This is a genomic window from Kitasatospora sp. NPDC051914 (genome assembly GCF_040680995.1).
Classification (GTDB): domain Bacteria; phylum Actinomycetota; class Actinomycetes; order Streptomycetales; family Streptomycetaceae; genus Kitasatospora.
The window spans coordinates 56,379-111,560 of record NZ_JBFAXX010000021.1 but is presented as its reverse complement, the minus strand read 5'-3'; the positions used below and the strand labels follow the sequence as shown (position 1 = coordinate 111,560).

55 protein-coding genes (2 of these 55 running past the window's edge) are annotated in these 55,182 nt (G+C 73.4%); 16 read left to right on the top strand and 39 right to left on the bottom strand.

The features are described 5' to 3' along the window. The 10 genes in view from AB0M03_RS16240 to AB0M03_RS16195 are tightly spaced (at most 49 nt apart) and all read right to left on the bottom strand, a layout consistent with a single transcriptional unit that may run on beyond the window. Nucleotides 1–1,027, bottom strand: the 5' portion of a protein-coding gene (locus AB0M03_RS16240) for an NADH-quinone oxidoreductase subunit N (protein ID WP_363492150.1). Its footprint begins 491 nt before the window's first position; the window shows 1,027 of its 1,518 coding nt (coding positions 1–1,027); the start codon lies at nt 1,025–1,027; its stop codon lies off the left edge, out of view. Nucleotides 1,028–1,075: 48 nt separating this feature from the next. Then, nucleotides 1,076–2,629 (bottom strand): NADH-quinone oxidoreductase subunit M, encoded by a 1,554-nt coding sequence (locus AB0M03_RS16235; protein ID WP_363492148.1) that lies wholly within the window; start codon nt 2,627–2,629, stop codon nt 1,076–1,078. Between the two features lie 49 nt (nt 2,630–2,678). Then, nucleotides 2,679–4,670 (bottom strand): NADH-quinone oxidoreductase subunit L, encoded by a 1,992-nt coding sequence (locus AB0M03_RS16230; RefSeq protein WP_363492147.1) that lies wholly within the window; start codon nt 4,668–4,670, stop codon nt 2,679–2,681. Next, entirely contained in the window at nt 4,667–5,026 is a 360-nt protein-coding gene (gene nuoK / locus AB0M03_RS16225) for an NADH-quinone oxidoreductase subunit NuoK (protein WP_363492146.1), read from the bottom strand. The genes AB0M03_RS16230 and nuoK overlap by 4 nt, the downstream gene beginning before the upstream one ends. A gap of 5 nt (nt 5,027–5,031) precedes the next feature. Further along, complete coding sequence (locus AB0M03_RS16220) at nt 5,032–5,706, bottom strand: NADH-quinone oxidoreductase subunit J (RefSeq protein ID WP_363492145.1); 675 nt, start codon at nt 5,704–5,706, stop codon at nt 5,032–5,034. Next, nucleotides 5,703–6,254: an NADH-quinone oxidoreductase subunit I gene (locus AB0M03_RS16215; protein WP_363492144.1), complete on the bottom strand. Its 552-nt coding sequence runs from the start codon at nt 6,252–6,254 to the stop codon at nt 5,703–5,705. The genes AB0M03_RS16220 and AB0M03_RS16215 overlap by 4 nt, the downstream gene beginning before the upstream one ends. Further along, nucleotides 6,254–7,207 (bottom strand): NADH-quinone oxidoreductase subunit NuoH, encoded by a 954-nt coding sequence (gene nuoH, locus AB0M03_RS16210; RefSeq protein ID WP_363492173.1) that lies wholly within the window; start codon nt 7,205–7,207, stop codon nt 6,254–6,256. The genes AB0M03_RS16215 and nuoH overlap by 1 nt, the downstream gene beginning before the upstream one ends. A 2-nt stretch (nt 7,208–7,209) precedes the next feature. Further along, nucleotides 7,210–8,391, bottom strand: a complete 1,182-nt coding sequence (locus AB0M03_RS16205) for an NADH-quinone oxidoreductase subunit C (RefSeq protein ID WP_363492143.1) — start codon at nt 8,389–8,391, stop codon at nt 7,210–7,212. Next, nucleotides 8,388–9,011: an NADH-quinone oxidoreductase subunit B family protein gene (locus AB0M03_RS16200; RefSeq protein WP_363492142.1), complete on the bottom strand. Its 624-nt coding sequence runs from the start codon at nt 9,009–9,011 to the stop codon at nt 8,388–8,390. Before AB0M03_RS16200 ends, AB0M03_RS16205 begins: the two co-directional genes overlap by 4 nt. Continuing rightward, nucleotides 9,002–9,409 (bottom strand): NADH-quinone oxidoreductase subunit A, encoded by a 408-nt coding sequence (locus AB0M03_RS16195; RefSeq protein WP_363492141.1) that lies wholly within the window; start codon nt 9,407–9,409, stop codon nt 9,002–9,004. The genes AB0M03_RS16200 and AB0M03_RS16195 overlap by 10 nt, the downstream gene beginning before the upstream one ends. A gap of 356 nt (nt 9,410–9,765) precedes the next feature. On the opposite strand from AB0M03_RS16195, the gene AB0M03_RS16190 reads away from it, so the two are divergent. After that, entirely contained in the window at nt 9,766–10,923 is a 1,158-nt protein-coding gene (locus AB0M03_RS16190) for a sensor domain-containing protein (protein ID WP_363492172.1), read from the top strand. A gap of 284 nt (nt 10,924–11,207) precedes the next feature. Here the strand turns inward: AB0M03_RS16190 and AB0M03_RS16185 are convergent, their stop codons facing one another. The 3 genes from AB0M03_RS16185 to AB0M03_RS16175 all read right to left on the bottom strand — a co-directional run bounded on the left by AB0M03_RS16185 (nt 11,208) and on the right by AB0M03_RS16175 (nt 17,153). Then, nucleotides 11,208–12,350, bottom strand: a complete 1,143-nt coding sequence (locus AB0M03_RS16185; RefSeq protein ID WP_363492139.1) for a glycosyltransferase — start codon at nt 12,348–12,350, stop codon at nt 11,208–11,210. Beyond that, on the bottom strand, nt 12,347–15,322 hold the full coding sequence (locus AB0M03_RS16180) for a CDP-glycerol glycerophosphotransferase family protein (protein WP_363492137.1): 2,976 nt from the start codon (nt 15,320–15,322) through the stop codon (nt 12,347–12,349). Before AB0M03_RS16180 ends, AB0M03_RS16185 begins: the two co-directional genes overlap by 4 nt. Nucleotides 15,323–15,515: 193 nt before the next feature. Next, nucleotides 15,516–17,153 (bottom strand): glycosyltransferase family 2 protein, encoded by a 1,638-nt coding sequence (locus AB0M03_RS16175; protein ID WP_363492136.1) that lies wholly within the window; start codon nt 17,151–17,153, stop codon nt 15,516–15,518. Between the two features lie 152 nt (nt 17,154–17,305). Here AB0M03_RS16175 and galE point away from each other — a divergent pair, with 152 nt between their 5' ends. After that, on the top strand, nt 17,306–18,280 hold the full coding sequence (gene galE / locus AB0M03_RS16170) for a UDP-glucose 4-epimerase GalE (protein ID WP_363492135.1): 975 nt from the start codon (nt 17,306–17,308) through the stop codon (nt 18,278–18,280). A gap of 28 nt (nt 18,281–18,308) precedes the next feature. Here galE and AB0M03_RS16165 read toward each other — a convergent pair whose 3' ends face one another. Then, a complete protein-coding gene (locus AB0M03_RS16165) occupies nt 18,309–20,585 on the bottom strand; it encodes a serine/threonine-protein kinase (protein ID WP_363492134.1) in 2,277 nt (758 codons plus the stop codon). A 455-nt stretch (nt 20,586–21,040) separates the two neighbouring features. Here AB0M03_RS16165 and AB0M03_RS16160 point away from each other — a divergent pair, with 455 nt between their 5' ends. Continuing rightward, nucleotides 21,041–21,682, top strand: a complete 642-nt coding sequence (locus AB0M03_RS16160) for a TetR family transcriptional regulator (RefSeq protein ID WP_363492132.1) — start codon at nt 21,041–21,043, stop codon at nt 21,680–21,682. A 177-nt stretch (nt 21,683–21,859) separates the two neighbouring features. On the opposite strand, the gene AB0M03_RS16155 is transcribed toward AB0M03_RS16160, so the two are convergent. From AB0M03_RS16155 to AB0M03_RS16130, 6 genes are all read right to left on the bottom strand, one after another. Further along, the gene (locus AB0M03_RS16155; RefSeq protein ID WP_363492131.1) at nt 21,860–22,804 is read right to left on the bottom strand and encodes a beta-ketoacyl-ACP synthase III; all 945 of its coding nucleotides are present in this window, start codon (nt 22,802–22,804) and stop codon (nt 21,860–21,862) included. Nucleotides 22,805–22,936: 132 nt separating this feature from the next. Then, nucleotides 22,937–23,863 carry a hypothetical protein gene (locus AB0M03_RS16150; protein WP_363492130.1) on the bottom strand — a complete coding sequence of 309 codons (927 nt, stop codon included), beginning with the start codon at nt 23,861–23,863 and terminating at the stop codon, nt 22,937–22,939. Nucleotides 23,864–24,088: 225 nt separating this feature from the next. Beyond that, the gene (mqnE, locus tag AB0M03_RS16145) at nt 24,089–25,252 is read right to left on the bottom strand and encodes an aminofutalosine synthase MqnE (protein WP_363492129.1); all 1,164 of its coding nucleotides are present in this window, start codon (nt 25,250–25,252) and stop codon (nt 24,089–24,091) included. 122 nt (nt 25,253–25,374) lie between these two features. Beyond that, entirely contained in the window at nt 25,375–26,337 is a 963-nt protein-coding gene (locus tag AB0M03_RS16140; protein ID WP_363492128.1) for a threonine/serine dehydratase, read from the bottom strand. Between the two features lie 58 nt (nt 26,338–26,395). Further along, a complete protein-coding gene (locus tag AB0M03_RS16135; protein WP_363492127.1) occupies nt 26,396–26,857 on the bottom strand; it encodes an Lrp/AsnC family transcriptional regulator in 462 nt (153 codons plus the stop codon). A gap of 120 nt (nt 26,858–26,977) precedes the next feature. Continuing rightward, nucleotides 26,978–27,619, bottom strand: a complete 642-nt coding sequence (locus AB0M03_RS16130) for a UbiX family flavin prenyltransferase (RefSeq protein WP_363492125.1) — start codon at nt 27,617–27,619, stop codon at nt 26,978–26,980. Nucleotides 27,620–27,716: 97 nt separating this feature from the next. Between AB0M03_RS16130 and AB0M03_RS16125 the strand changes: the two genes are divergently transcribed. Continuing rightward, nucleotides 27,717–28,457 carry a cyclase family protein gene (locus tag AB0M03_RS16125; RefSeq protein ID WP_363492124.1) on the top strand — a complete coding sequence of 247 codons (741 nt, stop codon included), beginning with the start codon at nt 27,717–27,719 and terminating at the stop codon, nt 28,455–28,457. A 52-nt stretch (nt 28,458–28,509) separates the two neighbouring features. After that, the gene (locus tag AB0M03_RS16120; protein WP_363492123.1) at nt 28,510–29,226 is read left to right on the top strand and encodes an MOSC N-terminal beta barrel domain-containing protein; all 717 of its coding nucleotides are present in this window, start codon (nt 28,510–28,512) and stop codon (nt 29,224–29,226) included. A 21-nt stretch (nt 29,227–29,247) separates the two neighbouring features. On the opposite strand, the gene AB0M03_RS16115 is transcribed toward AB0M03_RS16120, so the two are convergent. From AB0M03_RS16115 to AB0M03_RS16105, 3 genes are all read right to left on the bottom strand, one after another. Then, a complete protein-coding gene (locus AB0M03_RS16115) occupies nt 29,248–29,634 on the bottom strand; it encodes a VOC family protein (protein WP_363492122.1) in 387 nt (128 codons plus the stop codon). 170 nt (nt 29,635–29,804) lie between these two features. Next, entirely contained in the window at nt 29,805–30,704 is a 900-nt protein-coding gene (gene mqnP / locus AB0M03_RS16110) for a menaquinone biosynthesis prenyltransferase MqnP (protein ID WP_363492121.1), read from the bottom strand. Further along, complete coding sequence (locus tag AB0M03_RS16105) at nt 30,701–32,158, bottom strand: menaquinone biosynthesis decarboxylase (protein ID WP_363492120.1); 1,458 nt, start codon at nt 32,156–32,158, stop codon at nt 30,701–30,703. Before AB0M03_RS16105 ends, mqnP begins: the two co-directional genes overlap by 4 nt. 78 nt (nt 32,159–32,236) lie before the next feature. On the opposite strand from AB0M03_RS16105, the gene AB0M03_RS16100 reads away from it, so the two are divergent. From AB0M03_RS16100 to AB0M03_RS16090, 3 genes are all read left to right on the top strand, one after another. After that, entirely contained in the window at nt 32,237–32,650 is a 414-nt protein-coding gene (locus tag AB0M03_RS16100; protein WP_363492119.1) for a PLD nuclease N-terminal domain-containing protein, read from the top strand. A 387-nt stretch (nt 32,651–33,037) separates the two neighbouring features. After that, complete coding sequence (locus AB0M03_RS16095; protein WP_363492118.1) at nt 33,038–34,639, top strand: acyl-CoA carboxylase subunit beta; 1,602 nt, start codon at nt 33,038–33,040, stop codon at nt 34,637–34,639. 58 nt (nt 34,640–34,697) lie between these two features. Continuing rightward, complete coding sequence (locus AB0M03_RS16090; RefSeq protein WP_363492117.1) at nt 34,698–34,907, top strand: acyl-CoA carboxylase subunit epsilon; 210 nt, start codon at nt 34,698–34,700, stop codon at nt 34,905–34,907. 65 nt (nt 34,908–34,972) lie between these two features. Here the strand turns inward: AB0M03_RS16090 and AB0M03_RS16085 are convergent, their stop codons facing one another. The 7 genes from AB0M03_RS16085 to hemL form a co-directional block, all read right to left on the bottom strand. Then, a complete protein-coding gene (locus AB0M03_RS16085; protein ID WP_363492115.1) occupies nt 34,973–35,377 on the bottom strand; it encodes a hypothetical protein in 405 nt (134 codons plus the stop codon). A 136-nt stretch (nt 35,378–35,513) separates the two neighbouring features. Beyond that, entirely contained in the window at nt 35,514–36,650 is a 1,137-nt protein-coding gene (gene ccsB, locus AB0M03_RS16080; protein WP_363492114.1) for a c-type cytochrome biogenesis protein CcsB, read from the bottom strand. Between the two features lie 3 nt (nt 36,651–36,653). Beyond that, on the bottom strand, nt 36,654–38,369 hold the full coding sequence (locus AB0M03_RS16075; RefSeq protein ID WP_363492113.1) for a cytochrome c biogenesis protein ResB: 1,716 nt from the start codon (nt 38,367–38,369) through the stop codon (nt 36,654–36,656). Between the two features lie 2 nt (nt 38,370–38,371). Then, nucleotides 38,372–39,142, bottom strand: coding sequence for a cytochrome c biogenesis protein CcdA (locus AB0M03_RS16070; RefSeq protein WP_363492111.1), 771 nt, complete (start codon nt 39,140–39,142; stop codon nt 38,372–38,374). After that, nucleotides 39,139–39,738, bottom strand: coding sequence for a TlpA disulfide reductase family protein (locus AB0M03_RS16065; RefSeq protein WP_363492110.1), 600 nt, complete (start codon nt 39,736–39,738; stop codon nt 39,139–39,141). The genes AB0M03_RS16070 and AB0M03_RS16065 overlap by 4 nt, the downstream gene beginning before the upstream one ends. 188 nt (nt 39,739–39,926) lie before the next feature. Then, on the bottom strand, nt 39,927–40,574 hold the full coding sequence (locus AB0M03_RS16060) for a histidine phosphatase family protein (protein WP_363492171.1): 648 nt from the start codon (nt 40,572–40,574) through the stop codon (nt 39,927–39,929). A 26-nt stretch (nt 40,575–40,600) separates the two neighbouring features. Then, nucleotides 40,601–41,977, bottom strand: a complete 1,377-nt coding sequence (gene hemL, locus AB0M03_RS16055; protein WP_363492170.1) for a glutamate-1-semialdehyde 2,1-aminomutase — start codon at nt 41,975–41,977, stop codon at nt 40,601–40,603. Nucleotides 41,978–42,473: 496 nt separating this feature from the next. On the opposite strand from hemL, the gene AB0M03_RS16050 reads away from it, so the two are divergent. Then, the gene (locus AB0M03_RS16050) at nt 42,474–42,962 is read left to right on the top strand and encodes a hypothetical protein (protein WP_363492109.1); all 489 of its coding nucleotides are present in this window, start codon (nt 42,474–42,476) and stop codon (nt 42,960–42,962) included. Nucleotides 42,963–43,059: 97 nt separating this feature from the next. On the opposite strand, the gene AB0M03_RS16045 is transcribed toward AB0M03_RS16050, so the two are convergent. The 3 genes from AB0M03_RS16045 to AB0M03_RS16035 all read right to left on the bottom strand — a co-directional run bounded on the left by AB0M03_RS16045 (nt 43,060) and on the right by AB0M03_RS16035 (nt 45,567). Further along, nucleotides 43,060–43,821: a Clp protease N-terminal domain-containing protein gene (locus AB0M03_RS16045; RefSeq protein WP_363492108.1), complete on the bottom strand. Its 762-nt coding sequence runs from the start codon at nt 43,819–43,821 to the stop codon at nt 43,060–43,062. Nucleotides 43,822–43,896: 75 nt separating this feature from the next. Continuing rightward, the gene (locus AB0M03_RS16040; protein WP_363492107.1) at nt 43,897–45,126 is read right to left on the bottom strand and encodes a serpin family protein; all 1,230 of its coding nucleotides are present in this window, start codon (nt 45,124–45,126) and stop codon (nt 43,897–43,899) included. A 201-nt stretch (nt 45,127–45,327) separates the two neighbouring features. Beyond that, nucleotides 45,328–45,567 (bottom strand): chaplin, encoded by a 240-nt coding sequence (locus AB0M03_RS16035; RefSeq protein ID WP_363492106.1) that lies wholly within the window; start codon nt 45,565–45,567, stop codon nt 45,328–45,330. 334 nt (nt 45,568–45,901) lie between these two features. Here AB0M03_RS16035 and AB0M03_RS16030 point away from each other — a divergent pair, with 334 nt between their 5' ends. The 4 genes from AB0M03_RS16030 (at nt 45,902) to AB0M03_RS16015 (ending at nt 47,558) form a co-directional block, all read left to right on the top strand. Next, complete coding sequence (locus tag AB0M03_RS16030) at nt 45,902–46,144, top strand: chaplin (RefSeq protein WP_363492105.1); 243 nt, start codon at nt 45,902–45,904, stop codon at nt 46,142–46,144. Nucleotides 46,145–46,446: 302 nt separating this feature from the next. Then, entirely contained in the window at nt 46,447–46,689 is a 243-nt protein-coding gene (locus tag AB0M03_RS16025; protein WP_363492103.1) for a chaplin, read from the top strand. Between the two features lie 90 nt (nt 46,690–46,779). Then, nucleotides 46,780–47,043 (top strand): chaplin, encoded by a 264-nt coding sequence (locus AB0M03_RS16020; protein WP_363492102.1) that lies wholly within the window; start codon nt 46,780–46,782, stop codon nt 47,041–47,043. Between the two features lie 125 nt (nt 47,044–47,168). Beyond that, the gene (locus AB0M03_RS16015; RefSeq protein ID WP_363492101.1) at nt 47,169–47,558 is read left to right on the top strand and encodes a hypothetical protein; all 390 of its coding nucleotides are present in this window, start codon (nt 47,169–47,171) and stop codon (nt 47,556–47,558) included. A gap of 108 nt (nt 47,559–47,666) precedes the next feature. On the opposite strand, the gene AB0M03_RS16010 is transcribed toward AB0M03_RS16015, so the two are convergent. Next, nucleotides 47,667–48,317 (bottom strand): hypothetical protein, encoded by a 651-nt coding sequence (locus AB0M03_RS16010; RefSeq protein WP_363492100.1) that lies wholly within the window; start codon nt 48,315–48,317, stop codon nt 47,667–47,669. 310 nt (nt 48,318–48,627) lie between these two features. Between AB0M03_RS16010 and AB0M03_RS16005 the strand changes: the two genes are divergently transcribed. From AB0M03_RS16005 to AB0M03_RS15995, 3 genes are all read left to right on the top strand, one after another. Next, nucleotides 48,628–48,972, top strand: coding sequence for a rodlet layer protein (locus AB0M03_RS16005; RefSeq protein ID WP_363492099.1), 345 nt, complete (start codon nt 48,628–48,630; stop codon nt 48,970–48,972). 155 nt (nt 48,973–49,127) lie between these two features. Further along, nucleotides 49,128–49,469 carry a rodlet layer protein gene (locus tag AB0M03_RS16000; RefSeq protein WP_363492098.1) on the top strand — a complete coding sequence of 114 codons (342 nt, stop codon included), beginning with the start codon at nt 49,128–49,130 and terminating at the stop codon, nt 49,467–49,469. A 257-nt stretch (nt 49,470–49,726) separates the two neighbouring features. Then, nucleotides 49,727–49,984, top strand: a complete 258-nt coding sequence (locus AB0M03_RS15995; RefSeq protein ID WP_363492097.1) for a hypothetical protein — start codon at nt 49,727–49,729, stop codon at nt 49,982–49,984. Between the two features lie 111 nt (nt 49,985–50,095). Here the strand turns inward: AB0M03_RS15995 and hemB are convergent, their stop codons facing one another. The 5 genes from hemB to AB0M03_RS15970 all read right to left on the bottom strand — a co-directional run. Then, entirely contained in the window at nt 50,096–51,076 is a 981-nt protein-coding gene (hemB, locus tag AB0M03_RS15990) for a porphobilinogen synthase (RefSeq protein ID WP_363492169.1), read from the bottom strand. Nucleotides 51,077–51,140: 64 nt separating this feature from the next. Then, the gene (locus tag AB0M03_RS15985) at nt 51,141–52,787 is read right to left on the bottom strand and encodes a bifunctional uroporphyrinogen-III C-methyltransferase/uroporphyrinogen-III synthase (RefSeq protein ID WP_363492096.1); all 1,647 of its coding nucleotides are present in this window, start codon (nt 52,785–52,787) and stop codon (nt 51,141–51,143) included. Next, on the bottom strand, nt 52,784–53,782 hold the full coding sequence (gene hemC, locus AB0M03_RS15980) for a hydroxymethylbilane synthase (protein ID WP_363492095.1): 999 nt from the start codon (nt 53,780–53,782) through the stop codon (nt 52,784–52,786). Before hemC ends, AB0M03_RS15985 begins: the two co-directional genes overlap by 4 nt. A gap of 41 nt (nt 53,783–53,823) precedes the next feature. Next, a complete protein-coding gene (locus tag AB0M03_RS15975) occupies nt 53,824–55,170 on the bottom strand; it encodes a glutamyl-tRNA reductase (RefSeq protein WP_363492094.1) in 1,347 nt (448 codons plus the stop codon). Then, nucleotides 55,167–55,182, bottom strand: partial view of a redox-sensing transcriptional repressor Rex gene (locus tag AB0M03_RS15970; protein WP_363492093.1) — the 3' portion only. The gene runs 905 nt beyond the window's last position; 16 of the gene's 921 nt are visible here — the last part of the coding sequence; its start codon lies off the right edge, out of view — the gene reads right to left on this strand; it ends in the stop codon at nt 55,167–55,169. The genes AB0M03_RS15975 and AB0M03_RS15970 overlap by 4 nt, the downstream gene beginning before the upstream one ends.

The following is a 55,182-nucleotide window of genomic DNA, read 5'->3' as shown; positions in this document are numbered from 1 at the left end:
AGCCGGCGGCGGCCAGCGGGACGAGCAGGTAGCCGGCCTGGGCCACCGAGGACCAGGCGAGCATCCGCACCGCGCTGTGCTGGGTGTCGCCGCGCTGCCGCAGGGCGGCGACGTTGCCGGCCGTCATGGTGAGCGCGGCCAGCACCGCGAGCACCAGGCCCCAGGTGTGCCCGTACGGGTGGAAGGCGATGGAGGTGACCAGGGCGAGGCCGGCCAGGCCGGCCGCCTTGCCGACCACCGAGAGGTAGCCGGCGACCGGGATCGGTGCGCTGGTGTAGGTGTCGGGCAGCCAGAAGTGGAACGGCACCGCCGCGACCTTGAAGGCGAAGCCGACCATGGTGAGCACGGCGCCCGCCTCGGCCAGCGGCTTCAGCTGCCCCGGCACGCGGGCCAGCCCCTCGGCGATCGGCACGAGGTGGATCGAGCCGGTCGCGGCGTACACGAAGCCGACGCCGAGCAGCATGACGGCGGTGGCGGTGACCGAGGAGAGGAAGAACTTCAGCGCGCCCTCGGCGCCCCGGCCGTCGCGGCGCAGCGCGACCAGCGCGAAGGCCGGCAGCGAGGCGACCTCCAGCGCGATGATCAGGGTCGCCAGGTCGCGCGAGGCGGGCAGCAGGGCGGCGCCGGCGGCGCTGCTCAGCAGCAGGAACCAGTACTCGCCGCCGGGCAGCTCCTCCTCGTCGACGGTGTGCAGCGACAGCAGGACGGCGATCAGTGCGCCGCCGAGCGCGAGCAGCTGGAAGGCCAGCGCGAAGTTGTCGGCGGTGTAGCTGCACGCCCCGCCCGCAGCCTTCAGGCAGAAGGTCGAGCGGGCGTCGCCGCGCACCAGCGGCAGCAGCGAGGCCAGCGCGAGCACCAGGCCCGCGGCCGAGGCCCAGCCCAGGACGCGCTTCCGGCCGGCCGGCAGGAAGAGGTCCGCGACCAGCACGGCGAGTGCGGCGAGCGCCGCGACCAGCGGCGGCGCGACGGCCACCCAGTCGACGGACTGGATGAGGCCGCCGGGGTCGGCGACGGCGATTGGGTTCATGGCGGGCTGCCCCAGGGGAGGAGATCCGAGCGGGGTGCTGATCACGGCTCAGCCACCCCCGAGCAGGTGCTTGACGGCCGGGTCGGACAGGCTGAGCAGCAGGGCGGGCCAGACGCCGGCGACCAGGGTGAGTGCGGCCAGCGGCGTCCAGCTGGCGGCCTCGTACGCCTTGATGTCGGGCAGGTCGGCGACGAGGGCGGGCTGCTTCGGGTCGCCCATGCAGACCCGGCGGACGACGGCCAGCAGGTAGCCGGCGGTCAGCAGGGTGCCGATGCCGGCCAGCACCATGTACGTCACGAAGGCGGGTCGGGAGAGGCCGGCGGCCGGCTCGAAGGCGCCGAACATGGCGAGCAGCTCGCCCCAGAAGCCGGCCAGGCCGGGCAGGCCGAGGCTGGCGACGGCGGCGAAGGCGAGCAGGGCGCCGATCCGCGGGGCCCGGCCGTACAGGGCGGCGCCGGTGGCGCCGGCCAGGGTGTCCAGGTCGGAGGTGCCGTAGCGGTCCTTGATCGCGCCGACGAGGAAGAACAGCAGGCCGGTGATCAGGCCGTGGGCGATGTTGCCGTACAGCGCGCCGTTCACCCCGGCCGGGGTGAGGGTGGCGATGCCGAGCAGCACGAAGCCCATGTGGCCGACCGAGGAGTAGGCGATCAGGCGCTTGAGGTCGCCCTTGGCGCCCTGCCTGGCCAGTGCGAGGCAGGCCAGCGAGCCGTAGACGATGCCGACCGCGGCGAACGCGCCGAGGTAGGGCGCGAAGGTCTCGGCACCCTCGGGGACGATCGGCAGCAGCACCCGGACGAGGCCGTAGGTGCCCATCTTCAGCAGGACGCCGGCGAGCAGCACCGAGCCGACGGTGGGCGCCGCGGTGTGCGCGTCCGGCAGCCAGCTGTGCAGCGGCCAGGCCGGCGCCTTCACGGCGAGGCCGACCAGGATCGCCAGGCCCGCGACCAGCTGGGTGGTGTGGGTCAGGCCCTCGCCGTGGGCGGCGGCGAGCCGGGTCATGTCGAAGGTGCCGGCCTTGAAGCCGATCAGCAGGAAGCCGAGCAGCATCACGGCAGAGCCGAGCAGCGTGTAGAGGATGAACCGGTTGGCGGCCGGCACCTTCGCGCCGCTGCCCCAGCGGGCGATCAGGAAGTACATCGGGATCAGCACGATCTCGAACGCCACGAAGAACAGCACCAGGTCGAGCACCGCGAAGGTCGCCAGCATGCCGACCTCCAGCAGGAGCAGCAGGCCGGTGAAGGACTGCGCGGAGGGCACGCCCCCGCCGGCGGGGAGCCGGCGGGTGGAGTACAGCGCGCAGAGGAAGGTGAGCAGGGCGGTGAGGACGAGCAGCGGCAGCGAGATGCCGTCGACGCCGAGGTGCAGCCGGACGTCGATCGCCGGGATCCAGCGGACGTCGGTGACGGCCTGCATCACGCCGGGGCGGTCCTGGTCGAAGCCGATCGCGAGGGCGACGGCGAGCACCAGGGTGGCGCCGGTGACGCCGGTGCCGAGCCACAGGGCGCGGCGGTCGGCGGCGGCGCGGTCGGCCCCGAACGGGACGAGGGTGGCGGCGGCGCCGGCCAGCGGCAGCAGCAGGAGGGCGATGAGGACTGCGTTCACCGGGTGCTCCAGGTTCGTGCTGCGGCGGGACGGGGCGGGCGTGTACGGGTCATGATCCGACCGCCACCAGGACGGCGAGCAGGACGGCCCCGGCGAGCAGGGCGTTCAGGTAGGCCTGTGCGTTGCCGTTCTGGGCGCGGCGCACCAGCCACCCGAGGGCGTTGGCGCCGGTGCCGGCCCCGCGCACGTACGTCTCCACCACCTCGCGGTCGAGGAAGTTCACCAGCCGGGCGGCGGCCGCGGTCGGGCGGACGAACAGGGCGCTGTACAGCCGGTCCACGCCGAAGCCGTGCTGGGCGAAGCGGTACACCGGGCCGAGCAGCAGGCGGCCGGGGTCGGCCGGCGCGCCCTCTGCGGCGGGGCGGGCGGCCTGCCGGGCGCCGGCGGTCCGCCAGGCGGCGTAGGCGATCAGGATGCCGGCCAGGGCGAGGCCGGTGCCGAGCACCGAGGTGGTGACGGTGGGCCGCAGCGAGCCGCCGTCGAGCAGCGAGGGCAGCCAGTCGTCGCGCAGCCCGAGCAGGCCGAAGCCCATGGCCGGGACGGCGAGCACCCACAGCGGCCAGCGCATCGCGGCGGGCTCGGCGGTGGCCGGGTCGGCCTCGTCGATCTCGGGCGAGTACGGGGCGCCGGCGGCGGGTGCGGCGGCGGCCTCCGCCGCGGCGGGTTCCCCGGCGGCGCGGCCGTGGAAGGCGACCAGCCACATCCGGGTCGAGTAGGCGGCGGTGAGCAGGGCGGTCAGGCAGGCCGTGACCAGGACGATCCAGCCGGCCGCCTCGGGCACCGCGGAGGCCGGGCCGACGCCGCGGGTGAGCGCCTCGCCGTGGGCGGCGTGCTCGGCGGCGGTGAACACCGATTCCTTGGAGAAGAAGCCGGTGAACGGCGGCAGGCCCATCAGGGCGACCAGGCCGATGCCCATCGCCCAGTAGGCGTCGGGGACGCGCTTGCGCAGCCCCGGCATCCGGGACATCGCCGAGATGGAGTTGGTGTGCGCGGCGTGGATGACCACACCGGCGGTGAGGAACAGCAGCGCCTTGAAGACGCCGTGGCCGACCAGGTAGAAGACGGCGGAGTCGCGGTCGCCGGAGGCGAGGGCGCCGGCCATGTAGCCGAGCTGGCCGACGGTCGAGTAGGCGAGCACCCGCTTGAGGTCGTCCTGGGCGAGGGCGCAGAGCGCAGAGCCGACCATGGTGACGGCGGCCATCACGGCCAGTACCACCAGAGCGGCGGCGGAGAGCAGGAAGACCGGCATCAGCCGGGCGACCAGGTAGATGCCGGCCGCGACCATGGTCGCGGCGTGGATCAGGGCGGAGACCGGGGTGGGACCGGCCATCGCGTCGGGGAGCCAGGTGTGCAGCGGGAACTGCGCGCTCTTGCCGGCCACGCCGCCGAGCAGCAGCAGCGCGATCAGCGTGGGGTGGCCGAGCCGTCCCTCGGTCGCGGCGGCCAGCACGTCGGTGACCCGGAAGCTGCCGGCGTCCGCGCCGAGCGCGAAGATGCCGAACACGAACGGCACGTCGCCGAGCTTGGTGACCAGGAAGGCCTTGAGCGAGGCGGAGCGGGCGTCCTCGGTCTCCCAGTGGTGGCCGATCAGGAAGTACGAGCAGATGCCCATGATCTCCCAGCCGACCAGCAGCACGATCAGGTCGCCGGAGTACACGACCAGGAACATCGCCGCGGTGAACAGCGAGACCAGCGCCGCGTACGAGGGGTAGCGGGGGTCGTCCTTGAGGTAGGCGGTGGAGTAGATCTGCACCAGGGTGGCGACCAGGCCGACCAGCAGCGAGATCAGGACGGAGAAGCCGTCCAGGTGGAGCGCGAGCGAGATGTCGGGGCCACCGGTCGGGGTGAGCCGGGTGGCGGCGTCCAGGCTCTGCCCGGTGCCGAGCTGCACGGCGACGACCACGGCGAGCACCGCGGAGACGGCGACCGGCAGGACGGCCAGCGGCCGGGCGAGGCCGGGGAACCTCTTGCCGGTGGCGAGGCCGGCGGCCGCGCCGAGTGCGGGCAGGGCGGGGACGAGGATCGGCAGGGCGAGGTTCATGCGGCCTGGCCCTCCGGCTCGGCGGCGGCAGCGTCGGGGGCTGCCTCGGACGGGTCGCCGAGCACGGTGAGCCGGTCGACGTCGGCGGTGCGGCGGGTGCGGAAGACCAGCAGCACGATGGCGAGGCCGAGACCGATCTCGGCGGCGGCCACCGTGATGGTGAAGAGGGTGAGCGCCTGCCCGGCGTGCACGGCGTCGCGCAGCCAGGCGTCGAAGGCGACGAGGTTGAGGTTGACGGCGTTGAGCATCAGCTCGACGGACATCAGCACCAGGACGACGTTGCGCCGGGCGAGCACGCCGTAGACGCCGACGCTGAACAGCAGCGCGGCGAGGACGGCGGGGTAGACGAGGTGCATCGGCGTCAGCGCTCCTGCGCGGGGGCGGTCGGGGCGGTGGACGGGGCGGGCGCCGCGGGGGCGCCGGGCCGGCCGACGGGCTTGCCGGCGCGCAGCTTGCCGGCGCGCGGCCGGGGCAGCGTGCCGGAGGTGCTGCGGGAGAGCACGATCGCGCCGACCAGGGCGGCCAGCAGCAGCACCGACAGCGCCTCGAAGGGCAGCACCCAGTGGCGGAAGAGGTACTCGCCGGTGGCGCGGGTGGAGCCGCCGCCGGCCGTGAGGTCGATCCAGCTGGTGCGGAAGGCGTCCGCGACCAGGGTGACCAGGGTGCCGGCCGCGGCCAGCGCCACCAGCAGGGCGGCCCAGCGGTTGCCGGAGTCGGCGTCCGGCGAGCGGCCGATCGGCGCCCGGGTGAGCATCAGTCCGAAGAGCACCAGGACGACCACCGAGCCGAGGTAGATCAGCACCTGCACCCAGGCGATGAACTCCGCGGTGAGCAGCAGGAACTCCACGGCGAGCCCGCCGAGCGCGACGACCAGCCACAGCGCGGCGTGCACCAGCTGCTTGGTGGTCACCGAGACCACGGCGGAGCCGAGCACGGCCAGGCCGACGAGCAGGAAGACCACCTCGGCCCCGGTCGGGGAGAGGAAGGAGCGGGAGGCCGGCTCCAGCGAGCCGGCGGCGGCGAGCAGGGTGCTCATGCGTCCTCGCCCTCCTGCGCGGCCGCGGCGGCCAGCTTCTCGGCCGCCTTGCGGGCGGTGGCGATCTCCTTGGGCTCCTCGGCGGCGGGGTCGAGGGCGGGCGGTGCGGGCACCGTCCACATCCACTCGCGCAGCCGCTCCCGCTCGTGGGTGAGGTCGAGGATGTCGGTCTCCGCGTACTCGAACTCCGGGGACCAGAACAACGCGTCGAAGGGGCAGACCTCGATGCAGATGCCGCAGTACATGCAGAGCGAGAAGTCGATCGCGAAGCGGTCCAGCACGTTGCGGGTGCGGGCGCGGGCGTTCGGGTCGGCCGCGGGCAGCGTCTCCTTGTGGGAGTCGATGTAGATGCACCAGTCCGGGCACTCGCGGGCGCAGAGCATGCAGACCGTGCAGTTCTCCTCCAGCAGCGCGATGACGCCGCGGGAGCGCGGCGGCAGCACGGGCTGCACCTCGGGGTACTGCGCGGTGACGGACTTCCGCGTCATGGTCCGCAGGGTGACGGCGAGGCCCTTGGCCAGGCCGGTGCCGGGGATGTTCAGAGCCATCAGGAGATCGCCACCTTGACGATGCCGGTGAGGGCCAGCTGGACGAGCGCGAGCGGGATGAGCACCGTCCACGCGAAGCGCATCAGCTGGTCCTCGCGAAGCCGCGGGTAGGTGACCCGGAGCCAGATCACCACGAAGGCCAGCGCGAACGTCTTGAGCAGCGTCCACAGCCAGCCGAGCGAGTCTTCGAACGGGCCGTGCCAGCCGCCGAGGAACAGCACCGTGGTCAGGCCGGCGACCACGACGATGCCCGCGTACTCGGACAGCAGGAACAGCGCGAAGCGCAGGCCGGTGTACTCGGTGTACGCGCCGAAGATGATCTCCGAGTCGGCCACCGGCATGTCGAACGGGGGCCGCTGGAGCTCGGCGAGGCCCGCCGTGAAGAAGACGAAGGCGCCGATCGCCTGCCACGGGATCCACCACCAGTGGAAGGCGTCCACGATCCCGGGCAGCGCCACCGTGCCCGCGGCCATCGCCACCGAGGCGGCGGCCAGCAGCATCGGCAGCTCGTACGACATCAGCTGGGCCGCCGTGCGCAGGCCGCCCAGCAGCGAGAACTTGTTGGCCGACGCCCAGCCCGCCATCAGCGAGCCGAGCACGCCGATGCCCATCACGGCCAGCACGAAGAAGATGCCGGCGTCGATCGCCTGGCCGACGAAGCCGTCCGGGCCGATCGGGATCGCCAGCAGCACCAGCAGGTAGGGCAGCAGCGAGACGGCGGGCGCCAGCTGGAAGACCCGCCGGTCGGCACCGGCCGGGACGACGTCCTCCTTCTGCGCGAACTTGACGCCGTCGGCCACGAGCTGGGCCCAGCCGTGGAAACCGCCCGCGTACATCGGGCCGAGGCGGCCCTGCATGTGCGCCATCACCTTGTGCTCGGTCTGGCCGATCACCAGCGGCAGCACCAGGAAGACGACCAGGGTGGCGACGCAGCGCAGCAGCGTGTCGATCAGGTTCACGCGCCGTCTCCGTCCTGGGCGGGGGTCTGCGGGGTCTCGGGGGCCTGCGGGGCTTCGGGCCCGGTCTGCTCGGGCTTCGCGGGCTCGGGCTGCTCGGCCTCTGCGGGCTCGGGCTTCGCGGGCCCGGGCTTCGCCGGCTCCGCGGGGGCCCCGGGCTTCGCCGTGGCCTCGTCGTGGGCCGGGACGGGCGCGTGCCAGGGCGCGTCCGAGGACTGCGTCCGGGCGGTACGGCGCGGCCGCTCCTCGGCGGGTGCGGCGGGTGCGGTCGGCGCGTCCGGCGCGGTCGGCGCCCCGGGCTCGGCCGGGGCGCCGGCCTGGCTGACCGAGCCCTCGCTGATCGAGCGGGTCCGCCGCGGCCGGTCGGCGCGCACGGGGGCGCCCTCGGCACCGGCGGCGGCCGCACGGGGGCCCGCGCCGGCGGCCGCCGCACGCGGGCCGGCACCGGCCGCGCGCGGGGTGCGGGCGGCGCGGGCCGGGCGCTCGGCGACCGGCGGCAGGGTGCCCTTGAGCGGGCCCCACTCGTTGGGGTCGGGCACGCCGGCGGGCTGCATCTTGCGGCGGGCCGGGCCCTCGCCGTGGTCGGACTCGCCGGGCTCCTTGGCGCCGGGCCAGGCCTTGGCGACGCGGGCGGCGAGCACGAAGTCCTTGCGCAGCGGGTGGCCCTCGAAGCCGTCCGGCAGCAGCAGGGTGACCAGGTGCGGGTGGTCGGCGAAGTCGATGCCGAACATCTCGTGGGTCTCCCGCTCGTGCCAGGCCGCGCCGGCGTAGACGCCGACGGCGGTGGGCAGGGCGGCCTTCTCGCGCGGCACCCGGGTGCGCACCAGCAGGTGGCGGACGGCGCCGGGGTGGGCGACGTCGGCGAGGTGGGCGGAGACGGAGAAGCCCTCGGCGAGCTCGTCGACGGCGCTCAGCCAGTCGAAGTAGCTGAGTCCGAGGCCGTCTCGGGCAGCGGTGAGCGCCTCGATCCAGTGCTCGGCGGGGACGTCGACCGTCAGCAGGCCGTACGCCTCGGCGGCGGTGGCCCAGGAGCCGATCGCGGCGGCCGTCCGCTCGGCCGGGGTCGGCTCGGCGGCGGGTGCGTCGGCGGCCGGCGTCGGCCCGGCGCCCGGCGTCTCGGCGGCAGGGGTGGGCTCGGCGCCCGGCACCGGCTCGGCACCCGGCTGGTCGGGAGTGCTCACTTCGCGCCCTCCGGTCCGGCGACCAGCCCGCGGCGGAGCGCGGAGGCGGGCGCGGTGTAGCGCTGCGGCAACGACTCGGCGGCGATCTTCTCCTGGAGCTTGAGGATGCCCTGGAGCAGCGCCTCGGGCCGCGGCGGGCAGCCCGGCACGTAGACGTCGACCGGGATGATCTGGTCCACGCCCTTGGTGACGGAGTAGGAGTCCCAGTACGGCCCGCCGGAGTTGGAGCAGGCGCCGAAGGAGATGACGTACTTGGGCTCCGGCATCTGCTCGTACAGGCGCTTGACGGCCGGGGCCATCTTGTCGGTGACGGTGCCCGAGACGATCATCAGGTCGGCCTGGCGCGGGCCGGGCGCGAACGGGATGACTCCCATCCGGATGAAGTCGTGCTTGGCCATCGACGCGGCGATGAACTCGATCGCGCAGCAGGCGAGGCCGAAGTTGAAGCACCAGAGGCTGTAGCGGCGGCCCCAGTTGAGGACCACCTTGACCGGGTCCGGCGCGAGCCGGGCCAGCGGGCCGAGCCGGCGCGGTTCGACGGCGCCGGGCCTGGCCGGGTCGGGGATGCCGAGCGGAACGGGGCCGTTGCCGCCGTGCCCGTGGGCGTGGGTCACGTCCATTCCAGAACGCCCTTCTTCCAGGCGTAGAGCAGTCCGACCGCGAGGAAGCCGATGAAGACGAACATCTCCACCAGCGTCGCCGCCCCGTACCCCGCGGCGGCGAAGACCGTCGCCCAGGGGAAGAGGTAGATCGCGTCGACCGCGAAGATCACGTAGAGGAACGCATAGACGTAGTAGCGGATGTGGGTGTGCGCCCACCCCTCGCCGACCGGGTCCACTCCGCACTCGTACGCCAGCAGCTTCTCCGGCGAGTACACCACCGGGCGCAGCAGGCGGTTGGCGGTGAACGACACCGCGACGAACAGCACGCCGACGACGGCCAGCAGCCCCACCGCCGCGTACGCGTCGAAGTAGCCACTGCCCGTGGCAGTGCCGGCAGCAGCCAGCTGCCCCTCCATGCGTTCGCCTCCACATCGGCCGGGCCCGCCGTCCGCGGCGGGTTCCGGTCTCTTTACGCGCCCATAACCATTGCTCAGGCGTGAGTCTAAGTGCACCGCTCGTCTACTCCTGAACCTGCCCGGTCCGCAAGACGCATGCTGGACACCGGCCCGTGGGACGCGCCCTCGGGCCCGGTGCCGCGGGGTGGGGATAACCCCCGTCCGGGGAGGGCGCCCAGCCCCATGGCGCGGCGGTGCCCGGGACCGCGATGCTGGTGCCCGCAGCGGCACTCCGGGCCCGCTGACCGGTGAGACGGCGGAGTCCGTCGAAAGGGCGGGTGTGCGCAGTGGAGGAGCGGGTCGAGGACGGGGCCGGGGTGTCCCGCCCCTCCCCGTACGGGCGGCAGCTGTGGCTGCAGGTGCAGCACCTGCTGGTGAACCTGCCGCTGGGGATCGCCGGGTTCGTCTTCACGGTGGTGATGCTCAGCGTCGGCCTCGGCCTGGCGGTGACGGTGGTGGGGCTGCCGCTGCTGGCCTGCGGTCTGGCGGGCAGCCGCTGGCTGGGTTCGCTGGCCCGGCGGCGGGCCCGTGCCGCGCTGGGCTCGGAGGTGCCGGAGGCCGGCCCGCTGGTGGTCACCCGGCCGGGGATGTCGGGCTGGGTGATCGCCTGCCTGACGGACGGGCTGAGCTGGCGCTCGGTGCTGTACGGCATCCTGCTGCTGCCCTGGGGAATCCTCGGTTTCGCGCTGGCGCTGGTGCTGGTGCTGGTGGGCTGGCCGGTGCTGCCGTGGGCGGTGCGCGGCCTGGCGGCGGTGGACCGGATGCTGGTGGGCAGCCTGCTCTGCCCGGCCGCGCTGACCGAGCGGGTGCGGGAGCTGGAGGACGACCGCGGTGCGGTGGTCGACACCGCCGCGGCCGACCTGCGCCGGATCGAGCGGGACCTGCACGACGGCGCCCAGGCCCGGCTGGTGGCGCTGGCGATGGACCTGGGCATGGCCAAGGAGCGGCTGTACGAGACCACCACGCCCGAGGACGTGGCCGCGGCCGCGCGGATGGTGGACGCGGCGCACGGCGAGGTGAAGATCGCCCTGCAGGAGCTGCGCGACCTGGCCCGCGGCATCCACCCCGCGGTGCTGACCGACCGCGGGCTGGACGCGGCGCTCTCCGCGGTGGCGGCGCGCTGCACGGTGCCCGGCGGGGTGAAGGTGAACGTCGACCTGAAGGACGGGGAGCGGCCGGACGCCGCGGTGGAGGGGATCGCCTACTTCACGGTGAGCGAGCTGCTGGTGAACATCTCCAAGCACGCCGGGGCCCGGGCCGCGGCGGTGGACGTCTGGCGGTCCGACGACCGGCTGATGCTGCTGGTGCGGGACGACGGCCGGGGCGGGGCCGATCCGGCCCGGGGCAGCGGGCTGGCCGGTCTGGCCGAGCGGGTCGGCGCGGTGGACGGGGTGTTCCTGGTGGAGAGCCCGGAGGGCGGTCCGACCGCGGTCACCGTGGAGCTGCCGTGGCGCACCCGCGCGGGGCGGGCCTGACCGTCGGGTGCGTTGGAGGGCCCGGCGGCCGCCTCCCTTGCGCGGTACGGCCGCCGGGCCCGGCCCGGATGGGCGGGTGTCAGCCGCCGGGCGGCACCCGGAGCCTCGGCCCGGTGGGTCGCGGGCCGGCCGGGGACGGTCGGGTGGGTTCCTTCTTGGGGCGCACCGGGGTCTCCTCCCGAGGCTGTGCGCGGGCACGGCGATCAAGCTGGCTTTGTCAGCATTTCAGCTGTATGTCCGGTTCGCCGCCGCGGCGCGCCCGAAGAACGGGCCCCGCCCGCGATTCACGCCTCCAGCAGGGCGAACAGCTCCTCCCAGCGGTCGAGCACGCGGTCCGGCGAGAAGCGCACGATCGCCTCGCGGGCCCGCTCCCCCATCGCGTCCCTCAGCTCCCGGTCGTCCATCAGCCGACCGAGCTGGCGGGCCAGCGCGGAGGTGTTGCCGACCGGGGCGAGCAGGCCGTCCTCGCCGTCCCGGACGATCTCGTGCACGCCGGGGGCGCAGTCGAAGGCCACGCACGGCACGCCGCAGGCCATCGCCTCCATCAGCGAGATCGGGAAGCCCTCGCCGCGCGAGGAGAGCACGAAGATCCCGGCGCCGGCGAGTGCCCCGGGCACGTCGTCCGTCCGGCCGCAGAACTCGACCGATCCGTCCAGGCCGAGGTCGGTGCACTGCGTGCGCAGCGTCTCCTCCTCCTCGCCGAGGCCGTAGATCTTCAGCTGCCAGCCGGGCCGGCCGCGGACCGCCTCGGCCCAGGTCTCCAGCAGCAGGTCGACGCCCTTCTCCTGGGCGAGCCGGCCGATCGAGACGACGGTGCGGTCGGCCGGGGCGACCGTCTCCGGCACCGGGAAGGGCAGCGGGTTGGGGATGCCGCAGGTGGAGTTCATGCCCTGGCGGATCCAGGCGTCCGCGTCCTCGTCGGTGAGCACCACCAGGCGGTCCACGTCCGCGTAGTACCGCTGCACCCGGGCGAACCGGGAGGAGGCCCGGCAGGTCTCGAAGGACTCGTGGCTCATGCCGATGACCTGAAGGCCCTTCAGGTCGGCGAGCGCCACCCACTCCATCGCCCACACCTGGGTGACGATCACCACGGCGCCCGGCCGGGCGGCGCGGAACATCGCGCTCATCCGCTCGGCGGCGCCGCGCATCCCGGCCTCGCGGGCGGCGTTCCGCCGCCTGGCCGCGACGTCCAGCTGCTGCCACGGGTACTTCGGCGTCCAGGCGGCCGGCGGCTGGGCGTCGTAGAGGGTGGTCATCCCGTACGGGAGGCCGTCGCCGAAGTCCTTGTGCAGCACCGCCGGGGTGATGCCGATCAGCTCCACCCGGTGGCCGCGGCCGGTGAGCAGCTCGGCCATCCGGTGCGACCAGCTGGAGACGCCGCCCAGTTCGTCGACGCTGTTGCTGACGATGAAGATGTCGCGATTCACCGGACGGTCTCCCGCTCGTGCTGGTCCTGCTGGTCCTGTCCGCCCTGTCCGGGCCCGCCCTGCGCCTGCTCACCCCGCGCCTGCCGGCCCGGCCCGCCGCCCGGCTCCGGGCCGAACATCAGGTCGGCGATCCGGGCCGCGGCGTCGCCCCGGTCGTACTCGCCGTACGCCGCCGCGAACTCCCGCCGGCGGTCCGCGTACTCCTTGCCGGTGGCCTCCAGCTCCTCCAGCGCGGCGAACAGCTCGCCGGCGTCCCGGAGCACCGGGCCCGGTGCCTCGCTCAGCAGGTCGAAGTAGGTGCCGCGGACGTCCTCGGCGTACTCCTCCCAGTCGTAGGCGAAGAACAGCATCGGCCGGTCGAGCAGCGCGTAGTCGAACATCAGGGAGGAGTAGTCGGTGACCAGCGCGTCCGACAGCCGGTAGAGCGGGGTGACGTCCTGGACGTCGGAGACGTCCACCACCCGGCCGCGGACGGACGGCGGCAGCACCACCCGGTTCAGGTAGTGGCAGCGCACCAGCAGGGTCAGCCGGTCGCCGAAGCGGTCGGCGAACTCCTCCACGTCGAAGGGCAGCTCGAAGGCGCGCACCTTGCCGCGGGCGTCCGCCCGGAAGGTCGGCGCGTACAGCACCACCGGCTTCGACAGGTCGATGCCGAGCTCGCCGGCCAGCTGCCGGTCCTTCGCCGCGTCCTCGCGCAGCAGCACGTCGTTGCGCGGGTAGCCGGTGCGCAGCAGCCGCTCCTCGCCGATCCGGTACGCGGGCGCCAGGGTGCGCACGTCGTGCTCGGAGCGGACGACGAAGTGGTCGAAGCGGTCCAGCCCGGCGAGGTACTCGGCCTGCTGGGCCGGGGTCTGCCGCTTCAGCGAGGCCAGGTCGAAGCCCATCTTCTTGAGCGCCGAGCCGTGCCAGGTCTGGATGTACGTGGTCTCGGGCCGCTTGCGCAGCCGGTACGGGTACCCCTGGTTGTCCACCCAGAACTCGGCCTGGGCCAGTGCCCGCAGGTACTGCCAGGACCAGCGCCGCACCAGCGTCGCGCCGGACGGGAACCCCTCGGTGGACTTGGCGTACGACCAGACCGGCTTCATCGGCGCACCGCGGCGCACCAGCTCCTCGTAGACCGCGCGGGGGCTGTCGCTGAACTGCAGGCCCTGCTGGCTCTCGAAGACGACCTGGCCCTTGACCACGGGCAGCCGCTGCAGCAGCCGGTGGTAGACCTTCAGCTTGGTGTCGCCGTTGTTCAGGGTGCGCTTGAGCTGCAGCGCACCGCGGACGGTGCGGCGGGCCCGGTCGGCGGCGGCGTTGGCGACCGCCGAGGCCTCCCCGCGCAGCGCGCGTTCGACGAGGTCGGTGCCGCGCCGGGCGGCCGCGCCCTCCGCGGCGAGCTCGAAGGCGAGGTGGCCGCGGGCGGTGGCGTGCGGGGCGAGGCGGTCGCCGGTGAGCCTGGTCAGCCGGGGGCGGACGGCGGGGGCGGCGGCCGCGGCGAGGTCGATGTCGCCGACGGTGAGCCGGGTGGTGGTGCGCTCGCCGTTGGCGGTCAGCACCAGGCGGACGTCCCAGACGGCGTCCAGCACGCCGATCGGGCGCAGCTTGCGGGCGATGTCGGCGGTGGCCCGCCAGGCGATGCCGTCGCCGTCGTGGCGGACCTCGGCGACCGGGAAGGAGAACGACTTCATGCCCTTGCGGCGGGGCGAGAAGTCCAGCCGGGCGGCGAGCTTGGCATCGGCCGGGACGCGGCCGAGCGGGTTGACGATCCGCCCGGCCAGCTCGACGCCCTGCGGGCCGGCCGCGTAGCCGGTGAGCCGGTTGCGCAGGAACAGCTTGCGCAGCGGTGCCGCGTGGTAGCCGTGCGCGGTGACGTCGAGCACCTTGCGGCCCTCGGGGTCGTCGAGGTGCTCGGCGCAGAAGTACACCCGGCCGTCCTGCTCGGTGAGCGGGGCGGCGAGCTTGTCCCGGTTGATCAGGGTGTCGACGGCGGGCAGCAGGTTGTCCCAGTCGTCCTGCCCGAGCAGGTAGGCGCAGATCCGCTGCGGGCTGCCGACCTCCTCGTACGCCTCCGGGGCGAGCCCGGCCAGGTAGCCGCGGGCGTGCTCGGCGAACTCCTTGCGGAAGTCCTCCGGCAGGAAGGGCAGGTCGCGCAGGTGCAGCACCAGGTCGTGCTTGAGGAACTTCACGTCCTTGCGGTACTTCAGCTCGACCATGCCGCGGTCGGCGAGCATCGCGTCGATCCGGCGGTGGATCTCCAGCCGGTCGGTGAAGTTGCGGATCTCGTGGCGGCGGTTGGAGAGCGAGCGCTCGCCCTTGCTCGGCGGGGCGACGTCCCACCAGTAGACCCGGTTGGGGATCAGGGTGATCCGCTCGGCGGCGAGGTACGCCTGCGAGGAGAAGAGCAGGTCCTCGTAGAGGATGCCGACCGGGAAGGTCAGCGCGTGCTCGGCGAGGAAGGTCCGGCGGTAGGCCTTGTTGGTGGAGAGGGTGTCCCACACCAGCAGGTCGGGCAGCTCGGCGATCGAGTCCAGGGTGCGGGTGCGCGAGTAGATCCACGGGTACCAGGCGTCGGTCTTGCCGTGCCGGTTGCCGAGGAAGCGCCGCACGCTGAGGCCGGAGACCAGGTCGGCACCGGTCCGCGAGCCCGCCTCGTACAGGTTGCGGGCGGCGTGCTCGGCGAGCTCGTCGTCGCTGTCGAGGAACATCACGTACTCGCCGCGGGCCTCGGCGACGCCGTGGTTGCGCGGCGCACCGCAGCCGCCGCTGTTGGCCGGCAGCTGCAGGGCCCGCACGCGCCCCGGGTTCTCCCGCTCCAGGCGCCGGGCCACGGCGAAGCTGTCGTCGGTCGAGCAGTCGTCGACGATCAGCACCTCCAGGCCGCGCAGCGACTGCCCGAGGGCGGAGGCCACCGCCCGGGGCAGCCGGGCGGCGTCGTTGTAGACGATCACGATGACGCTGACCAGCGGCTGCGCCTGACTGGAGGGCATGGAGCGGGGGTCCTTGTCGTCGGGTGGTGCTGAGGGTGCCTGCCGGGGCCGTCCGACTCTGCCGTTCCGGCTCTGCCGATGGGACCACGGCTTCGTGTGAATCCCATGAATTCTCCCACCGCCCGGGGAGTGCCCCGTCCCCCGGGCGCCCCCGGGCCGCGGTACGCCGTGCCGGGGGGTGGGCCGTTCGTCCTCAGCCGAGGCGGGCCAGCAGCCGCCGGAGCCGGGCCCGGACGACCTCCCAGCCGCCGCGCACGCCGTCGGCGACCCGCAGGCCGAGCTCGCCGTTGGTGGTGCCGTACGCCTGCACCAGGGCGAAGCGCAGCAGCGGCCGGTGGACGATCGCGTGCCGCTTGCCGAGGCCCGGGGCGCGGACGGTGGTGGCGGCGCGGCCGCCGCCCTCGAAGGACAGCACGACCCGCAGCGACCAGGCGGTCATCTCGCCGACGTCCCGCAGTTCGAAGGCGTCCACGGCGGTCTCGGCCGTCCAGCCGCCGTCGGGGTGGGCGGCGAGCTCCAGCGGGCGGCGGACGGTCAGCGGCGGGCCGAGCCGGGTGCGCAGTTCGAGCCGGGCGTCGACCGGGTCGGCCGCGGAGACCAGCCCGTACGGGTCGTGCACCCGCAGCCGGACGCTGCAGACCGGGCCGAGCCGCACCGTGCCGTCGACGGCCAGCGGCAGCCGGGACGGGGGCAGCTCGTCGAGGCCGGTGAGCGGCACGCCCTCGGCCAGCAGCGGCCGGCCGTCCTCGTCGGCGAGGTAGGGCGGGGCGAGCCGGGGCGGGGTCGCGGCGAGTTCGCAGGCGCGGGCCAGGTCGGTGCCCTCGACCGGCTCGGGGCGGGCCAGCAGCAGCTCGCTCAGCCAGCGGCCGGCCGGGCTGGCGCCGAGCAGCGGGTCGGTGCCGAATCCGGCCAGGTGGGCGCGGGCGATCCGCCACCAGGCGGCCCGGTAGGCGGCGGGCTTCTGCCGCATCTCCCGGATGTACATCCGCAGGTCGTGGTCGATGAACTTGGTGCGGGCGGCGTCGGCCAGGCCCGGTTCGCCGGCCTCGGCGAGGATGCGCACCACCTCGGCGTGCGCGTCCACCCGGTCCTGCCAGTTGCGGACCTCGTCGCGCCGCAGCGAGATCGACTGCCGCCCGGCCTCCCGGCGGACGTGCCACAGGTACACGGTGTCGCCGACCGCGACCAGCCGCGGCCGGGCCGCGTAGAGCCGGGCGGTGAAGGCGAAGTCCTCGTAGTGCACCGGGCCCTCCGCGAACCTCACCTGGTGCTTCTCCAGGAAGTCCCGCTGGTAGAGCTTGTTGACGCAGAGGGTGTCGCGGAGGAAGTCGGGCCGCTCGCCGATGCCGTCGTAGCGCCGGGGCGGTGCGCCGACCGCGGGGAAGAGGTCGCGCTGCCAGGGGGTGTCGGTGCCGGCCGGCAGCTCCCGCCGGACGCACACCCCGGCGACGACCTCGGCCTGCTCGGCGACGGCGGTGTCCAGCAGCAGCCGGACGGCGTCCGGGGCGAGCACGTCGTCGCTGTCCAGCAGCATCACGTACGGCGAGCGGGCGGCGGCGAGGCCCTGGTTGCGGGGGGTGCCGCAGCCGCCGCTGTTCTCCGTCCGCGTGACGACTCTCACTCTCGGGTCGGCGGCGGCGAGCCTCGCCAGGCGTTCCGGAGTGGCATCGGTGGAGGCGTCGTCGACCACCACGACCTCGGCGACGACGTCCCCCTGGGAGAGCGCCGAACGCACGGCATCGGCGATGTGCGTGGCGTCGTCGAAGACGATCACCACGACGCTGACCTGCGGAGTCGTGCTGGGCGCGGGGCCGGGAGTGCTGGCGGTCATCCCGCGACCTGCTCCTCCCGCTGACGACAACCGGCTGCGATCGTACCGGACCGTACTTATCAGGGTGTCGGATAACTCGGGTCGGAAGCACCCGGCCGGCACCGCGCCCGCCGCTTCCGCCGGGTTCGAACACCGCCGCATAGGATCTCGGCATGACTTGGTTGATCACGGGCGGCGCCGGATACATCGGCGGACATGTCGTGCGGCAGCTCGCCGAGGCGGGCGAGCGGGTGGTCGTCGTCGACGACCTGAGTTCCGGCTCGGCCGGCCGCCTGCCCGCCGGGGTGCCGCTGGTGGTCGGCTCCACCCTCGACCGGGCGCTGCTGGACGCGGCCGTCCGCGAGCACGGCGTCACCGGTGTGCTGCACATCGCCGCCAAGAAGCAGGTCGGCGAGTCGGTCGAGGAGCCGCTGCTCTACTACCGGGAGAACGTCGAGGGCCTGCGGACGGTGCTGGACGCGGCCGTCGCCGGCGGCGTCCGGAAGGTGCTGTTCTCCTCCTCGGCCGCGGTCTACGGCATGCCGGACACCGACCTGGTGACCGAGGAGACCCCGTGCGCGCCGATCAACCCGTACGGCGAGACCAAGCTGGTCGGCGAGTGGATGCTCGCCGCCGCGGCAAAGGCGTACGGCCTGTCCACCGTCTCGCTGCGCTACTTCAACGTGGCCGGCGCGGCCTCCCCCGAGCTGGCCGACGACGGGGTGACCAACCTGGTGCCGATGGTCTTCCAGCGGCTCACCGACGGCCTGCCGCCGCTGGTCTTCGGCGACGACTACCCCACGCCGGACGGCACCTGCATCCGCGACTACATCCACGTGGACGACGTGGCCGCCGCCCACCTGGCCGCCGTCCGCCGGCTGGACGCCTCCGGCGACCCGGTCAGCATGACCCTGAACATCGGCCGCGGCGAGGGCGTCTCCGTCCGCGGCGTGCTGGACGCCGTGGCCCGCGTCACCGGCCTCGGCACCGCGCCCGAGATCACCCCGCGCCGCCCCGGCGACCCGGCCCGGGTGGTCGCCGCCGCCGACCTCATCCGCAAGGAGCTCGGCTGGTCGGCCCGGTACGGCGTCGACGAGATGATCGAGTCCGCCTGGGCGGGCTGGCGGGCCCGCCACCCCGGTCTGTGACCCGGGCCCCGGTCCGTGAGCCCGGCTCCTACTGCGGCACCGCGGTGCCGTAGTAGGAGTCCAGCGCGTACACGCAGCGGTCCTTGCTGCCCGCGAACACCCGCCCGGCGACGGCCACCGGCGAGCCGGTGAGCTCGCCCTTGGTGCCGAGCTCCCAGCGGAGCCGCCCGGTCACCAGGTCGACGGTGTGCAGGGAGTGGTCCCGGCTGCCGACGTGCACCAGGCCGTCGGCGACCGCCGGCGCGCCGACGATCTCGCCGCGGGCGGCGTAGCGCCAGCGCTCCCGCCCGGTGGCGGTGTCGAAGGCGTACAGGGTCTCCCCCGAGCCGAGCAGCACCGCGGTGTCCGCGACGACGGCCGGCTCGGCGCCCTGCCGGCTGCCCGTCCGTCCGCGCCAGCGCTCCCGCCCGGTGGCCAGGTCGACGGCGTACAACGTGCCGAGGTAGTCGGCGACGTACACGGCGGAGGCGTCCAGTGCGGGCGGGGTGAAGAGCACCACCGGCGCGTCGAAGCGCCAGCGCTCGGCACCGGTGGCGGCGTCCAGCGCGTGCACCCGGGCCCCGGCGGTGACGTACAGCACGCCGCCCCGCTCGACCGGGCGGGAGGGCACGTCCTCGCCGACCGGGAACGACCAGCGCAGGCCGCCGCCGCGCGGGTCCACGCAGCGCAGCCGGCCGCCGCCGTAGTAGTGGGCGGAGCCGCCGATCAGGGTCGGGCCGGACTGCGGGTTCTCGTAGTCCTGCTGGGCGTCGTCGGCGCGCCACAGCTCGGCGCCGTTGGCGGCCGAACGCAGTTGCACGCCGCCGCCCCTGATGCCGCAGCAGAGCACCCCGTCGGCGGCGTCCAGCGAGTAGACCCAGCCGTCCAGGGAGTTGCGCCAGCGCTCGGTGCCGTCGGCGACGTCGACGGTGTACAGGTGCGGGCCGTCGGCGGCGTGCACCCGGCCGTCGGCCACCGCGAGCGCCCAGGCGACGTCGCGGGTCTTCCAGCGCCGCTCGCCGGAGGCGATGTCCAGCGCGTGCACCTCGAAGCTGGAGACGAACAGCGTGCCGTCGGCGACCACCGGGGTGCCCCAGACGTCGTTCGACATCCGGAACCGCCAGGGCCGCCAGCGCGGCGCGGGCGCGGGCGGCGGCACCTGGGCGCGGCGCACCCAGTCGGTGGCGGCCGGTGCGGCCGGCACGACGCCGGACCGGCCGGCGGAGGACTGGTCGGCCCGCGGGCCCGGCCCTATCCGGACGGGACCGCCGGAGAGCTGCACCTCCTCGCCGGCCGGGCGGCGGCGCGGGGCGATCCGCTCGGTGGCGGCCTCGCCGCCGAGCGAGCCGTGGCCGCTGTCCGCGGGGGGCGCCGAGGGCTGCGGCGGCAGGACGGGTGCGGGAACGGGCGGCGGGGCGACCGGCGGGGCCACCGCGCGGCGGCCGCGCTTCTGCTCGATCAGCTGGAGGGCGCTGGGCGGCAGCCAGTCCCCGGCGTCGCCCTGCGCGTCGTCGCGGGAGAAGAGGTGCGGGGCGAGCTCGGCCTGGATCTGCGCGGGTGTCGGCCGGTGCTCGGGCGCGGGCCGCATGCAGGCCCGGACGAGCTCGATCAGCTCGACCGGCAGCCCGGAGAGGTCGGGCTGCTCGCGCAGCAGCTGGAACACCGTCTCGACCGGGTTGGCGCCGCGGTACGGGGGGTGGCCGGTGGCGCAGAAGACCAGCAGCGAGCCGAGCGAGAAGACGTCGCTGGCGCCGGTGACGCTGCGGCTGTCCCTGGCCTGCTCGGGGGACATGTAGGCGGGGGTGCCGACCGCGACGTTGGTCATGGTGAGCCGGGTGTGCGAGACGCCGGCCGCGATGCCGAAGTCGATCACCCGGGGGCCGTCCTCGACCACCAGCACGTTGGACGGCTTCAGGTCGCGGTGCACCAGCCCGGCCGCGTGGATCGACTGCAGCGCCTCGGCGATGCCGGCGACCAGCCAGCGGACGGCGTCCACCGGCAGCGGGCCGCAGTGGTTGACCAGGTCCTCCAGCGAGGGCGCGGGGACGTAGGCGGTGGCGAGCCAGGGCACCCGGGCGTCCGCGTCGGCGTCGACCACGGCGGCGGTGTAGAACCCGCCGACCGTCTTGGCGGCGGCGATCTCGCGGGCGAAGCGGACCCGGAACAGGTCGTCCTCGGCCAGCTCTGTGCGCACGGTCTTGATGGCGACCCTGCGGCCCGAGGCGGAGCGCGCCAGGTAGACCAGGCCCATTCCGCCCGCGCCGAGACGCCCCAGCACCTCGAAGGGCCCGATCCGCCTTGGATCGTGCGCCGTCAGCTGGTCCACTGAGCTGCCACCTCCCCGTTGTGCCGTCCCCCGTCCGGGGTGCGCCCCCGATTCTCCAATGCCCGGCCCCCGGGAGCCAATCTCCCCCGCCCGCGGCGCGCGGGCGCAGTGTTCCGGTCGGGCGGCGTCCGCACCGGGCGCGCACGAAGCGTGCGCCGCGAGCCGCACCGCCGGGCGCGGAGCGGCGCCGGCGGCGCCCCCGGCCGCGCTCCCCGCGCCACCGGGGCACGCCCCGGAGGGGACGGGCGGGCGGGTACGGGAAGCCCGTCGGCGATCACTGCCTGTCATCCGACCACCCCTCAGCAGACCGGCCGTCACGCTGTGGGGTCATCAGTGCACGGGGGGGCTACAAGGGGAGCGCTGAATATCCGTCCGAGCGCTCCATTACCACCCCGGGCGGCCTAATTGTCGCATCACCGAATCGCGCCAAGATCGTGCCGCGGTAAGCTGACGGCATGACAGGACAAGTTCGCACCGTCGACGGTCGCGTCGCCGGGCGACGCGGACAGGAGACGCGGCAGAAGCTGCTCGACTGCCTCCGCGAGATGCTCAGCACGTCGCCTTACCGGGACGTCAAGGTCATCGACGTCGCCCGTATGGCGGGTACCTCCCCCGCGACCTTCTACCAGTACTTCCCGGATGTCGAGGGCGCAGTCCTCGAGATCGCAGAGGAAATGGCCGAGGACAGCGGCGGGCTCAAAGAGCTCGTCGAAGGAAAGTCCTGGGCGGGAAAGACCGGCGCCACCACTTCGGAAGAACTGGTGGACGGTTTCCTCGCCTTCTGGCGCAAGAACGATGCCATTCTTCGCGTGGTGACTCTCGGTGCTGCCGAAGGGGACAAACGGTTCTTCAAGATCCGCATGAAGGTCCTCAACTCGGTGGTCGGACCGCTGACCGAAGCGGTACGGGCGAACCAGGGCAAGACCGACAAGACGGTCGACCCGGCCGCGGTGGCCGGCTCGCTGGTCTCCCTGCTCGCCTCCGCGGCGGAGCACCAGAAGGCCTTCACCTCCTGGGGCGTGAAGGTGAAGGACCTCAAGCCCAACCTCGCGCTCCAGGTCTACCTGGGTGTCGCGGGCAGGAAGCCGCCCAAGTAGTACGGCTCCACCACCACCGTCCACATCGCACGTGCGCCCCGGCCTCCTGTCCGGGGCGTGGCGGGCGGCGGCCGTGTCCTCGGGGGAGGTTCGCCGACGCACCGTGACGTGCCCGAGCAGCAGTGGGGCGCCGGAATCCTCGGATTCCGGCGCCCCACTGCGCTGTCCTGTCAGGCCCTACGGGCAGCGCACCACCTGGCCGGCGTAGGCGAGGCCGCCGCCGAAGCCGAAGAGCAGCACCGGGTCGCCGGAGCGGAGCTCGCCGCGCTCGACCAGCTTGCTGAGCGCGAGCGGGATGGAGGCGGCCGAGGTGTTGCCGGAGTCCACCACGTCGCGGGCGATCACCGTGTCGGGGCCCGCGCCGAGCTTGGCGGCGATGGCGTCGATGATCCGCAGGTTGGCCTGGTGGGCGACGAAGCCGCGGAGCTCGGAGGGTTCGAGGCCGGCCCTGCGGCAGGTCTCCCGGGCCAGCGGGGCGATCTGCGTGGTGGCCCAGCGGAACACCGCCTGGCCCTGCTGGCTGATGGTCGGGTCCCAGCCGGTGATGACCACCGCGTCGCCCTTCTCGGGCTCCGAGCCCCACACCACCGGGCCGATGCCCGCCTGCTCGTCCGGGACGGCCTCCACGACCGCCGCGCCGGCGCCGTCGCCGAAGATCACGCAGGTGGAGCGGTCCGTCCAGTCGATGGTGTCGGACATCCGCTCGGCGCCGATCACCAGCGCGCGGGTGGCGGCGCCGGCCCGGATCGCGTGGTCCGCGGTGGCCAGCGCGTAGGAGAAGCCGGAGCAGACGGTGTTGATGTCGTACGCCGCGGGGGCGGTGACCCCGAGCCGGGCGGCGACCGCCGCGGCCGTGTTGGGGCTGCGCTCGATCGCGGTGCAGGTGGCGACCACGACGAGGTCCACCTCGTGGGCCTGCCGGCCACTGGCCGCGAGCGCCTTCTGGGCCGCCTCGGTGGCGAGGTCGACCAGCGTCTCGTCGACCGCGATGTGCCTGGTGCGGATGCCCACCCGGGAGCGGATCCACTCGTCGTCGGTGTCGACCAGCTTCGCCAGGTCGTCGTTGGTGAGGACCTTGGGCGGCTGGTAGTGGCCGAGCGACACGATGCGGGAGGCGGTCATACATCAACTCAACCGGGTTACCGACGGGTCGCCCGGTGACGCACCGGCACAGTATCCGGGTGATTTGGCTGTAGAAGGGTGACAACTCCCCGCAATCCGTACGGACCGGGCCGCACGGTCGCCCCGTCGGCGTCAGGTGGCCAGCGTGGCCGCGTCGCCCATCGCGATCACCGGGTGGGCCGCCGGGTCGAGGGCGCGGATCAGTTCGATCATGTTCGCCTCGGGCAGCGAGATGCAGGCGTGGGTGGGGCCGCCGTGGTCGACGTGCAGCCAGACGCCGCCGCCCTTGGCCTTGCCCTCCGGGGAGGCGGTGTCGAGCGGGGAGCGCCCGGCCACCCGGTTGTAGTTGATCGCCACCACGTAGTCGAAGGAGCCCGCCAGCGGTTCGCCGTTGAAGCCCTTGCCGCCGACCACGAAGCCCGGGTCCTTGTCGTAGGGCAGCTTGCTGCCCGGGTCGGCCTTGCGGCCGCCGGCGTCGGTGAGCCCGAAGACGCCGATCGGGCTGTGCAGGTCGCCGGACCTCTTCTGCTCGGCCCAGCCCTTGTAGCCGTTGTGGCCGGCCCAGGCCTGGCCGGGCTTCCACCGGCCGTCCACGGTGCGCGTCCAGAGCGTGACGGTGGTGTCGGCGGCGTCCTTGCCCTTGCCGGAGGCCACCACGACCTGGGTGGTCTCGGCGGGGATCTTCGCCAGGAAGGACGGGCCGAGGCCCGGGATGGCGGCCACGGTGCCGTCGGTGCGGTCGGAGCGGTCCGCGGTGGCCGGACCCTCGGTGTGCTCGCCGGCCGACATCGGGGCGATGTCGGCCCGCGCCATGTCGGCCTCGGATGCGCCGGCGCTGGTGAACGAGGGGAGGGTCCGGCCCTGGCCGACGGTGAACCAGCCCGCTGTGGCGGCCAGCAGCACCGCCGTACCGCCCATCAGCGCCTTGCCGCCGCGGCGCTTCGGCTTGGCCTTGCGCCGGTGTCCGCGCGGCCGTGGCGCCTGCCCGTCCGCACTGCTGCGGGGGCCCGGCACGTCGGCCGAGCGGTGGTGGACGGAGGCGCGATGGGAACCGGACATGGGGACGATCCTCCCAAAGTCCCGGGCGGAGGCGAAACCCGGGGCGTGTGGTGAGCCTGTGAGCATACGCGGTCCGCGGGGTGGCAGGGGCGTGCCGGTGCCGATCGGACAAAGCGCGCAGGGGCGTTGTCGCGGGCGGGGCGTGCGGGTGCCGGACACGCGCCGGGGCCCGCCGGCTGCGTGCCGACGGGCCCCGGACGGCGGCCCGGGTGGGCCGACGGGGTGTCAGAGGCGCATGGCCTGCGGGGTCTCCCGGCGGGTCAGGTCCGGGCCGTCGTACTCGCGGATGACCTCGTAGCGGGTGTTGCGCTCGACCGGGCGGAAGCCGGCGTCGCGGATCAGTTCGAGCAGGTCGTCACGGCCGAGCTTGTTCGGCGTGCCGAAGTTGTCCGCGTCATGGGTGATCTTGTACTCGACGACCGAGCCGTCCATGTCGTCCGCACCGTGGCTGAGCGCCAGCTGCGCGGTGGTGACGCCGTGCATCACCCAGAAGACCTTGACGTGCTGAATGTTGTCGAACAGCAGTCGGGAGACCGCGAAGGTCTTCAGCGCCTCGGCGCCGGTCGCCATCTCGGTGCGGTCCATCAGCCGGTTGCGGACGACGCCGTCCTTGGAGTCGTGGAAGTCGTGCTGGTAGCGCAGCGGGATGAAGACCTGGAAGCCGCCGGTCTCGTCCTGCAGCTCGCGCAGGCGCAGCACGTGGTCCACCCGGTGGCGCGGCTCCTCGATGTGGCCGTACAGCATGGTGCACGGGGTCTTGAGGCCCTTCTCGTGCGCCAGGCGGTGGATCCGCGACCAGTCCTCCCAGTGGGTGGCGTGGTCGACGATGTGCTGGCGGACCTCCCAGTCGAAGATCTCCGCGCCGCCGCCGGTGAGGGACTCCAGGCCGGCGTCGATCAGCTCGTCGAGGATCTCGCTCGCCGACAGGCCGCTGATCTTCTCGAACCAGTGGATCTCGGTGGCGGTGAAGGCCTTCAGCGAGACGTTCGGCAGCGCCTGCTTCAACTCGCGCAGGGAGCGCGGGTAGTAGCGCCAGGGCAGGGTCGGGTGCAGGCCGTTGACGATGTGCAGCTCGGTGAGGGACTCCGACTCCATGGCCTTGGCCAGGCGGACGGCCTCCTCGATCCGCATGGTGTACGCGTCCTTCTCGCCCGGCTTGCGCTGGAAGGAGCAGTACGCGCAGGAGGCGCTGCACACGTTGGTCATGTTGAGGTGGCGGTTGACGTTGAAGTGGACGACGTCGCCGTTCTTCCGCGTCCGCACGTGGTGGGCGAGGCCGCCCAGCCAGGCGAGGTCGTCGCTCTCGTAGAGTGCGACGCCGTCCTCGCGGGTCAGCCGCTCGCCCGCGTAGACCTTCGCCTCCAGCTCGCGCTTGAGCCCTGCGTCCATGCGGTGACCCCGCCTCTCGTACCTGCCGAAACAATGCCGGAACCGAGACTACGCCTCGGTATGTGCGAGCCGCCCACAGGGGCGCGGCAACCGCGCGGCGCAGTTCCCGCGCCCCCGGGCTGCTAGCCCGCGAGCAGTTCGGCCAGCAGCTTGGGCTCGATGTTGCCGCCGCTGACCACTGCGGCCGCGGCCCGGCCGCCGATCTCGGCGGCCCGGTGGAACCAGCCGGCGACGGAGACCGCCCCGGACGGCTCGGCGACCAGTCGGCCGCGGCGGGCCAGCACCGCGACGGTGTCGCGGATCTCGTCCTCGGTGACGGTGACGATGTCGTCCACGTACGTGGTCAGGTGCTCGAAGGGCAGCACGCCGACCGAGGGGGTGCGCAGGCCGTCCGCGACGGTGCGGTAGGTGTCGGCGACCGGCCAGGCGATCCGCTCGCCGGCCCGCAGGCTGGCCTGTGCGTCGGCGGCGAGCTCCGGCTCGACGCCGACGACCCGGATGCCGGGGCGGGTGAGCTTGAGCGCGGCCGCGGTGCCGGAGATCAGGCCGCCGCCGCTGACCGGCACCAGCACGGTGTCCAGCTCCTCGGGGGCGTCCTCGGCGATCTCCAGGCCGACGGTGCCCTGCCCGGCGATGATGTGCCGGTCGTCGTACGGGGGTACCCACACGTAGCCGTGCTCGGCGACCAGCTCGGCGGGCACGGTGTCGCGCCGGTCGGGAGCGACCAGCATCACCTCGGAGCCGAAGCCCCGGGTGTTCTCGACCTTCACGGCCGGGGAGGTGTCCGGCATCACGATGACGGCCCGGATGCCGAGCAGCGCGGCGGCGTAGGCCACCGCCTGCGCGTGGTTGCCGCTGGACTGGGCGACCACGCCGCGGGCGCGCTCCTCGGCGGTGAGCGAGGCGAGCCGGTTGTAGGCGCCGCGGATCTTGAAGGCGCCGGTCGGCTGGAGGCTCTCCGGCTTGAGCCAGAGCCGGCGGTCGCCGTCCGCCGCCCACGGGCAGGGCAGCAGCGGGGTGCGCACGGCGACCCCGGCGATCCGCTGCTGCGCGGCGCGCAGCTCCTCCAGTCCGACCAGCGTCATTCCGTCACTCCCGTGTCCGTCGTTGCTGCGGTGCGTTCGGCGGGCCGCGCCCGCCGGGTCACTCGGCGGTGCCCAGTGGCAGGTCGCTGACCCTGCTCTCCCACTTGGTGGACAGTACGACGGTGGTACGGGTGCGGGCCACGCCCTTGGTGCCGGAGATCCGCTTGACGACCGATTCCAGCCCCTCGACGTCCGGGACGCGCACCTTCAGCATGTACGAGTCGTCGCCGGCGATGAACCAGCAGTCCTCGACCTCGGAGAGGTCCTTGAGGCGGTGCGCGACGTCCTCGTGGTCGGCGGCGTCGGTGAGCTGAAGGCCGATCAGCGCGGTGACGCCGAAGCCCAGCGACGCCGGGTTGACGGTGGCGCGGTAGCCGGTGATCACACCGGCCTGCTCCAGCCGGTTGATGCGGTCGGTCACGCTCGGGCCGGACAGGCCGACCAGTCGGCCGAGTTCGGCGTACGAGGCGCGGCCGTTCTCGCGCAGTGCCTGGATGAGCTGTCTGTCCACTGTGTCCATATACCTGCCAGCGCCCTTCCGAACCTCACCGTACCGAGAGATCATTATCCGGATTCGAAGGCGGTGTGCGCGAGTCAACCCGGATATCGCAAAGAACATACTCTCCCGGTCCGCACGGTCTCACTCTGCCTTGGCCGCAGCTCCGAGCTCGCCCTCCCAGCGGCGGTAGAGCGTGTGCGGCACACCGACCGCGTCCAGCACCCTCCCGGCGACGAAGTCGACCAGTTCCCGGGCCGTGGAGCCGCCCGCGTAGAAGCCGGGCGAGGCCGGGAGCACGACGGCGCCCTGGGCGTCCAGCTCCACCAGGTGCTTCAACGTCACCCCATTGAGCGGTGTCTCGCGCAGGCACACCACCAGCGGGCGGCGTTCCTTGAGGGTGACGCTCGCGGCCCGCTGGAGGAGGTCCTTGCTGAGCCCGAGCGCGATCCCGGCCACCGCCCCGGTGGTCGCCGGGACGACCAGCATGCCCTTGGCGGGGTACGAGCCGGAGGACGGGCCGGCCGCGAAGTCCCCCGCCGACCAGTGGCGGACGCCGTCGAGGTCACCGGTGCCGATCCACCGCTCCAGGTCCTCGCGCCAGTGCGCGTCGCGGAAGGAGATGCCGGTCTCGTCCAGGATGGTCAGCCGGGCGGCCCGGGAGACCACCAGGTCGACCGCTTCCCCCGCCGCCAGCAGCGCCCGGATCACCGACGCCGCGTACGGCGTGCCCGACGCGCCGGACACCCCGACCACCCACGGCCTGCGTACCTGCTGATCGCTCATACCCCCGACCTTAGGCCGTTGCTCCGCCGGGCCCGCCCGGCCCGTCCCCGGCGGACACGGCTGCGGCGAGGGGGCCGGGCGGGGCAGGATGGACGGCATGGCGCCGACGCTGATCGACCTCACCCACCCGATCACCACCGGGATGCCGGTCTACCCCGGCGATCCGGAGGTGGAGCTGCGGCCCGCCCTGACCACGGACACCTCCGGGGTCAACGTGCTGGCGCTGCACCTGGGTTCACAGGCCGGGACGCACGTCGACGCCCCGTACCACGTGGACGTCACCTGGCCGACCCTGGACGGGCTGCCGCTGGAGCTGTTCACCGGCCCGGCGGTGGTGGCGGACCTGCGCGGCCTGGAGCCGCGGACGGCGGTGACGGCCGATCAGCTAGCTCCCGCCCTCGCGGAGTGCACGCCGGGCGCCGTACTGCTGCTGGCGACCGGCTGGCCCCGGTACTGGGGCACCGACCGGTACCTGGCCCACCCGTACCTGACCCGGGAGGCCGCGGAGGCGATCGTCGCGGCGGGGGTGCGCACGGTCGGCGTGGACGCGCTGTCGGTGGACCGCACCCCGGAGCCCGGGCCGGCCGACCCCGCGGTGGCGGCCCTCCTCGCGGAGCTGGCGGACGAGCACGACCCGGCGCAGGAGGAGCCGACGCTGGCCGCGCACCGGGTGCTGCTGGGCCGGCCGGACGGCGGGGTGATCGCCGAGAACCTCACCGACCTGACGCCGCTGCTGGCGGCCCGGGAGGCGGGGGCGGCGGTGGAGGTGTCGCTCTTCCCGCTGCGGCTGGCGGCGGCGGACGGCGCCCCGGTGCGGGCGGTCGCCCGGATCGACTGACGAACCGCCAATAGGTCTAGACCACGATCCGGCCGCCGGATAGGCTCCCGCCATGGCAGAGATCTCCGGTGTCGTGGAGCGCATCTGGCGCTACCCGGTGAAGTCCACCGGCGGCGAACTCCTCGACGCCGTCGAGGTGGACGGGCGCGGCCTCGCCGGCGACCGGCTCTACGCCGTCCGCGACGGCGCCGGCCGGTTCGGCTCCGGCAAGAACACCCGCCGCTTCCGCCGGATGGGCGGCCTGTTGCGGCTCTCCTCCCGGCTCGGCCAGCGGATCGACGCCCCGGAGCTCCTCGACCCGCTCGGCGGCCCCGTCGAGGACCCGGACGCCTTCCTGCAGGCCTACCTCGAACGCCCGGACGTCACCCTCGCCCGGGAGGACGCCGTCTCGCACTTCGACCAGCTGCCGGTCTCGGTGCTCACCACCGCCACCCTCGACTGGGTACGCGCCGCGGCCCCGGCCGCCGCCGTCGACGAGCGCCGCTTCCGCCCCAACGTCCTGCTCCGCACCCCGCCGGGCACCCCGCCCTTCGTCGAGGACAGCTGGTTCGGCCGCGAGGGCCGCTTCGGCGACGGCGTACGGCTGGCCTTCGTCCGCTCCAGCGAGCGCTGCGTGATGGTCGGCGCTCCCCAGCCCGGGCTGCCGCACGCTGCGGAGATCCTGCGGGCGGTCGCCCGCGGCCACGACAACCGGCTGGACGCACTGGCCACCGTCGCCCGCCCCGGCCGACTGCAGGTCGGCGACCCGCTGGTGCTGTCGGCCGGCTGACATCCCTGCCGGCGGGGACGGCTAGGCCGCGTCGCCGCCGGGCGGGCCGACCAGGCAGAACGGGTGGCCCGCCGGGTCCACGTACACCCGCCAGCCCGACTCGGAGGCCTTCAGCACCGCGCCCAGCGCCACCACCTTCTCCTCCGCCGCGTCGAGGTCCTCGACGTCGATGTCCAGGTGCAGCTGCTGCGGATGGGCCGGGTCGGGCCACATCGGCGGCCGGTAGTCGTCGACCCGCTGGAAGCCCAGCACCATGCCGTCCGGGGTGTGCACGGTCGACCACTGGGCGTCCAGCGACCAGCGGGGGTCCGGGCGGTCGATCTCGCCGCCCAGCACGGCGGCGTAGAAGTGCGCCAGCCCGGCCGGGTAGTGGCAGTCGAGCACCACGCACTGCAGCTTGCCGATCATCGGTGACCACTCCTCGGGGGTTGCGACGGCTCGTGCACCTTCCATGATCCCGCGACCGGGTGCACTGAGATCAACCCCACCAGGGGCGCGGGGAACTGCGCGGGGCGGGAGGGGCCGATCGTGTGCCCTCCCGCCCCGCGCCGTTGACCGCGCCCCTGGTGGTCGACCTCTCAGATGGTCAGGCCCCGGAGGACCAGGTCGAGGAGGGCGAAGGCGAAGAGGGAGATGCCGACGAAGCCGTTGGTGGTGAAGAAGGCTCGGTTGAGGCGCGAGAGGTCGCCGGGCTTGACGATGGAGTGCTCGTAGAGGAAGGCGCCGGCGACGACCAGCAGACCCGTCCAGAAGGCCGGGCCGGCGTCGGTGAGGACGGCGTACCAGGCGAGCAGGCCCGCGGTGATCACGTGGCAGACCCGGGCCCCGTACAGGGCGGCCGGCACCCCGAACCGGGCCGGCACCGACCGGACGCCGTCGGCGCGGTCGGCGGCGACGTCCTGGCAGGCGAAGATCAGGTCGAACCCGCCGATCCAGATGCCGACGGCGAGGCCGAGGACGACGGCGTCCCAGGACCAGGTGCCGGTGACGGCCAGCCAGGCGCCGATCGGGCCGGCGGCCTGGGCGAGGCCGAGGATGGCGTGCGGGAAGTCGGTGAACCGCTTGCCGTACGGGTAGACGACCATCGGGACGACGGCGACCGGGGCGAGCGCCAGGCACAGCGGGTTGAGCAGGGCGGCGGCACCGAGGAAGACCACCAGTGCGACACCGGAGCCAACGTACGCGGTGCGCAGCGAGACGGCCCCGGTGACCAGCTCGCGGCCGGCCGTCCGCGGGTTCCGGGCGTCGATCTCGCGGTCGATGATGCGGTTGGCGGCCATCGCGAAGGTCCGCAGGCCGACCATGCAGACGGTGACGATGAACAGTTCGCCCCAGTGCACCCGGCTGTCCGCGAGGAACATCGCGGTGAGTGCGGCGATGTAGGCGAACGGCAGGGCGAACACCGAGTGCTCGATCATCACCAGCCGCAGGAAGGACTTGACCTTGCCGGGCGGGACCTCGAACGCGGCCGTGGTCACAGGCCGTACTCCTTCCAGCGCTTGGTCACCAGGGCGGCGGTCTCCGGGTCGGAGGAGACCATCTCGGGCCACCCGCCGTCGCGGGTGTAGCCCTCCTCGGGCAGCTTGCGGGTGGCGTCGATGCCGGCCTTGCCGCCCCAGAACTGCTGGTAGGAGGCGTGGTCGAGGTGGTCGACCGGGCCTTCGACGACGGTCAGGTCGCGGCTGTAGTCGGTGTTGCCGAGCGCCCGCCAGGCGACCTCCTGGTAGTCGTGCACGTCGCAGTCGGCGTCCACCACGATGATCAGCTTGGTGAGCGACATCATGTGGGCGCCCCAGATGGCGTGCATGACCTTCTGGGCGTGCTTGGGGTACTTCTTGTCGATCGAGACGATCACGCAGTTGTGGAAGCCGCCGGCCTCGGGCAGGTCGTAGTCGACGATGTCCGGGATGATCACCTTCAGCAGCGGCAGGAAGAACCGCTCGGTGAACTTGCCGAGCGGCCCGTCCTCGGTGGGCGGCCGGCCGACGACGATCGACTGCAGGATCGGGCGGCGGCGCATGGTGACGCAGTCGATGGTCAGCGCCGGGAAGGGCTCCTGCGGGGTGTAGAAGCCGGTGTGGTCGCCGAACGGGCCCTCCGGCAGCATCACGCCGGGCTCCAGCCAGCCCTCCAGGACGACCTCGGCGTCGGCCGGCACCTGCAGCGGGACGGTCTTGCAGTCGACCATCTTCACCCGCTCACCGGCGACGAAGCCGGCGAAGAGGTACTCGTCGATGTCGCCGGGCAGCGGTGCGGTCGCCGCGTAGGTCACCGCGGGCGGGCAGCCGAAGGCGATCGCGACGGGCAGCCGCTCGCCGCGCTTGGCGGCGACGGCCGCGTGGTTGCGGCTGTCCTTGTGGATCTGCCAGTGCATGCCGATGGTGCGCCGGTCGTGGCGCTGCAGGCGGTAGAGGCCCAGGTTGCGGATGCCGGTGTCCGGGTCCTTGGTGTGGGTCAGGCCCAGGTTGAAGAAGGAGCCGCCGTCCAGCGGCCAGGTGAAGAGGGCGGGCAGCCGGTCCAGGTCGACGTCCTCGCCGGTGAGGACGACCTCCTGCACCGGCGCGTCGCCGGACTTCACGTGCTTCGGCGGCACGTGCGCCATGGAGGCGAGCTTGCCGAAGGCGTCCCGGAAGCCGGTGAAGCCCTGCGGCAGCTCGGGCCTGAGCAGGCCGGCGATCTTCTCCGCGATGTCGTCGGGGGACTTCAGGCCGAGGGACTTGGCGAGGCGGCGCTCGGTGCCGAAGACGTTCATGGCCAGCGGCATCGAGGAGCCCTTGACGTTCTCGAAGAGCAGCGCCGGGCCCTTGGCCTTCTGGACCCGGTCGACGATCTCCCCGATCTCCAGGTACGGGTCCACCTCGGTCTTGATCCGCTTGAGGTCGCCCTCGCGCTCCAGGGCGCGGAGGAATGAGCGGAGATCGTCGTATGCCATGCCTGTCAGTATCCGGTACCGGTTACCCTGGCCCCGCCAAGAGGGGCCCTGTTCGCCGTTCCGGGGGAGACCGTCGCCGTGTTGAGAGTTGTGCCGCCGCTGCTCGTGCTCGCGCTGTGGGTGTGGGCGTTCATCGATTGCCTGACCACCCCGGAGGAGGACGTCCGCCACCTCCCCAAGGTGGCGTGGGTGATCATCGTGCTGCTCTTCCCGCTGGTCGGGTCGATCGCCTGGCTGGTGGCCGGGCGCAACCGCGCGCGCTCCCGCGGCCGGGCCGTCCCGTGGCCGTCCGGCCCCACGGCGGGCTACCCCGAGTACGAGCGGCCGCAGCGGCGCTTCGTCGCCCCGGACGACGACCCGGAGTTCCTGGCGTCCCTGAAGAAGGACAACAAGAACCACGAGGACATGCTCAAGCAGTGGGAGTCCGACCTGCGCCGGCGCGAGGAGGAACTGCGCCGAAAGGACGAGTCGGAGGACGACCCGCGCGGCTGATCCCGATTTTGGCGCTTCCCTACCATCCGAGCGCCCTCCGGCGGCCGCGCACCGCAGGAACCCCACACCCCCGGCCCGCCCCGCGGCCCGGGGTGCACTGTTGCCGCGGCCGTCCGGCCACCCGGCCTGACCTGCCGAATCGGCACCCCGACCACCCCCTGTGACGACCCCTGCGGGTTGCCGGGCCAGGACCCCGCGACCCGCCGCGGAAACAGTCGGAACTGTGCGCCCTGCACAGCTTCTGGGGCCCGACCTTGTACGGAATCGACGCCGAGAGGCGGCGGCCCTCCCTCGTAGTGTCGTAGGTGAAGAAGTGTTCGCCGCAGCAGCAGCCGCGTATCGCAGGCCGCCTGCCGGACAGTTCCCTCACACTTGGAGTGGTTCGAGATGACGGTTCTGCACGATGCGCCGGTCGGCGAAGAGATCCCCGCGATCCCGGCCGATGCGCGCGGGCGGGTGGCCGAGCTGCACGAGCTCCGGGAGCGGGTCCGGCGGGGTCCGAGCGAGAAGGCGACCGAGGCGCAGCATGCGAAGGGCAAGCTGACGGCGCGGGAGCGGATCGAGCTGTTGTTGGACGAGGGCTCGTTCCGTGAGGTGGAGCCGTTGCGGCGGCACCGTGCGCAGGGTTTCGGGCTGGAGGCGAAGAAGCCGCACACCGACGGTGTGGTGGTCGGCTGGGGCACGGTGCACGGGCGGACGGTGTTCGTCTACGCGCACGACTTCCGGATCTTCGGTGGTGCGCTGGGCGAGGCCCATGCGCAGAAGATCCACAAGATCATGGACATGGCGATCGCGGCGGGTGCTCCGCTGGTGTCGCTGAACGACGGCGCCGGCGCCCGCATCCAGGAGGGCGTCACCGCACTGGCCGGCTACGGCGGCATCTTCCAGCGCAACACCAAGGCGTCCGGGGTGATCCCGCAGATCTCGGTGATGCTCGGCCCGTGCGCGGGCGGTGCGGCCTACTCGCCGGCCCTGACGGACTTCGTGTTCATGGTCCGCGAGACCTCGCAGATGTTCATCACCGGCCCGGACGTGGTGCAGGCGGTCACCGGCGAGAAGATCACCCAGAACGGGCTCGGCGGCGCCGACGTGCACTCCGCGGTCTCCGGCGTCTCGCACTTCGTCTACGACGACGAGCAGTCCTGCATCGAGGAGGTCCGCTACCTGCTGTCGCTGCTGCCGCAGAACAATCGGGAGATGCCGCCGGCGAGCGCCACCGACGACCCGGTCGAGCGCCGCAACGACGGCCTGCTGGACCTGGTGCCGGCGGACGGCAACCGCCCGTACGACATGCGCAAGGTGATCGAGGAGGTCGTCGACCACGGCGAGTACCTCGAGGTCCACGAGCGTTGGGCGACCAACGTGATCGTCGCGCTGGCCCGGATCGACGGCCACGTGGTGGGCCTGATCGCCAACCAGCCGCAGTCGCTGGCCGGCGTGCTGGACATCAACGCCTCCGAGAAGGCCGCGCGGTTCGTGCAGATGTGCGACGCCTTCAACATCCCGATCGTCACCCTGCTCGACGTCCCCGGCTTCCTGCCCGGCGTCGACCAGGAGCACGGCGGCATCATCCGGCACGGCGCCAAGCTGCTGTACGCGTACTGCAACGCGACCGTACCGCGGATCTCGCTGATCCTGCGCAAGGCCTACGGCGGTGCCTACATCGTGATGGACTCCCGCTCCATCGGCGCGGACCTGTCCTTCGCCTGGCCGACCAACGAGATCGCCGTGATGGGCGCCGAGGGCGCCGCCAACGTCATCTTCCGCCGCGACATCGCCGCCGCCGAGGACCCCGAGGCGATGCGCGCCCAGAAGATCAAGGAATACAAGAGCGAGCTGATGCACCCGTACTACGCGGCCGAACGCGGCCTCGTCGACGACGTCATCGACCCGGCCGAGACCCGCCAGGTCCTCGCCGCCTCGCTCGCCATGCTCCGCACCAAGCACGCCGACCTGCCCAGCCGCAAGCACGGCAACCCGCCGATGTAACCGGTTCTTACGCCGTTCGGAACCCGTCAGACTTCACCATGGGGGAGAAACAAGGACCATGAGCGCTTCCGCCGAACCCCTTGTCCGCATCGTCCGCGGCTCGCTGACCGACGAGGAGCTGGCCGCCGTCACCGCGGTGCTGCTGGCCCGTGCCGCGGCCGCCCAGCAGGCCGCGTCCGCCCCGGCGGTCGAGCCGATCGCCAGCTGGCAGCGCCTGGAGCGCCGCCCGGCGTACTACTCCCCCGTCAGCTGGCAGCAGGCGGCCTGACGAACACTTCGGGCCTCCGGCACGGTCGCACCGTGCGGGAGGCCCGGACTGCGTTGCAGGGGGTGCTACGCGGCCGCCAGGGCGGCCGGACGGCCCTCGTGCATGGTGGAGAGGTGCTCGGCGAGCAGTTGCGGGTCCTGGCCGAGCCAGAGCCGCACGGCGCCGCCCAGCATGATGCAGGACGAGCCGAGCCGGACACCGGTGGTCTGGGCGATCCGGCCGACCGCCGGGCCGAGCAGGTCGGCGAGCTCGGCGGGCAGCCAGACGGTCTGCGCGCAGGGCGCGGGCGGCCGCAGCGCGGCCAGCAGGCGGTAGGCGTCCGGGGCACAGTGCAGCGTCGGCAGGATGTCCAGCAGGCCGTCGGCGACGACCTCGGAGACGTCGCTGTGATGGCCCTGGGCGAGCCGCCGGAGCAGTGCTCTCTCCCCCGCGGTGATCCGTACGGTCAACATGACCTCGTCGCTCTCCATGGCGGCCCCTCCTCGCGGCTTTTCGGACGTCCTGGTCAACGACCGGACGGGTGATCCCTCACGGTTCTTCGATGGAACGGTCCCCGCACGGCGGCGGCCGGATGCCGACCGCCGCCCGTACGGGCCCGACGGCGGTTCAGACGCCGGCGTACGAGTGCTTGCCGGTGACGAAGATGTTGACGCCGTAGTAGTTGAACAGCCAGCAGGCGAAGGCCAACAGGGCCAGATAGGCCGCCTTTCGGCCCCTCCATCCGGCGGTCGCCCGGGCGTGCAGGTACGCGGCGTAGGCGACCCAGGTGATGAAGGACCAGGTCTCCTTCGGGTCCCACTCCCAGTACTTGCCCCAGGCGGCCTCGGCCCAGATCGCGCCGGCGATGATGGTGAACGTCCACAGCGGGAAGACCAGCGCGTTGATCCGGTACGACAGCTTGTCGAGGGTCGCCGCGGCGGGCAGCCGGTCCCAGACGGAGGCCGGGGTGCCCAGCGGGCCGCCGGGCAGGCCGGCCTCCACGCGCCGCTCGTAGGAGTCCTTGCCCAGGTAGAGGACGGTGGCCACGAAGGCCGCGTACAGCGCGCCGCCGCAGATGATCGCGGTGGAGACGTGGATGCCCAGCCAGTACGAGTGCAGGGCGGGAACGAGCTGCTCGGAGTCGGTGTAGAGCACCGAGACGGCCACGCCCAGGGTCAGCAGCACGGCCAGCACCACCGGCAGGCCCAGCCAGCGGACCTGCTTGCGGGAGGCCAGCAGGCCCAGGTAGGCGAGGATCATGGTGAGGCCGAAGGCGCACGAGAACTCGTACATGTTGCCCCACGGCCAGCGCATCACCGACAGGCCGCGGGTGATCACGCCGCCGGCGTGCAGCAGGGCGCCGAGCACGGTCAGCGAGACGGCGATCCGGCCCGCCAGGTCGCCCTTCTCGCTGGTGCCCGCGGCACCCGGGCCGTCGCCCGGGGCGCCGTCGCCGCGGCCGCTGGTGACCACGGTGGCGCCGGCGTCGGCGAGCGCGGTGCGGGTGAGCGTGGTGGTGCCGCCGTCCGCGGAGGCCACCGTCACGGTGACCTTGCGGGCGGCCTTGGCGGACTCCTCCGCGGCGGCGAGGGTCTCGGCCAGACCGCCGGACTGCTCGGCCGAGCGGACGGCGATCGCGCCCTTGCTGCCGAACGTCCACTCGAAGAGGTGGGCGAACATCGCGAGGGTGTACACGGCCATCGCCGAGTAGATCAGCTTGTTGGAGAGGTCGGCCAGCTGCGGGTCGACCGAGGCGAGATTCACCGTCTACTCCTTGGAGTCCGGGTCTGCGGGGGTTGCCGGTACGGGGGTGTCGGCAGGATCGGGCCCGGCGGCGCCGGCGTCCGCCACGTCGTCGAGGGCCGGGGCGTCGTCCTGGAGCTCGACCGCGAACTCGGCGAGCTCCTCGGCCGTGCGGGCGGACTCGCTGCGGGCCAGGCCCGCCAGCTCGACCAGGGTGGCGCCGTCCGGCGAGGTGGTGGCGCGGACCCAGATCCGGCGGCGCTGCACGAAGAGCGAGCCGATCAGGCCGAGGATCGCGCAGACCGCGCCGAGGAGCGCCACGGCGTTGCCCGGGCGGTGCGAGACGTTGAAGCTGGCCCACTGCTGGTAGCCGTCGAAGGTGACGGTGCCGTAGCCGTCCGGCAGCTCCCAGCCCTGGCCCGGCTTGAGGCGGACGCGGGCGATGTCGCCGTCCTGCTTCAGCTGGGTCATGTGGCTCTGGTCGAGCTGGTAGACGTTCTGCGGCAGGCCGGAGTCGGTGCCCAGGTCGCCGGCGAACGCGGTGAGCACCAGCATCGGCTCGGCGGCGTCCGGGAAGAGCGAGATCGGGCCGGTCTTCTCGAAGTTCACCGGCGCGGTCGGCAGGAAGTAGCCGTTGAAGCCGAGCTGGGTGCGCTTGCCGTCCTTCTCGCCGTAGTCGCTGACCTTGATCACGCCGGTCGAGGTGAGGTTGCTGTCCTGCGGCAGGAACGGCGTCGGTCCGGTGTAGACGACCTCGCCCTCGGCGTTCTTCACGGTGACCACCGGTGCGTAGCCGTGGCCGATCAGGAAGACCTTGGAGTCGCCGATCTCCAGCGGGTGGTTGACCTGGATGGAGCCCTTGGTCAGCTTGTCGGAGGCGGTGCCCGTCCAGTACCGGATGTGGGCGGTGAACTCGCGGGCACTGCCGATCTGCTCGCCGCTGGTCTGGTAGCGGGCGGTGAAGCCGTCCAGCTTGAAGCCGAAGGCGTCCAGGTCGTCGGTGCTGTAGAAGGCGGAGCCGGTGAAGTCGTCGAGCTGGGTGGTGGTGTTGGAGAAGCCCTGGCCCTCGATCACCAGCTTGCCGCCCTGCCCGCTCGCCAGGCTCGCCCAGGCGAAGCCGGCCAGCAGGGCGAACAGCGAGAAGTGGAAGAGCAGGTTGCCGACCTCGCGCAGGTAGCCCTTCTCCGCGGCGACCGCGCCGCCGGCGAGGTTCGCGCGGAAGCGGCGCTTGCGCAGCAACCGGTGCGCGGCGGCGTTGACCGCCTCGGGGTCGGCGTCGGTGCGCCAGGCCGCGTACACCGGCATCCGGGTGAGGTTGCGCGGGGCGGCCGGCGGCTGGGCCCGCAGCACGCCGACGAACTGCCAGGTGCGCGGGACGATGCAGCCGGCCAGCGAGACGAACAGCAGGATGTAGATCGCCGAGAACCAGACCGAGCTGTAGACGTCGAACAGCTGGAGCTTCTCGTAGAGCGGGGTGATGCCCTGGTGGGCGGCCTTCCAGGTCTGCACCTTGAAGGCGTTCTGGCTGTTCTGCGGGATCAGGGAGCCGGGGATCGCCGCCAGCGAGAGCAGGAAGAGCAGGATCAGCGCGACCCGCATCGAGGTCAGCTGGCGCCACATCCAGCGGAACCAGCCGAGGACGCCGATGCCGACCGGGGCCTCCGACTCCTCGGGGGCGGTGCTGAGGCGCTCGGCGTCGAGCTCGCCGCCCTCGGTGGTCAGGGTCTTGGTGTCGCCCACGGTCAGATTCCGATCGTGACGTCGTTGGTGAGGACCTGCAGGTTGTTGACCAGCTCCGACCAGGCTCCGGTCACCAGGAGCAGGCCGACCACGACGAGCATGCCGCCGCCGAGCCGCATCACCCCCTGGTAGTGCCGCTTGACCCAGCCGAAGGCACCGAGCGCCCTGCGGAAGGCGAGCGCGGCCAGGACGAACGGTACGCCGAGGCCGATGCAGTAGACGGACATCAGGAGCGCGCCGCGTCCCGCGCTGGCCTGGTCGATCGAGAGGGTCAGGATCGACGACAGCGTCGGGCCGATGCAGGGCGTCCAGCCGACGCCGAACACGATGCCCAGCAGCGGTGCGCCGAGCAGGCCGACCGCCGGGCGGCGGTGGGTGCGCACCTCGCGCATGCTGAGGCCGGGCAGCAGGCCCATGAAGGCGAGGCCCATGACGATCGTCACCACGCCCATCACGATGTCGATCGCCCGCTGGTGCTCCTGGAGCGTCCGGCCGAACTCGCCGAACAGCGCCCCGCCGGAGACGAAGACGGCGGTGAAGCCGAGCACGAACAGCGCGGAGCCGAGGAGCATCCGGCCGCGCCGGGCGCCCTTCGCGTCCGCGAGGTCGGCGGCGGACAGCCCCGTCACGTAGGAGAGGTAGCCGGGGACGAGCGGCAGCACGCAGGGCGAGAAGAAGGAGACCAGCCCGGCGGCGAGGGCGATCGGCAGCGCGAGCACGAGGGCCCCGCTGAACACCGTCTCGTTGGTGCCGAACGCCGCGAGCGCGCTCACTTCTGCTCCGCGAGGACCGGAGTGATCATCTTCTCCAGGTCCTCGGTGGAGAGCGCGCGCATCGCCCGGGCGGCGAGCCGGCCCTCGCGGTCGACCACGATGGTGGTCGGGATGGACTGCGGGTTCAGGCTGCCCTTGGGGAAGCGCAGGATCTGGGTGCCGTCCGGGTCGTACAGGCTCGGGTAGGTGATGCCGGTCTGCTGCTCGAAGCGGACGGCGTTCGCCGGGTTGACGTCCCGGGTGTTGATGCCGAGGAACTGGACGCCCTGCGACCGGTACTTCTCCGAGACCTCCTGGAGGTTCTTGCCCTCCGCCCGGCAGGGGCCGCACCAGGAGCCCCAGATGTTGAGGACGACGACCTTGCCCTTGTGGTCGGAGAGCGACACGGGCTTGCCGTCGAGGGTCTTGCCGGTGATGTCCGGCGCCGCCTTCCGCTCCGCCGGGCTCGCGGTGGCGATGCCGGCCTTGCCGGTGATGAAGCCGGCCTGCCCGTCTCCGCCGGATGTGCCGGAGCTGCTGCAGGCGGTCAGTGCGAGCGCGGCGGCCGCGCCGAGGGTGGCGGCGAGGCGGGCGCGGCGGCGGGTCGTCCCAGACATGTGAAAAGTTTCGCATGGGACTTTGGGCAGGTTTGAGGGGGTCCGACGTTAGGTATCGAACCCCCTCTGACCTGCAGTTTCTGTACTTATGATCCCCTTAGCCCGGGCATTTCGCCGCTGTGGCGGCGGTCACTCGGGAGGGTGCCGGCAAGGGCTCGCGCGGGGCCGGCGGGAGACCGTGGAAGGTCTCAGGCGCCGAAGCTCTTGCCGACCGGCTTGTCCTTGCCGCCCTTGCCGACCAGGTGGGCCGGCAGCAGGTCCCGGGCGGGCTCCCGGTAGCCGATCGAGACGATCCGGTCGCCCTCGTAGGTGAAGCTGGTCAGCGAGGCCAGCGAGCACTGCCGGTTGCGCGGGTCGTGCCACAGGCGGCGGCGCTCGGCGAAGGAGCGGACGATCCAGATCGGCAGCTGGTGGCTGACGCAGACCGCCTCGTGCCCGCGCGCGGCGTCCCGGGCCGCGGCGAGCGCGCCCATCATCCGCACGACCTGCTCGATGTACGGCTCGCCCCAGGAGGGCTTGAACGGGTTGGTCAGGTGCTTCCAGTAGCCCGGGTTCTTCAGCGAGCCGTCGCCGACGCCGAAGGTCTTGCCCTGGAAGATGTTGTCCGCCTCGATCAGCCGCTCGTCGACGGCCACCTCCAGGCCGTGCGCCTTGCCGATCGGCTCGGCGGTCTCCTGGGCGCGCTCCAGCGGCGAGGCCACCACGTGGGTGATGTCCCGGTCGGCGAGGTGCTCGGCGACCCGGTCGGCCATCTGCCGGCCGAGCTCGGAGAGGTGGTAGCCGGGGAGGCGCCCGTAGAGGATGCCCTCCGGGTTGTGCACCTCTCCGTGGCGCATCAGGTGGACGACGGTGGTCTCGCTGGTCACGCGGCCTCCTCGGTGGCCTCGGCGGCGGCCCGCGCGGCGGCGGGCAGGGCGGCGGCGATCCGCTCGATCGCCCGCTCGTCGTGGGAGGACGAGACGAACCAGGACTCGAACGCCGAGGGCGGCAGGTAGACGCCCTGGGACAGCATCGAGTGGAAGAAGCCGTTGAAGCGGAACGCCTGCTGGCGGCGGGCCGCGTCGTAGTCGTTCACCTGCTCCTCGGTGAAGAACACCGAGAACATGTTCCCGGCCTTCTGCAGCCGGTGCGCCACGCCCTCCTTGGCGAGCGCCTCGGTGACCAGGCCGGAGACCTGCTCGGCGACCCGGTCCACGGCGGCGTACACCTCGTCGGTGCAGTGGCGCAGCTGGGCGAGGCCGGCGGCGGTGGCGATCGGGTTGCCGGACAGCGTGCCCGCCTGGTAGACCGGCCCGGCCGGGGCCAGGTACGCCATGACGTCGGCGCGGCCGCCGAAGGCCGCGGCCGGGAAGCCGCCGCCCATGACCTTGCCGAAGGTGAGGAGGTCCGGCGCCCAGCCCTCCCGGGCGGCCTCCAGGCCGTACCAGCCGGCCTTGGAGACGCGGAAGCCGGTCATCACCTCGTCGGAGATGAAGAGCGCGCCGTCGGCCCGGCAGAGCTCGGCCAGGCCCCGGTTGAAGCCGGGCAGCGGCGGGACGACGCCCATGTTGCCGGGCGAGGCCTCGGTGATCACGCAGGCGATCTCGCCGGGGTGGGCGGCGAAGGCCTGCCGGACGGCGTCGAGGTCGTTGTAGGGCAGCACGATGGTGTCGCCGGCCTGGGCGCCGGTGACGCCCGGGGTGTCCGGCAGCGCGAAGGTCGCCACGCCGGAGCCGGCCGCGGCCAGCAGCGCGTCGACGTGGCCGTGGTAGCAGCCGGCGAACTTCACGATCTTGGAGCGGCCGGTGAAGCCGCGGGCCAGCCGGATCGCCGACATGGTGGCCTCGGTGCCGCTGGAGACCAGGCGGACCTGCTCCACCGGCGCCACCCGGGCGGTGATCTCCTCGGCCAGCTCGACCTCGCCCTGACCGGGGGTGCCGAAGGAGGTGCCGCGGCCGACCGCCTGCTGCACCGCCTCGATCACCGCCGGGTGCGCGTGGCCCAGGATCATCGGACCCCACGAGCAGACCAGGTCGACGTACTCGCGGCCGTCGGCGTCGGTCAGCCAGGGGCCGCTGCCGGACACCATGAAGCGCGGCGTGCCGCCGACCGCGCGGAAGGCGCGGACTGGCGAGTTCACGCCACCGGGGGTCACGACGGAGGCGCGCTCGAACAGCTCCAGGGACTGCGGAGCCTCGTACGGATAGCTGGGAAGGCCGGTCCGCGGGGCGCTCTCGGACCGGCTCTCGGGGTTGCTCACGGGGTTGGTCACCAGAACATGCTCTCAAATCGTGTCCTTGCCCAATGCATGCCGGACCCGATCATCTGGAACGATGATCCGTGTGCTGCTGCCTTGACCGGGGGTTCGGACGGTACGGTTGTCCGTGCGACCGTCGCGAAGGATTCCGGCCGAGAGCCGTGGGTCCGGGGGCACAGCGGGACGCACGTCCCGGGATCGGGCCGAGGGACGCCGGGGGGCGACCGCTCGGACCGTGCCAGGCAGGCCGCTACGACGCGGCCGTTGGGCGATGCGGACAAAGCAGTGTGTACGGCGGCACAAGACGGGTAAGTGGCACGTTCGGAAGGACACCGGGCGTGTGGGGGTCTGTCGATTCCGGCGAATTCCGGTGAGGATGGTCCGAGTGTCCGAGGCGCAGGACGGCTTCGAGGAGGCCACGGGTGGCCCCCGTCCCTCCGCGGAGGCCGCGCACGGGGGTACGGGTACAGGCGGCAGGGAAAGGCGGGGCGAGGGACGCGTGGGAGTCACCTACAAGTACTTCGGCGCACCCGACCGGGCCACCGCGGCGAGAGTCCCCACCGCGCTCGGGCCGGGCGGCCTCGGCCTGGAGGCCGGCGAGCTCGGTGCCCTGGGGCGGCTGGGCGACCTCATGGAGACCAGCGGCTCGCTGAACGGGCACCTCTCCACCAAGATCAAACCGGAGACCATGAGCGCCATGGTCCTCACCGGCATCCAGGGCGTCCCCCTGCACCAGGTCCCGCCGCTGGAGCTGGTCGTCCTGCACCCCGACTACGCGGTCGTCCAGCTGCCGCACAACGTGGTCGAACCGCTCCGCAAGGCGGACGAGACCCAGCTCGGCGCCGCGGCCTTCATCTGGTCGACCGTGCCGGACCGGCGCGGTCCGCGCGACGCCTTCGTGATCTACCAGATGCTCCACGAGTGGCAGGACTTCGCCAACCGCCTGCACGACGCCGGCCACCAGCTGTACTGCCTGGTCTGGCCCTGAGGCGGGGCTCCGCCCCCTCGGACACCACCGACCGCCCCCGGCCTGCAGGCCGGGGGCGGTCGGTGTCCGTGCGGTGTCCTGCGGAGCCGGTGCGGGGTCAGCCCTGCGCGGGCGGGTCCTGGATGCGGGCCGCCGCGAAGGCGGCGAGGGCCTCGGCGATCAGGGTCTCGGCCGCGGCACGGTCGACCCCGAGGCCGGAGAGCGGACCTTCGCCGTCCTCCAGCTCCAGGAGCGCGAGCAGGACGTGCTCGGTGCCGACGTAGTTGTGCCCCAGCCGCAGCGCCTGACGGAAGGTCAGCTCCAGCGCCTTGCGGGCGCGGGCGTCGTACGGGATCAGGTCGGGCAGCTCCCCGCCGGCCGGCGGCAGGGCGGCCGAGAGGGCCTCGCGCAGGGCCTCCGGGGTGACGCGCTGGGCGAGGAGGGCCTGGACCGCGAAGCCCTCCGGCTCGGCGAGCAGGCCCAGGGCCAGGTGCTCGGGGGCGATCTCGGCGTTGCCCGCCGCGCGGGCCTCGTTCTGCGCCGCCATGACGACGTTGCGGGCCCGGTCGGTGAAGCGGTTGAAGCCCTGGCCCGGGTCGAGGTCGGCGGGGCCGCCCGCGCCCGGGTCCTTGGGCACGAAGCGCTTCTGGGCGGCCTGCCGGGTCACCCCCATGCTCCGGCCGATGTCCGTCCAGGACGCGCCGGAACGGCGGGCCTGGTCCACGAAGTGGCCGATCAGGTGGTCGGCGATCTCGCCGAGGTGGTCCGCGGCGAGCACCGCGTCGGCGAGCTGGTCGAGCGCGTCGGTGTGGACCTTCTTGATGGCCGCGATGAGGTCGTCGAGCCGTACGGGATTGGTCATCTGCACGGGGTTCACCATGCGTCAACCATAGGTTGACACCCCTGGGGTGTCAACCCTTGGTTGACAGTGGCGGCGGCATCGGCGGTACGGGGCTCAGCCCCACGGCTCCTCCTCGTCCTGCGGGCCCCACAGCTCCGCCCGGTCGAAGGCGTCGGGGGTGTCCACCCAGCCGGAGGCCAGGACCAGCCGGGAGGTGCGGTGCACGGCGAGGAAGCCGAACGGACGGTCCGTGGTGAACAGCACCCGGCGCACCCGGTACGGCGGTGACATCGCCGCCCCCACAGCGGTCGCGACGGCGGAGACCGCGGCGGCACGGAAGCCCAGGGCACCGAAGCTCGCGGTCGCGGCCTGGGCGGCCGCCTCGACCACGAGCGGCGGGTCCGCACAGATCCCCGGGAGGTGGCCGCTGCCGTCGGGTTCCTGCAGGGAGACCGTCTCCAGCCCGAAACAGGCGGCGTCCGCCAGCAGGTCGTGCTGCGCCTGCACCGTGAAGCGTGCGACGTGGGCGAAGAGTTCGTGCTCCGGGACGGAGCTGCGCGATGCCAGGACCAGGACTCCCGGGCCCGCCTCGCCGTACGGCAGCAGGTCGCCGGTCACCCGGCGGTGCCGGCCCGCGAGGATGCCGAGGCCGCCGGAGAGCACCTCTCCCGAACGGGCGTCCTGCTCACCGACCAGCAGATGGACGTCGATGCCGTTGCCGCCGAGCACCCGCAGTTCGGAGACCCTGCCCGTCGGCGTCTCCGCAACCGCGACCCGATCCAGCAGGGAGGTCGTCCGGTACAGGCCGGCGAATTCCCGCCCGGCCCACGGCCCCGTCCCGACATCGAGAGAACCCGGCCTGAACGGGCGTATCCAGTCGGTGCGGACGGCCAGCGCCGCGGCGAGCAGCAGCGCGGTGCCGGGCACGACCTCCAACGGGAAGGCGTCGATCTGCCCGTCAGTGTGACGGGAGGCCCAGGCGTCCAACCGGGCCTGGATGTCGGAGCCTTCGAGCGGCTGGTGCACATGGGCCGGGAGCCCGGCCGTCCAGTCCGGGGAGACCCGCAGCCCCGGCGCGGTCCACAGCCCGACGGCGGCCGCGACGCCGGGCAGCCTTCCCAGGGCGGCGAGGAGTTCGCGGGAGCGCTCGGCCGCGTCCGCAGCCGGCACCCCGAGCGCGTCCGCGAGCTCCTTGCCCGCGACGCCGTCCGCCCCGGAGGCGAGCGCGGCGAGCAGCGGCCACAGCCCGGCCGCGGTGAACACGGTGCCGCCCTCGGTGGGGACGCGGCCCGCCCAGCGCTCGGTCAGCGAATTGACGGCCCGTACGGTCGTGTTCGAAAGCATGCTCCCCGCCCTGCAGCACCAGTGGTCCGCCGCAGCCTAGGCCCGCGCTGCTGCCCCGGCCAGCGGATTTCCCGTACACCGCAACCGCCCCGGCGGGGAACGCAACGGGCCGCCGGCCCGCGTCCCAGGAGGAGGGGACGGGGGCGGCGGCCCGAACGGTGCGGAATCGACCGGTGGACGGCCGGCGGGCTCGGGGCCCGGTCAGCCGACGTTGGCGCAGGAGTTGCCGAACGCCGGGTTCAGCAGGCCGATGACGTCGATCGAGTTGCCGCACAGGTTGACGGGCACGTGCACCGGAACCTGGATGCTGTTGCCCGAGGCGACGCCCGGGGAACCGGCCGCGACACCCTCGGCGCCGCTGCTCGCCATGGCGGTGCCGGCACCGGCAGCGACGATGCCCACGACGGCGGCGCCGACAGCGGCGGCCTTCTTGACGCTCATTTGAGTCTCCTCGTTGTTCGGTTCTTCCATGGGCCGCACAGGCTCGGCACGGAAGGGCACGGGACGTGCACCGGGCCCAACGAGGTCTGCTCGGTGCGGTACCGAACCGACCGTGACATTCACCCGGACGCAGTAGTGAAGGCATTCGGGTGATCGTGGGATCGGCCCGTTTCCCCGGGCGGCCGCCGTCGTTCTTCCCTGCGTACCGGCTCCACCGGTGCGGCCCGGGGCCTCCCCGGCCGTGCCGGACCCACCCGCCCGAGCGGGCCCGCGGCGCCCCACCGGCCCGCGGCGCACCCCGATGCGGGACAAGCGAACAGAAAGAGACTGCACCATGCGCAAGATCGCCTACGGCGTGTTCGGCACCGTTGCCTCAGCGGCCGTGCTGCTCGGCGGCGCCGCCGCCGCGTCCGCCTCGGGCGCGACGGCCGAGGGCGTCGCGGCCGGCTCCCCCGGCGTGCTCTCGGGCAACCTCGTCCAGGTCCCGGTGCACGTCCCGGTCAACGTCTGCGGCAACACCGTGAACGTGATCGGCCTGCTGAACCCCGCGTTCGGCAACGCCTGCGCCAACGCCTGACCCCGACGGCCGCCCTGCGGCCGCCATCCGGCCCGCGGGCCGGCCCACGACTCCCAGGGGGAGCCCTCCGGCGACCTCCTGGCAGCGCCCGGTGCCGCCAAGTCCCCACCGTGCGGGACACGGTGGCGGGGCGCACGAACGAACGCGGCCGACGGCCCGCCCGAGCCACGGGCGATCCACGCCGATCGGGCTGCGGAGCAACCAGCACGGAGCATCCAGGAAATGCCGGGCGGTGACACCTGTTCGCCCGGCGCCCGCCCTCCGGCCACGGAAGGCCGGGCACGAACCGAAGGAACAATCCCATGCGCACGTTCAAGAAGGCTGCTGTCCTCACCGTCGCCGCCGCCGGCCTGGTCGCCTCCGGCGCCGGTGTCGCCGCCGCCAGCTCCGGGGCCGAGGGCGTCGCCTCCGGCTCCCCGGGTGTGCTGTCCGGCAACCTCGTCCAGGTCCCGGTGCACGTCCCGGTCAACGTCTGCGGCAACACCGTCAACGTGATCGGCGCCCTGAACCCGGCGTTCGGCAACTCCTGCGCCAACGCCGGCTGAAACAGCGGCGGCTGACGCCGTCTCCGCGCCGCATCCGGCCCTGCCGGGTGCGGCGCATCCTCCCCGTGTGTGATTAGGAGATCGACTCCCATGCAGAACGTGAAGAAGGCCGCCGTCCTCACCGCCGCGGCCGGCATCGTCCTCGGCGGTGCCGGCGCTGCCAGCGCCGGCTCCGGAGCCGAGGGTGCGGCGGCGGGCTCGCCCGGCGTCCTCTCCGGCAACCTGCTGCAGGTGCCGGTGCACGTCCCGGTGAACGTCTGCGGCAACACCGTCAACGTGATCGGCGCCCTGAACCCGGCGTTCGGCAACTCCTGCGCCAACGTGGACGCGCCGGAGGTCGAGGAGGACTGCTGATCACCGCGATCGGCACCACTCGTGCGTCTGCCCCCCGGCCGGTGGCCGGGGGGCAGTTCGCGTCGGCGCCGTCGGCGCCGCCGGGCCGCGGCCCGGCCATCCCAGCGAACAAGAAGGGTTCAGCCATGGTGCTGAAGACGACCGGTACCGGCCTGCTGGCCGCGCTCGGCGCGGCCGCCGTGGTGGGCGCCGCGGCCGGCCCGGCCTCCGCCGCCGGGCAGACCGCCCCGGCCGGGCTGCCCCGGCCCACCGCCCAACTGCAGTCGACCGACACCGGGCACGTGGTCGAGGGCACCACCAGCGCGCTCGGGTACGCGGTGGCCCCGGTGAAGACCCTGCGGCTCGACCCCTGGGCGCAGTCCTCCGCCGACGTGCTCAACAACGGCGTGGCCGTCCAGCCGGACAACGGCGTGCCGCAGGTCGGCACCGCGCCGCTCACCGCGCCGCTCAGCGCCGGCGGCGGCGCACAGGACCTGCCCGTGGTCGGCCCGGCGCTCGGCCTGCTGCCAGGCTGACCTGCCCGGCTGACCTGTCCGACGGCCACGCCGTACGGCTACGGCCGCGCACACCGAGGAGCCCGGCACCCCCGAGGGGGTGCCGGGCTCTCCTGCACCTGCGCCGGCTCACACCGCGGGCTGGGCCAGGACGTTGTCGGACAGCGCGCCCGTGGCGGCCGCGGTGAGGTTGCCGACGGTGTCGGTGACGGAGACCTTCTGGTCGTCGCCGCCGAGCGAGGCCTTGGCACCGGGGACGGCCTGCACGGGTGCGGTCACCAGCTGCGGGTCGAGCTCGCCGAAGGAGAGCGCCCCGTCGGCGAACTCCCCGCTGTGGTCGGTGGCGTAGCGCACCGGCTGGCCGAGCTCCAGCGCCGGCCCTGCCGTCCGGATCGGGGCGGCGGGCACGTTGAGGACGGCCTGGCCGAGCTCGGTGCCGGAGTCGGCGGCGGGCAGCGGCACCACGGCGTCGACGGCGGGGCCGACCCGGCCGGTGTTGACCGCGGGGACGATGCGGTCCGGGACGAGCTGGGAGCCCGGGCGCTCCTCGGGCACCGGCGGCTGCAGCGGCGAGGCGGGCAGCCCGCCGGAGAGCGTGCCGGTCTGGGTGAGCAGCGGCAGCGGGACGTTGAACGGCACCTCCTGGCCCGCGAGGCCGTCCTCGACGGCCGCCACTTCGCCGGGGGTCATCGGCCGGGCCTCGGCCGCGCCCTGGGCGGAGACGACGCCGGCCCCGACCGCGAGCAGCAGGGCACCGGTGGCCCGCTTGGAGAGCTTCATGCAATTCACCGTTCTGTCCGAGTGCGTTCTACCGGGGCTGTCCCGCAGGGAGAGCCCTGGCGGAAAAGCAATCTGCGCAACGACCGACCACGGGCCGGATTGCGGCGGTTGACCGTTACGAGCTAATAGTCGGACCGGAATACCACCGACCTGATGATCAATCAGACGCCTGCGAAGAATCTGCGTAACTTTCCCGGCCGTCGTTCTTTTAACCCGATGTCGCAGCTCGACGGCGACACGACCGGGATCGACGAATACCGCGTTCGGCCGCCGAGCCGCCGCACCCGAGCATTTCAGAGAGGTATCTCCCATGCTGAAGAAGACCTTCGCGGGCCTCGGCCTGGCGGCCGCCGCCCTCGCCACCGCCGCGGCCCCGGCCGGCGCGATCGGCAACTCGGACGGCTCCGCCGGCTCGATCCAGGGCAACGGCGGCACCAACGCCACCGGTACCTGGGGCAACCACAGCCCCAACTTCCACTTCGCCGACAACCCGAACGTCTGCCTCCCCGAGATCCACAACATCGGCGTGGCCGTGCTCGGCGTGGCGGTTCCGGTCGAGGTCGACGCGCTGAACAACCAGCCCAAGCAGACCTGCGTGGTCGGCCAGGGCACCCTCGGCAGCGGCGACGGCGGCGTGTCCCACCTGATCGGCTGACGGTCGCTCACCGCTGCGCCCCGGGGCCGGCACCCCGGATCCCGACCCCCGCTCCGGCCGCTCCCCCGGCCGGGGCTGCGCACGACGCCCGACGTGAGCCACCCGCCGGGCCGAGGCTCCATCCATCCAGAACCTCCCACGAAGGAAACGCAGAGATGATCAAGAAGGCTCTCGCCGCTGCCGGCGTCGCCGCCGCCGGTGTCGCCATGGCCGCCGCCCCCGCGATGGCGATCGGCGACGGTGCCGCGACCTCCATCCAGGGCAACGGCGGCACCAACGCAACCGGCACCACCGGTGACCACAGCCCGAACTACCACACCCTGGACAACCCGAACCTCTGCCTGCCCGAGGTCCACAACATCGCGGTGGGCGCGGTCGTCGGCCTGGCCGTGCCGATCGAGGTCCCGGTCCTCAACAACCAGCCGCAGCAGACCTGCGTGGTGGGCCAGAACACCGTGGGCAGCGGCGACGGCGGCGTGTCCCACCTGATCGGCTGATCCTGCCGGTCCGATCTGCCGCCGGGCCCGGGGGAGCCGCTCCTCCGGGTCCGGCGGTTGCCGTTCCGCGTCCGGCCGCCGACCGGCCCCGGGTCTCCGCACCTCCCCGACGCCGGCCGGGGCCGTTCCGCACAGCGGTCCCGGTGAGGTGGCGTTCGGGTGACGGTACGTCAGGCCGGGCGCGTGGTTGCCGGGCCGGGGCGGCTTGTTGTGATCAGTTGAGTCCGCATCACCGTCGTAGAGAGGACCCCTCCATCATGAAGAGCATGCTCGGCAAGGCCCTGCTGACCGCCGTCGGCGCGCTGGCCGTGGCCGGCGTCGCGGCGCCCGCCCAGGCGCACGTGGACGCGGGCGGCGGCGTCCACCTGGTCGCCACCGCCGACGACCCGTTCGTCGCGGGCGAGGGCCACGGCTGGGCCGAGACCAGCAACATCTCCGTGATCGGCCAGGAGTGGGGCTGGGCGACCAGCACGGCCATCGGCGGCGGCACCGAGGGCGAGGCCCACATCGGCTGACCCGGCCGCACGACGCAGGAGGCCGGGCCGCGGGATTCCGCGGCCCGGCCTCCTGGCGTCCAGGGGCGTTCGGGCGCCCTGATCGGCTGCCCGGGTGCCTTGGAGGAACGCCTAGCGCAGCATCCCCGCGGCCTCGACCGCCCAGTAGGTGAGGATCTGCTCGGCGCCGGCCCGGCGGATCGAGGTGAGCGTCTCCAGGATGATCCGCTCGCGGTCCACCCAGCCGTTGGCGGCGGCGGCCTCGACCATCGCGTACTCGCCGGAGACCTGGTACGCGGAGACCGGCACCGGGGAGGCGTCGGCGATCTGCCGCAGCACGTCCAGGTAGGCCATGGCGGGCTTCACCATGACCATGTCGGCGCCCTCGGCGATGTCCTGCTCCAGCTCGCGCAGCGACTCGCGGGCGTTCGCCGGGTCCTGCTGGTAGGCCTTGCGGTCGCCCTTCAGCGAGGAGCCGACCGCCTCGCGGAACGGCCCGAAGAAGGCCGAGGCGTACTTGGCGGTGTAGGCGAGGACGCCGGTGTCCTGGTGGCCGGCCTCGTCCAGGGCCCGCCGGATCACACCGATCTGACCGTCCATCATGCCGGACGGGCCGACCAGGTGGACGCCCGCGTCGGCCTGCACCACGGCCATCTCGGCGTAGCGCTCCAGGGTGGCGTCGTTGTCGACCGAGCCGTCCTCGGCGAGCACGCCGCAGTGGCCGTGGTCGGTGTACTCGTCCAGGCAGAGGTCGGACATGACGACCAGCTGGTCGCCGACCTCGGCGACCACGTCGCGGATGGCCTGCTGCAGGATGCCGTCCGGGTTGGTGCCCTCGCTGCCGACCGCGTCCTGCACCTCGGGCACGCCGAACAGCATGATGCCGCCCAGGCCGGCCTCGGCGGCCTCCACGGCGGCCCGGCGCAGGGTGTCCCGGGTGTGCTGGACGACGCCGGGCATCGAGGTGATCGGCTTCGGCTCGGTGATGCCCTCGCGGACGAAGGCGGGGAGGATCAGTTCGGCCGGGTGCAGGCGGGTCTCGGCGACCAGTCGGCGCATGGCCGGGGTCGAGCGGAGGCGGCGCGGGCGTACGGTCGGGAATTCGGCGGACAACTGCTGCTTCTCTCTCACGACACGAAACCGCCGGGGAGGCTCGTGGCCTCCCCGGCGGCGGGGTTCAGCGGGCGGCCTTGCGGCGCGACCCGGGGCGGCGCTCGCTCGGCCGGTAGACCGGCTCGCCGGCGGCGACCGCGGTGTCCCGGCGGCGGGCGCCGAATTCGGCGAGGGCCTGGGCGAGCGCGGCGGCGGACGGCGCGGGCGCCATCACGTCGACCCGCAGGCCGTGCTCCTCGGCCGTCTTGGCGGTGGCCGGGCCGATGCAGGCGATGACGGTCACGTTGTGCGGCTTGCCGGCGATGCCGACCAGGTTCCGCACGGTGGAGGACGAGGTGAAGAGCACCGCGTCGAAGCCTCCGCCCTTGATCGCCTCGCGGGTCTCGGCCGGCGGCGGCGAGGCGCGCACCGTGCGGTACGCGGTCACGTCGTCGACCTCCCAGCCGAGTTCGACCAGGCCGGCGACGAGCGTCTCGGTGGCGATGTCGGCGCGCGGCAGCAGCACCCGGTCGATCGGGTCGAAGACCGGGTCGTAGGGCGGCCAGTCCTCCAGCAGGCCGGCCGCGGACTGCTCGCCGGAGGGCACCAGGTCGGGCTTCACGCCGAAGTCGACCAGGGCCTGCGCGGTGGTCTCGCCGACCGCGGCGACCTTGATGCCGGCGAAGGCGCGGGCGTCCAGACCGTACTCCTCGAACTTCTCCCGGACGGCCTTCACGGCGTTGACCGAGGTGAACGCGATCCACTCGTAGCGGCCGGTCACCAGGCCCTTGATGGCGCGCTCCATCTGCTGCGGGGTGCGCGGGGGCTCCACCGCGATGGTCGGCACCTCCTGCGGGACGGCGCCGTAGCCGCGCAGCTGGTCGGACAGGCCGTGCGCCTGCTCCTTCGTCCGCGGGACGAGCACGTTCCAGCCGAACAGCGGCTTGGTCTCGAACCACGAGTGCGAGGCCCGGTGGGCGACCTGCTCGCCCACCACGGCTATCACCGGCGTCGCCGGGTCGACCGGGGCCGACACCGGGGAGGGCAGCACCCGGGCCGCCTTCAGGTCGGCGGCGATGCCGGCCAGCGTGGAGGTGAAGGTCCGCTGCCGGGTGGTGGTGCCGGACAGCGTCGCCGAGAGCGCGGCCTCGGGCTTGCGGCCGTTGGCGACCAGCGCGTTGGCGGTGGCCGGCAGCTGACCGAGGGTGGTGCGGACGACCAGGGTGGTCTCCAGCGCGCCCAGGTCGACGCCGGCGCCGCCGAGCAGCGCCGCCGCGTCGACGAAGCGCACGTCGGCGCCCTGGCTGCTGCGCAGCGGCACACCCGCGTAGGCCGGCACGCCGACCGACTGGGCGACGCCGGGGATCACCTCGAAGGCGATCTCCGCGCCGGCGCAGCCGAGCATCTCCTCGGCGGCACAACCGTCGAGCCCCGGGTCGCCGTCGACGGTGCGCACCACGTGCTTGCCGGCGCGGACGGCGTCCGCGACGACCTTGGCGACGTCGAGGCCGTCCTCCTCGGCGGGGTTGTGCACCTGGACGCCGGCCGGGCAGTGCGCGCGGACGGCGGCGGCGGTCAGCGGGTCGGCGATCAGGACGTCGGCCGAGGCCAGCACGTCGACCGCGCGGAGGGTGAGGAGACCCGGGTCACCCGGGCCCGCGCCCAGGAAGGTGCAGCGGCCGGTCGGCTGGGCCGGGCCGTTGGAGGGGCTGGTGGCGGCGGTGGGGCTCATCGGTTTCGCTCCCCCATCAGGCCGGCCGCCCCCTGGTCGAGCAGCCGGGCAGCGAGCGCGCGGCCCAGCGCCGCAGCCTGCTCCTCGGCCGTCCCGTCCAGGACGAGCGGACCGGTGGCGGTCATTCTCAGCAGGGTGGCGCCGTCGGTGGTGCCGACCACGCCCTCCAGCCGCAGTTCGGTGCCGGCCCAGGTGGCCAGCGCGGCGACGGGCGCCGAGCAGCCGGCCTCCAGGGCGGCGAGCAGGGCGCGTTCGGCGACGACCGCGGCCCGGGTGGGCGTGTGGTCGAGCGCGCCGAGCTGTGCGGCGAGGCCGGCGTCCACGCATTCGACGGCGAGTGCGCCCTGGCCGGGGGCCGGGACCATCAGCTCGGGGTCGAGGTGCTCGGTGATCTCGGCGCTGCGGCCGAGCCGGTTGAGGCCGGCGGTGGCGAGCAGCACGGCGTCCAGTTCGCCGGAGGCGACGTAGCCGATCCGGGTGTCCACGTTGCCGCGGATCGGGACGGTCTCCAGGGCGGCGCCGCGGGCCGCGGCCCAGGCGTTGAGCTGGGCCATCCGGCGCGGGGAGCCGGTGCCTATCCGGGCGGCGCGGCCGCTGCCGGCGAGCTTCTCGACGAGCTCCTGGAGGGAGAGGCCGTCGCGGGCGACGAGTGCGTCGCGGAAGTCCTCGCGCTCCGGGACGGCGGCGAGCCGCAGGCCGGCGGGGGCGGCCGTGGGCAGGTCCTTGAGGGAGTGCACGGCGAGGTCGATGCGGCCCTCGAGGAGGGCGTCGCGCAGCGCCGAGACGAACACGCCGGTGCCGCCGATCTGCGCCAGCGCCTCCCGGGAGGTGTCGCCGTACGTGGTGATCTCGACCAGTTCCACCGGGCGGCCGGTGACCCGGCTCACCTCGCGCGCGACCATGCCGGACTGCGCCATCGCAAGGGCGCTGCGCCGGGTGCCGAGGCGCAGCGGCTGCTCGGGGGCGCCCGGGGGGCTGCTCAGTTGACCATTCATGGGGTGCTCGTCCAGGTCGTGCCGGTGGGGATTTACGGGGTTCATCCGGCCGCTCCGCCGTGGGCGGGTCGGCCGGCGGCCGGCGCGGACGCCGGGGTTCCGGAGACGGCGTGAACGGCCGCCGGGTCCAGGTCGAAGAGCTCGCGCAGCGCGTCCGCGTAGGAGGCGCCGCCGGGCTCGGCGGCGAGCTGCTTGACCCGCACGGTGGGGGCGTGCAGCAGCTTGTCGACGACGCGGCGCACGGTCTGGCCGATCTCGGCGCGGGAGCGCTCGTCGAGGTCGGGCAGCCGTGCTTCGAGGCGGGCGAGTTCGCCGATGACGACGTCGGAGGCCATCGACCGGAGCGCCACCACGGTGGGGGCGATCCGGGCGGCGCGCTGGGCGGCGCCGAAGGCGGCGACCTCGTCGGCGACGATGCCGGTGACGGCGTCCACGTCCCCGGCGCCGGGGCCGGCGGCGGAGTGCGCGTGGGAGAGGCTCTCGATGTCGACCAGGAGGGCGCCGGGCAGCTCGTGGACGTCGTGGTGGACGTCGCGCGGCATGGCGAGGTCGAGGAAGGCGAGCGGGCCGTCGCCGGTGCGGGCGGCGACGGCGGCGGCGACCTCGTCGGCGGTGACGACCACGCCGGCCGCTCCGGTGCAGGAGACGACCAGGTCGACGTCGGCGAGGGCCTCCGGGACCTTGGCGAAGTCGACGGTGCGGCCGGTGCCGAGGACGGCGACCAGGCGCTCGGCGCGCTCGGGGGTGCGGTTGGCGATGAGCAGGTCGGTGACGCCGGAACGCACCAGGGTGGCGGCGGCGAGCGAGCTCATCGAGCCGGCGCCGACCACCAGGACGCGCTTGCCGGCGATCTCGCCGGCGGCCGCGGCGACCTGCTCCAGGCCGAAGGTGACCAGGGACTGCCCGGCCTTGTCGATGCCGGTCTCGCTGTGGGCGCGCTTGCCGACCCGCAGGGCCTGCTGGAACAGCTCGTTGAGACCGCGGCCGGCGGTGTGCTCGTCCTGGGCGCGGGCCAGTGCGTCGCGCAGCTGGCCGAGGATCTGGCCCTCGCCGACGACCATCGAGTCCAGGCCGCAGGCCACCGAGAAGAGGTGGTGGACGGCGCGGTCCTCGTAGTGGACGTACAGGTGGGAGGTGAGCTCCTCCAGGTCGACGCCGCTGTGGTGGGCGAGCAGCAGGGACAGCTCGGCGACGCCGGCGTGGAACTTGTCCACGTCCGCGTAGAGCTCGATCCGGTTGCAGGTGTTGACCAGGGCGGCCTCGGCGACGGTGGCCGAGGCGGCGGCGTCGTGCAGCAGGCGGGTGGGGACCTCGCCGGTGAGGGCGGCGCGCTCCAGCACGCCGACGGGGGCGGTGCGGTGGCTCAGTCCGACGACGAGCAGGCTCATGCCGGCATCACC

Bases quoted from the DNA above. Each gene is read 5' to 3' on its own strand.
- AB0M03_RS16230 (WP_363492147.1), bottom strand. From the start codon at position 4,670: ATGAACCTCGCCCTGCCGATCCTCGTCCCCGCCCTGCCCGCACTCGGC.
- nuoK (WP_363492146.1), bottom strand. From the start codon at position 5,026: ATGCACCTCGTCTACCCCGCCGTCCTCGCCGCGCTGCTGTTCAGCGTC.
- AB0M03_RS16220 (WP_363492145.1), bottom strand. From the start codon at position 5,706: ATGAGCACCCTGCTCGCCGCCGCCGGCTCGCTGGAGCCGGCCTCCCGC.
- AB0M03_RS16215 (WP_363492144.1), bottom strand. From the start codon at position 6,254: ATGGCTCTGAACATCCCCGGCACCGGCCTGGCCAAGGGCCTCGCCGTC.
- AB0M03_RS16200 (WP_363492142.1), bottom strand. From the start codon at position 9,011: ATGGACGTGACCCACGCCCACGGGCACGGCGGCAACGGCCCCGTTCCG.
- AB0M03_RS16195 (WP_363492141.1), bottom strand. From the start codon at position 9,409: ATGGAGGGGCAGCTGGCTGCTGCCGGCACTGCCACGGGCAGTGGCTAC.
- AB0M03_RS16180 (WP_363492137.1), bottom strand. From the start codon at position 15,322: ATGCCCTCCAGTCAGGCGCAGCCGCTGGTCAGCGTCATCGTGATCGTC.
- AB0M03_RS16175 (WP_363492136.1), bottom strand. From the start codon at position 17,153: ATGACCGCCAGCACTCCCGGCCCCGCGCCCAGCACGACTCCGCAGGTC.
- galE (WP_363492135.1), top strand. From the start codon at position 17,306: ATGACTTGGTTGATCACGGGCGGCGCCGGATACATCGGCGGACATGTC.
- AB0M03_RS16160 (WP_363492132.1), top strand. From the start codon at position 21,041: ATGACAGGACAAGTTCGCACCGTCGACGGTCGCGTCGCCGGGCGACGC.
- AB0M03_RS16155 (WP_363492131.1), bottom strand. From the start codon at position 22,804: ATGACCGCCTCCCGCATCGTGTCGCTCGGCCACTACCAGCCGCCCAAG.
- AB0M03_RS16150 (WP_363492130.1), bottom strand. From the start codon at position 23,863: ATGTCCGGTTCCCATCGCGCCTCCGTCCACCACCGCTCGGCCGACGTG.
- mqnE (WP_363492129.1), bottom strand. From the start codon at position 25,252: ATGGACGCAGGGCTCAAGCGCGAGCTGGAGGCGAAGGTCTACGCGGGC.
- AB0M03_RS16140 (WP_363492128.1), bottom strand. From the start codon at position 26,337: ATGACGCTGGTCGGACTGGAGGAGCTGCGCGCCGCGCAGCAGCGGATC.
- AB0M03_RS16135 (WP_363492127.1), bottom strand. From the start codon at position 26,857: ATGGACACAGTGGACAGACAGCTCATCCAGGCACTGCGCGAGAACGGC.
- AB0M03_RS16130 (WP_363492125.1), bottom strand. From the start codon at position 27,619: ATGAGCGATCAGCAGGTACGCAGGCCGTGGGTGGTCGGGGTGTCCGGC.
- AB0M03_RS16125 (WP_363492124.1), top strand. From the start codon at position 27,717: ATGGCGCCGACGCTGATCGACCTCACCCACCCGATCACCACCGGGATG.
- AB0M03_RS16120 (WP_363492123.1), top strand. From the start codon at position 28,510: ATGGCAGAGATCTCCGGTGTCGTGGAGCGCATCTGGCGCTACCCGGTG.
- AB0M03_RS16115 (WP_363492122.1), bottom strand. From the start codon at position 29,634: ATGATCGGCAAGCTGCAGTGCGTGGTGCTCGACTGCCACTACCCGGCC.
- AB0M03_RS16105 (WP_363492120.1), bottom strand. From the start codon at position 32,158: ATGGCATACGACGATCTCCGCTCATTCCTCCGCGCCCTGGAGCGCGAG.
- AB0M03_RS16095 (WP_363492118.1), top strand. From the start codon at position 33,038: ATGACGGTTCTGCACGATGCGCCGGTCGGCGAAGAGATCCCCGCGATC.
- AB0M03_RS16090 (WP_363492117.1), top strand. From the start codon at position 34,698: ATGAGCGCTTCCGCCGAACCCCTTGTCCGCATCGTCCGCGGCTCGCTG.
- AB0M03_RS16085 (WP_363492115.1), bottom strand. From the start codon at position 35,377: ATGGAGAGCGACGAGGTCATGTTGACCGTACGGATCACCGCGGGGGAG.
- AB0M03_RS16065 (WP_363492110.1), bottom strand. From the start codon at position 39,738: ATGTCTGGGACGACCCGCCGCCGCGCCCGCCTCGCCGCCACCCTCGGC.
- AB0M03_RS16060 (WP_363492171.1), bottom strand. From the start codon at position 40,574: ATGCGCCACGGAGAGGTGCACAACCCGGAGGGCATCCTCTACGGGCGC.
- AB0M03_RS16045 (WP_363492108.1), bottom strand. From the start codon at position 43,821: ATGGTGAACCCCGTGCAGATGACCAATCCCGTACGGCTCGACGACCTC.
- AB0M03_RS16040 (WP_363492107.1), bottom strand. From the start codon at position 45,126: ATGCTTTCGAACACGACCGTACGGGCCGTCAATTCGCTGACCGAGCGC.
- AB0M03_RS16035 (WP_363492106.1), bottom strand. From the start codon at position 45,567: ATGAGCGTCAAGAAGGCCGCCGCTGTCGGCGCCGCCGTCGTGGGCATC.
- AB0M03_RS16030 (WP_363492105.1), top strand. From the start codon at position 45,902: ATGCGCAAGATCGCCTACGGCGTGTTCGGCACCGTTGCCTCAGCGGCC.
- AB0M03_RS16025 (WP_363492103.1), top strand. From the start codon at position 46,447: ATGCGCACGTTCAAGAAGGCTGCTGTCCTCACCGTCGCCGCCGCCGGC.
- AB0M03_RS16020 (WP_363492102.1), top strand. From the start codon at position 46,780: ATGCAGAACGTGAAGAAGGCCGCCGTCCTCACCGCCGCGGCCGGCATC.
- AB0M03_RS16015 (WP_363492101.1), top strand. From the start codon at position 47,169: ATGGTGCTGAAGACGACCGGTACCGGCCTGCTGGCCGCGCTCGGCGCG.
- AB0M03_RS16010 (WP_363492100.1), bottom strand. From the start codon at position 48,317: ATGAAGCTCTCCAAGCGGGCCACCGGTGCCCTGCTGCTCGCGGTCGGG.
- AB0M03_RS16005 (WP_363492099.1), top strand. From the start codon at position 48,628: ATGCTGAAGAAGACCTTCGCGGGCCTCGGCCTGGCGGCCGCCGCCCTC.
- AB0M03_RS16000 (WP_363492098.1), top strand. From the start codon at position 49,128: ATGATCAAGAAGGCTCTCGCCGCTGCCGGCGTCGCCGCCGCCGGTGTC.
- AB0M03_RS15995 (WP_363492097.1), top strand. From the start codon at position 49,727: ATGAAGAGCATGCTCGGCAAGGCCCTGCTGACCGCCGTCGGCGCGCTG.
- AB0M03_RS15985 (WP_363492096.1), bottom strand. From the start codon at position 52,787: ATGAGCCCCACCGCCGCCACCAGCCCCTCCAACGGCCCGGCCCAGCCG.
- hemC (WP_363492095.1), bottom strand. From the start codon at position 53,782: ATGAATGGTCAACTGAGCAGCCCCCCGGGCGCCCCCGAGCAGCCGCTG.
- AB0M03_RS15975 (WP_363492094.1), bottom strand. From the start codon at position 55,170: ATGAGCCTGCTCGTCGTCGGACTGAGCCACCGCACCGCCCCCGTCGGC.